This is a genomic window from Mesorhizobium sp. M0040 (assembly GCF_040323505.1).
In the GTDB taxonomy this organism is placed as follows: Bacteria; Pseudomonadota; Alphaproteobacteria; order Rhizobiales; family Rhizobiaceae; genus Mesorhizobium.
In genome coordinates this window covers 1-54,133 of sequence record NZ_JAMYVA010000005.1, presented here as the reverse complement: position 1 = coordinate 54,133, position 54,133 = coordinate 1, and the positions used below count along the sequence as shown (strand labels likewise).

Here is a 54,133-nt window from a genome sequence, read left to right as displayed (position 1 = left end):
ATGCGCGACGGTGATGCGGTGCAGCGCGTGCTGGTCATTGTTTTCCTTCCAGCGCAGCGCCAGGAGATGCTCTTCGTCACGTTCCAGATAAGGGGCTTTCATCGCCGCGCGAACCATGGTCCGTCCTGCACTGTCTTCCATCATGCCGCGCTCCTGCTCCAGGCGTTGCGGTGCGATCGAATCGTGAGTTGGCGCCGATGGTTGAAATGGCGGCGCCGCGCCCTACAACAGCGAAGAACGTGCCATGCGGGGGAATGTTCCCCCGGACTGTCATGTCGATTGCGCTGTTCCAGGCGATTCGCCACCGGCCTTGACTCAGCCGGATGGCGCCCGGAGATGCTGGTTGAGAATTGGATTTCAAGGGCGCGAGATTTTTGAAATTTAGTTTCTTATTCTGGCATCGCGCATCTGTCATTTTCCGGCACTCGCAATGACGCCGGACATCGGCCAAGGACGGGATCACAGAAAAATGAAATGGCTCAAATCGCTCATCATCGCCGGAACGCTGCAGGTTCTGGCCATCGCCGCCGGTCACGCCGGCGCCAATCTCGACCAGATCAAGCAGTCCGGCGTCTTCAAGGTCGGCACGGAAGGAACCTATGCGCCCTTCACCTATCATGATGCTTCCGGCGCGCTGGTCGGCTTCGACGTCGAGATCGCGCGGGCCATCGCCGAGCGCCTCGGCGTCAAAGCCCAGTTCCTCGAAGGCAAATGGGACGGGCTGATCGCCGGTCTCGATGCCAACCGCTACGATGCCGTCATCAACGAGGTCGGCATCACCGAGGCGCGCAAGGCCAAATATGACTTTTCGGATCCCTACATCGCCTCCAAGGCGGTGCTGATCGTGCGCGGCGACAACACCGATATTAAGAGCTTCGCCGATCTCAAGGGCAAGAAAGCGGCGCAATCGCTGACTTCGAACTTCGGCAAGCTGGCTGAAACCAACGGCGCCGAACTCGTCGGCACCGACGGCTTCGACCAGTCGATCCAGCTGCTTCTTACGGGCCGCGCCGACGCCACCATCAACGACAGCCTGTCCTTCCTCGACTTCAAGAAGCACAAGCCCGACGCCAATGTGAAGATTGCCGCCCAGGAAGAAAACGCCGACTATTCCGGCGTCATCGTGCGCAAGGGCGATCCGGAACTGGTGGCCGCCATCAATAAGGCGCTGGCCGACATCAAGGCCGACGGCACCTACAAGAAAATCGCCGACACCTATTTCGGCCAGGACGTTTCGAAGTAAAACGGCTTTCTCGTGTGGGCCGAATGCCGGCCCGCGTCGTTCGTATCGCGGCGAGCTGTCTTTCGACGGCCCGCCGCTTTCGCGTGATATGAGCGACGGCAATCTGGCAAGGAGGAGCCTTCGTGCCGCACTGGCTGCAATTGATGCTGGAATCCCTGCCTACGCTGCTGTGGGCTGCACTGATCTTCACCGTGCCGTTGACGCTGCTGTCGTTTGCATTCGGTCTTGTTCTCGGCCTGGTCGTGGCGCTTGTCCGGCTGTTCGGTCCCAAACCGCTGGTCGCCGTGGTCCGCTTCTACGTCTGGATCTTCCGCGGCACGCCGCTTCTCGTGCAACTGTTCCTTATCTTCTACGGCCTGCCATCGGTCGGCATCCTGCTCGACGCCTTTCCGGCAGCACTGATCGGCTTCACCTTGAACATCGGCGCCTATTCGTCGGAAATCATCCGCGCCGTCATCGGTTCGGTACCGAAGGGCCAGTGGGAAGCGGCCTATTCGATCGGCATGACCTGGGCCCAGGCAATGCGGCGCACCATTCTTCCACAGGCGGGGCGCGTCGCGGTGCCGCCGCTGTCCAACACCTTCATCTCGCTGGTCAAGGACACTTCGCTCGCCGCCGCCATCACCGTGCCCGAGATGTTCCAGGCAGCGCAGCGCATCGTCGCCACCACCTATGAGCCGCTGATCCTCTATGTTGAGGCAGCGGCCCTCTATCTGGTCATGAGCTCCGTGCTGTCGGCCTTGCAGGCGCGGCTGGAAACGCGGCTCAACCGTTATGGCGGCTTCCTGGAGGCGCGCGCATGATCGGCCTCACCAACATCGAAAAGCGTTTCGGCGACAATTTGGTGCTGAAGGGCGTCACCGTCACCATCGAGGAAGGCAGCGTTACGGCGCTTGTCGGGCCGTCGGGCGGAGGGAAGAGCACGCTTTTGCGCTGCATCAACCTGCTCGAGCTGCCGACTTCAGGCACGGTACGGATCGGCGACGATGCACTCGAATTCCACCCCGGCGGCAGGGTCTCGACCAGGGATATCCAGCGGCTGCGGCTGCAGACCGGCATGGTGTTCCAGAATTTCCAGTTGTTTCCGCATCGCACTGCGATCGAGAACATCATGGAGGGGCTGGTGACGGTGCTGAAATGGCCCAAGGAGAGGGCGCGCGAACGGGCGCTGGCCCTGCTCGAAAAAGTCGGCATGGCGCACAAGGCCGATGCCTGGCCGGCGACCCTGTCAGGTGGCCAGCAGCAGCGCGTGGCGATTGCCCGGGCGCTGGCGCCTTCGCCGAAGGTCCTGCTCTGCGACGAGCCGACCTCGGCACTCGATCCGGAACTGGCGCAGGAGGTGGTCGACGTGCTCGGCAAGCTCGCCAGCGAGGGCACGACCATGGTGATGGCGACGCATGACCTGCGGCTCGCCTCCAAGATCGCGCGGGAAGTGGTGTTCCTCGATGCCGGCAACATCGTCGAACAAGGCCCGGCCGCGGTGCTGTTCAGCAACCCGGAACGCCAGCGGACCAAGCGGTTCATTGCCACGCTGAAGCACGAGGCGGAAAGGGAGGGCGGCGAAGGTTAGATATGCCCGTCGCCGGTCAGCTAAGACAAAAAAACCCGGCGCGAGGCCGGGTTTTTCTGAATTCGAAGACGAGAAAAGCTCAAGCAGCTTCTTCCTGCTCGGCTTCCTCGTTGTCGGCCTTGGCGCCGCGCTTCGGGCCCTTGTTGAGGTTCACCTCGATGAGACGGACCGCTTCGGTCTCCGACATGCGGTTGACGGCCGCGATCTCGCGGGCCATGCGGTCGAGGGCCGCCTCGTAGAGCTGGCGCTCGGAATAGGACTGCTCCGGCTGGTTATCGGCGCGGTAAAGGTCGCGCACCACTTCCGAGATCGAGATCAGATCGCCGGAGTTGATCTTGGCATCATATTCCTGGGCACGGCGTGACCACATGGTGCGCTTGACGCGGGCGCGGCCCTGCACGACCTTCAGCGCGCGCTCGACATAATCCTCTTCCGACAGCTTGCGCATGCCGATCGAGGTCGCCTTGGCGACCGGCACCTTGAGGCGCATCTTGTCCTTCTGGAAGTCGATGACGAACAGCTCCAGCTTGTGGCCCGCGACTTCCTGCTCATCGATCGAGACGATCTGGCCGACACCATGCGCCGGATAAACGATGTACTCGCCAGTCTTGAAACCGTGGCGCGCTGCGGTGGACTTCTTCTGCGGGGTGATCGTTGCCATTACGCCCTGAACTCCTTGTTGTGGTACCGGCATCGTGCCGGCCCGAACTCGTGCGACCGGGGTGACCGGTCCTTAGCCACACAACGATGAACTCACCGGAAAGGCCAGGACCGGCAAATCGCAACATTGCGACCGCCTGGCCCAGATCGCTCTGGTCCGGATTGAGAAATTCACCTTTCAGTGATTTGGGGCGTTTGCGCCATAAATCGACGTTGTGTCACCGGCATGTTTGGTTGATATAACACAAAAAGTCGGAAGAATCAAGGTTTTGCTGCACGCGCGAAGGCCACGCGCCGTCGCCGCCTGTCAAGGCAGTTAATGTATCACGTCTGTTACGCGGCGTCAGGCCGCCGCAGCCGGCAGGCTCGTCAGTCGCCTTCACCGGGCTCGGGGGAGAAATATTTCTCGAACTTGCCAGTTTCGCCATCGAAATTTTTGGCGTCGGCCGGCGGCTCCTTCTTGGCGGTGATGTTGGGCCATTTGTCGGCATATTCGGTGTTGATCTGCAGCCATTTGTCGAGGCCCGACTCGGTGTCGGGCTTGATCGCGTCGGCCGGGCATTCCGGTTCACAGACGCCGCAATCGATGCACTCGTCCGGGTGGATGACGAGCATGTTCTCACCTTCGTAGAAGCAGTCGACCGGACAGACCTCGATGCAGTCCATGTATTTGCATTTTATGCAATTGTCGGTCACGACATAGGTCATTGGTCGGCTCCGGGACGTCCCATTTTGTTGGGCCTTTTTTGGTGAGGTAACGCCTTTGTCCGCTGGTGGCAAGGGCGGCCCCTGCCAGCGGTGCCGCGGTTTCCGGAATGGAATTCCGGAAGGCCGGCAAAGCGGGCGTTCGACCTTGCTCAATCGTCGCCGAGCAGGTGGTCGGTCTGGCGGCGTTCCTTTTTCGTCGGGCGACCGCTGCCGGCCTCGCGCAACGGCGGCACCGCATCCGGAAGCGCCTCGCCCTTGGGCGCGGGGGGCGGCGACATGTCCTCGTAGAGCAGGCGGGCCTCTTCGGCCGGGCCACGCCGTACGCCGGTGCCAAGGACTTTCCAGACGAAGATCCGCCGCTCCAGCGTGATGGTCAAAACGTCGCCCGGCCGGACCGTGTCGGAGGCCTGCGCTGCTTTGTCGCGATTGATGCGGACGCGTCCGGCGACGACCAGCTTGGCTGCCAGCGTGCGCGATTTTACCGCGCGCGAGAAGAACAGCCACTTGTCGATGCGCTGGCGGGCATCAGTGACCATTGGACGAGCAGCTTACTTCTTCAGCTGGTCGCGCAACGCGGCGAGCTTGGCGAAGGGCGAGTCCGGGTCGAAGCGGACCGGGCGTTCCTCACGCGGCTTTGGCTGGAAGGCGGGTTTTGCGCCTTGGGCGCCGCCTTTGCCGTCCTGCCGGCCAGCCTTCCAGTCGGGCCGGTTTTCGCGCCGGTCCGGGCGTTCACCTTGCGGCTTGCCGGCGCGCTGATCTGCCGCCTCGCCTTGCGGCCTGGGCTTGAACTTGCTGCGATCGAAGCGCGGCTTGCCGGCGCCGTCGCGCTGGTCGTGGCGCCCTTGACGGGCGGGCCGGTCGCCCGGCGTCGCTTGCCCGCCGGCATCTACCGGCGCATCGCTGCGGCTGTCGGGCGCAGCTTGACCGTTGCGCGCGCGACCGTCCCGATGATTGTCCCGGGGGCGGTTGTCATGCTGGCGATGACGCGGGCGCTGGTCGAAACGACCCTGCCGCCATAACAGGATGGGTTTTGGCTCCTCGGCTTCTGGAGCAGCTTCGCCGGCGACGGCTCCTGCCGTCGCTGCAGGTTCGGCCGGCGATGTTTCCATAGTTTCGAAAACCGGCGGCTCTGCCGGTGTCGTAGCCCCAGGTTCCGCCCCGAGTTCCGCCCTTGGCTCAGCCGCTGGTTCCGCAGGCGCTTCAGCGGTCGCTTCGGCGGCGGGCTGGGTCTCTTGCGTGACTTCTGCCGCAGCTTCAGGGGCTGGAGCTTCCGCGACAGGCTCTGCCGTCGCTTCGGTCACAGCTTCGGCCGCCGCCTCCGCAACAGGAGCCGCATCCGACACAGGTTCCGAAGCCTCCGCCGGCGGCTCTGCCGCGGCAGATGCTTCCGCCATCCTCGCCTGCTCGACTCGCGCAGCCTCTTCGGCCTGCTTTGCAGCGGCAGCTTCACGTGCGGCATTGTCTTGTGCGTCGAGCCGCGCCTTGACCTCGGCCGCCGGTTTGGCATCGGCGCGATAGCCGAGTCCCTTCAGGATTTCTTCCATGTCGTCGGCGGTGGCGCCGAGAATCGACATCATCGGCGGCGTCACCATGAAGGACTGGCCGTCATAGGCGCCGTCGGGGCGAGGGCCGAGGCCCGGCTTCCAGTTGGTCGCCGGCCGGATCAGGTCGGCCAGCCGTTCGAGAATATCGACGCGTACAGCACGCCGGCCAAGATTGCGGTAGCCGGCAAGCTTGTAGAAGGTCTTGTCGAAGGTCGGATCGATGACCACCGAGGTGCGGCCGGAGGCCAGTGCGTGAACGACATCGCCGAAGCCGGGCTTGTCCTTGCCGTCGTTTCTCAGCGCCCACAGCAGCGTTATCAGCCCGGCCGGCGCCGGTTTGATCAGCGCCGGCACGAAGACATGGTAGGCGCCGAAGCGCACTCCGAGACGGCGAAGCGCCGCGCGGCCTTCCTGGTCGAGCGACTTCATCTCGTCGGCGATGTCGCGACGGTTGATGAGGCCGAGATGCTCGACAAGCTGGAAAGCGATGCCGCGGCCGATGCCGGTGATCTGCTCGGCATTCTTGAGATCGACCAGCGGCTTCAGCAGGGATTCGATCTGGAAATTGACGAAGCGCTCGGCGCGCGCCGCAACCTTGTCGCGGGCCGGGCCGGTGAGTTGCTCGTCGGCCAGCAGAACGAGACGCGGCTTCAAAGCGTCTTCGCCGGCAACCAACGTGCCGATCGGGGCGCCGATCCAGCGCAGCGTGCCATCCGAACCCAGCGCGATGTCGCCATTGGCCGAGGCGCCAAAGCGCTCGGCCCGCGCCTCGAACTCGGCGGCAAGCGCCTTCTGCGCCGCCGCCCGCACCGCCTTGGCGTCTTCACCGCCGGCACTCTGGTCGGCGGTGAAGCGGAAACCTTGCAACTCGCCGACGTGATGGCCTTCGACGAGGACGGTTCCGGTTGGGCTGATTTCGGCTTCAGGCATCGTGTTTTCTCTAAGGCGCCGCATGAGGACGGAAGTCCTGCGGTCTACAAAACGTTTCGTCAACCGCTCATGCAGCGCATCCGACAATCTGTCTTCGATTTCGCGCGTCTTTTCCTGCCAGTGTGCCCGATCGGCCAGCCAGCCGGGCCGGTTGGAGACGAAGGTCCATGTGCGGATCTGGGCAATCCTGTGCGACAGCGTGTCGATGTCGCCTTCGGTTGTGTCGGCACGGCGCACCTGCTCGGCCATGTAGTTCTCGTCGACATGGCCATGCCTGGCAAGGTCCATGTAGATGGAGGCGATCAAGTCGGCATGCTGGGCCGGCGCGATCTTCCTGTAGTCGGGCAGCGCGCAGGCTTCCCAAAGCAGCGCCACGCGCCTGGTATCGGTGGTGAGTGCCCGGATGTCGTCGTCGCGCGACAGATGCTCGAGCGCCTGCGCGTCTACTGCCGGCAGTGCGCGCGTCAGGCCTTCGACCGGGGCGTTGGTCTCGATCGAGCGCTTCAGCGCATCGAGGCTGGCGAAATTGAAATGCGCGGTACGCCACTGCAGCACTTTCACCGGATCGAAATCATGCGCCTCGATCTTGTTGACCAGTTCATCATCCAGCGGATCGACCTGGCCGGTGACGCCGAAGGTGCCGTCGCGCAGATGCCGGCCGGCGCGGCCGGCAATCTGGCCGAGCTCGGCCGCCGTCAGGTTGCGGTACTGGTAGCCGTCGAATTTGCGGTTCTGGGCGAAGGCGACGTGGTCGAGGTCGAGGTTGAGGCCCATGCCGATGGCGTCGGTGGCGACGAGGTAGTCGACGTCGCCCGACTGGAACAGCGCCACCTGGGCGTTGCGGGTGCGCGGGCTGAGTGCGCCGAGCACGACGGCGGCACCGCCCTGCTGGCGGCGGATCAGCTCGGCGATGGCATAGACCTCGTCGGCCGAGAAGGCGACGATCGCGGTGCGCCGCGGCAGGCGGGTCAGCTTCTTCGAGCCGACATAGGCAAGATGCGACAGGCGTGGCCGGGTCACCACCGACACGCCCCGCAGCAGGCGCTGCAGGATGCCGTGCATGGTGGCCGCACCCAGCAGCAGCGTCTCCTGGCGGCCGCGCAGATGCAGGATGCGATCGGTGAAGATGTGGCCGCGTTCGAGATCGCCGGCGAGCTGGACCTCGTCGATGGCAACGAAGGCGGCGTCGGTCTCGCGCGGCATCGCTTCCACGGTGCAGACCGAGTATTTCGCGCCCGCCGGCTGGATCTTTTCCTCGCCGGTGATGAGCGCAACCTTATGGGCGCCGACCTTCTCGCAGACGCGCGCATAGACCTCGCGGGCAAGCAGCCTGAGCGGCAGGCCGATGACGCCGCTTTCGTGCGCCACCATGCGCTCGATCGCGAGATGGGTCTTGCCGGTATTGGTCGGGCCGAGCACGGCCGTCACGTCTCGACCCGACAGGATCAGCGGTTCAGTGTGTTTCGGATAGATGTTCATCGGCCTGGAAATAAGGCTCTCTGCCTCGCATTGTCGGGAGCGCGCCCATATTGGCCGCGTATGACAGGCGACACATAGGGATTTCGGGCACGAAGCGAAAGCGGAATATGCCGAGGGCAGGCCGATTGGTTGGTTCGAAGCCAGAAAATCTGTTCCCGATTAACAGTTGGAACGAGTCTGGAACGAATCAGCGACGAATCACTGACTCGCGCTGATTCAGGGTTTGTTCACGGCTACATCTGGGTTTTCTGTCGGCGTACCTCACCACATGCTGAATCACGGAAACTGGCCCGATTTATGCAAGTGGCATCCAAGCGAGCACTGCGGTTAACCTTTGCCGGTGAATGGTCGTGGCCGGCCAATCTGCTTCGCACAACATTATGAAATTATTGATGTTTCCTAATGCGCTTTAATCTTTTCGAGGGTGTTTTCAGCTCTCGCCGTTAACGTTCCGCTCAAAGCCGGAACGAATCGGCGACGAATCAGAGATAGCCGAAGTTTCTTGGTTTGTTCACCGCAGCATGTTGTGTTGTGAACAGCTTTTCTACCGAGAATCCACAGGCTGCCGGGCGGTTTTTGCACAGGCTGTGAGTTTGCCGTTAACCTTTGCGTGCCGGATTGGGGCAGCGTGCTGCATCGAAATCTTGCAACGGGAAGACCGCTATAGAAACGGGCCGTTTTGCAGGCCCGTTCGTCCAAGCGCGTATCTGTCTCAACGTAAAGATAAACGATCAGGCGATGTACTGGCCGCCATTGGCTGATATGGTCGAGCCGGTGATGAAACCGGCATCGTCGGAAGCGAGGAAGACGACGCAGCGCGCGATCTCCTCCGGCTCGCCGAGACGGCCGACCGGGATGTGCGGGATGACGCGCTCGTTGAGGACCTTCTCGTCCATTGCCTTGACCATCTCGGTGGCGATGTAGCCGGGGCAAATGACGTTGACGGTGATGCCGGCGCGCGCGCCTTCCTGGGCCAGTGCCTTGGTGAAGCCGATATCGCCGGCCTTCGAGGCCGAATAATTGACCTGGCCGACCTGGCCTTTCTGGCCGTTGATCGAGGAGATGGTGATGATGCGACCGAACTTGCGGTCGCGCATACCGCCCCACAATGGATGCGTCATGTTGAAGACGCCGGAAAGGTTGGTGTCGAGGACCTCTTTCCATTGCTCGCGCGTCATCTTGTGGAACATCGCGTCGCGAGTGATGCCTGCATTGTTGACCAGCACCGAGACGGGACCGAGATCGGCTTCGATCTGTTTGATGCCGGCGGCGCAGGCCTCGTAGTCGGCGACGGACCATTTATAGACCGGGATGCCGGTCGCGGCCTTGAACTTTGCCGCCGCTTCTTCATTGCCGGCGTAGTTTGCGGCGACCGAATAGCCGGCGCTTTTCAAGGCGACCGATATCGCCGCGCCGATGCCGCGCGACCCGCCTGTGACGATTGCAACCTTTGTCATATGTCCTCCCGGGAAATGCAGATGACTGAGCGTTGAAGCGGTGGGGTTTGCCCTCTATTCCCTACTCGCTTTGCGCCAGCATCCTAGTCGTATCGCTTATCTCATCACAATGCTTCCACGCACATGGCAACACCCATGCCGCCGCCGATGCACAGCGTGGCAAGGCCTTTCTTGGCACTTCTGCGGCGCATCTCGTAGACCAGCGTGTTGAAGATGCGGGCGCCCGAGGCGCCGACCGGATGGCCGATGGCGATGGCGCCGCCATTGACGTTGACGATGGCCGGATCCCAGCCCATGTCCTTGTTGACGGCGCAGGCCTGCGCGGCAAAGGCCTCGTTGGCTTCGACCAGATCGAGGTCGCCAACCGACCAGCCGGCCTTGGCCAGCGCCTTGCGCGAGGAGGGGATCGGTCCCGTCCCCATGATCTGCGGGTCGACACCGGCGGTCGCCCAGGAAACGATACGCACCAGCGGTGTGATGCCGCGCCTTGCGGCTTCCGCTTCGGTCATCAGCACCACGGCGGCGGCGCCGTCGTTGATGCCGGAAGCATTGGCAGCAGTCACCGTGCCTTCCTTGTCGAAGGCGGGCTTGAGCTTGGTCATGGCATCGATTGTCGCGCCGTGGCGGATGTATTCATCCTGGTCGACTACGGTGTCGCCCTTCCTGCCCTTGACTGTAAAGGCAACGATCTCGTCCTTGAATTTCCCGGCTTTCTGCGCGGCCTCGGCCTTGTTCTGGGAAGCCAGTGCGAACTGGTCCTGGTCGTCGCGGGTGATCTGGAACTGGCGGGCGACGTTCTCAGCGGTGTTGCCCATATGATAGCCATAGAAGGCATCGGTCAGGCCGTCCTTGATCATGGTGTCGATCAGCTTGAAATCGCCCATCTTGACGCCACCGCGCAGATGCTGTGCATGCGGAGCCATCGACATCGATTCCTGGCCGCCGGCAACGATGATCCTCGCGTCGCCCTGGGCGATCTGCTGCATGCCGAGCGCGATGGCGCGCAAGCCGGAGCCGCAGAGCTGGTTCAGGCCCCAGGAGGTCGCCTCCTGCGGTACGCCGGCAACCATTGCCGCCTGCCGCGCCGGGTTCTGCCCTTGAGCCGCGGTCAGGATCTGGCCGAGGATGACCTCGTCCACCTCCTTGCCGTCGACGCCGGCACGGACCAGCGCTTCCCTGACGGCGACGGCACCCAATTCATGGGCTGGGGTGTTGGCGAAGGCGCCGTTGAAGGAGCCGACGGGCGTGCGTGCTGCACTGGCGACAACGATGGCGTTGGAAGCGGACATGTTCTTCTCCAGGCTTTCGGGGAACGATTTCGGGTGCCGTCGGGGACTTTTCTTGCCCTTTCCACAACCCGAGTCAAACCCGAAATGGGCATGGCGTCCCACTGCCGCAAGCATGTCGCCCGTCGCTGCAACGGCGGCCCATCCGTGCTGCGCAGCATAAAATGTTCCCGCACTGCACAAACTGCTTGGATTCATGACGCTTTTGCGCATATCCTTTAAAAAGGCGCAATCGTTACCGGCGGCTTACTTAAGCTGCCCGGTGTCCGGGGAGGATGCAGATGGCCGCAAAAGACGAACCTATTGTTATCAAGAAATATGCCAATCGCCGTCTCTACAATACGGGCACCAGCACCTATGTGACGCTCGAGGATCTCGCTGAAATGGTCAAAAGAGGCGAGGACTTTACTGTCCAGGACGCCAAGACCGGTGACGACATCACGCATCCGGTACTGACCCAGATCATCTTCGAGCTGGAGAACAAGGACGGGCAGAACATGCTGCCGATCCCGTTCCTGCGTCAGCTCATCGCCTATTATGGCGACCAGATGCAGATGATCGTGCCGAGCTTTCTCGAGCAGTCGATGCTGGCCTTCTCGAAGGAGCAGGAGCGCTTTCGCGAGCAGATGAAAGATGCCCTCGGCAAGTCGCCGATGGACATGATGAAGATCGCTACGCCGATCAAGGTGCTGGAGGAGCAGACGCGGCGCAACATGGAAATGTTCCAGAACGCCATGCGGCTGTTCACGCCGTTCCCGTCCGCGGGCTCGGCGCCGGCAGCAGCGCCGGCCGAACCGGCCAGGAAGGAAACGCCGGAAAAACCCGACGACCTTCAGGAGCTGAAGGAGCAGATCGCCGCCATGCAGCGCAAGCTCGACACGATGTCCTGACTGCCGGCTGGCGAAGTGCAGCGTCGAACCTTCCTTCAGGTGCCGCTGAGACTTCGCAAGCAGCGCGGCTAGAGCTGCTCCGGCAGCGGTCCCTGGTAGCGGGCGCGTGGCCGGATCAGGCCGCTGCTCGTCACCTGCTCCACGGCATGCGCGGCCCAGCCGACGCTGCGGCCGAGCGCGAACAGGCGGAACGGCGCATCGGACGGCAAACGGAGGCCGCGCGTCAGCGCAGCCAAGGCGAAATCGACGTTCGGGCGCATGCCCGTTGCCGCAAAGGCCACATCGCAAAGCCGTAACAGCCCATCATCGACATCTATCGCGGCCAGCAACGGTTCCGCACGCGGATCGCCGTCGGGATAAAGCGGATGGCCAAATCCGGGCAGCGGCCTGTCGTGACCGAGCCAGCGTCCGACAGCCGCATCCGGCCCCAATCTCTGCGCATCCTCCGCCAGCATCATGACCGCCTCCGCGGCGCCGCCATGACGCGGCCCGGAGAGCGTGGCGAGGCCGGCAAGCAGGCAGGCCGAAACAGGTGCGCCGGTGGACGCGGCGACCCGTGCGGCGAAGGTCGATGCGTTCAATTCGTGATCGGCCAACAGCACGAGTGAGCGGCGGATCAAGTCTGCGCCGGCCGCATCGAGCGACCATCCCCGCGCCAGCCTTTCGTGCACGGCACCAGTTCCGGGAATCGCGCCGAGCGCCTGGGCCAAAGCGGCGATGGCGCCGGCCGCATCGTGGTTGAGCGAAGCCGATCTTCGGCCGAGCGAAGGCCGGCCGTTGGCCGCCAACGCGGCCAATTCCGCGAAGGCAGCCGGCCGGCCAGTTGCGCCGTTGCCATGGCGGCTCGCCGAGACGAACGACACTGGTGCGCCAGATGCCCAAAGCAGGTTTGCCGTCTGCTCCAGCGTGGCAGCCTCGCAGAGAGCAACCGCATCCTGGCCGCGATAGACAAGGCGGCCATGCAAAACGGTCGAGATCGTGGTGGCGATCGCCGGCTCACCCCAGGCAATTGCACTTTCGGCGATTGCCTGGGGATTTCGGCCACGAGCCCGGCGGCTCGCCAGCGCCGCGATGTCGTCGGCGCGATACTGGCTGCGGCGTGGATCCGCCCGGTCCGGCCGCACGCCGATGCGTCCGCGGCTGACATAGGCATAGAGGGTCTGGGCTCGCACCTTGAGACGCTCCAGGGCTTCGTCCCGCGTCAGCCACTCCGTCATGTCAGCCTTGTCATGTTGATTCCGTTGATCAAGATTGATGGTCCAGTCACCAACCCTTATCTACCACCCGGAAAGGGTCAAGGAGAAAACCAATGGCGAATGGGCTCGATGATGTGGTGGCGGCGGAAACGGTGCTCTCCGATGTCGACGGTCTTGGTGGCCGCCTGACCATCCGGGGCCATTCGTTGCCCGAACTGGCAGGCCGCTGGAAATACGCCGAGGTGGTTCATCTGCTGTTCGACGGCTTTTTCGACGATCTTCCCGACGGCAGGGAGCTGGCGAACGCGATCGGTCGGGCGCGCAGCGAAGTGTTCGAGCAGATCACACCCTTGCTGCCGTTTCTCGCATCCGTCGATATCTACAGCGCGATGCGCGCCGGTATTGCCCTGCTGCCGGATGGTGACAAATTGTCGGACGCGCTGCGGCTGGTTGCGGCACCTGCCGTGCTGACGCCGGCCTTGCTGCGCTTGCAGCGCGGCGAAAGCCCGATTGCGCCTGATAGCAAGGCCGATCATTCAGCCGACATGCTGCGGATGCTGACCGGCATTGTGGCCTCGCCTAAATTGGCGAAGGCGCTCGATGCCTATCTCATGACGGTTTGCGACCACGGCCTCAACGCATCGACCTTCGCCGCGCGCGTGGTCGCTTCGACGCAGGCCGGGCTTACTTCGGCGGTGCTGGCCGGGCTCGGAGCGCTCAAGGGGCCGCTGCATGGCGGCGCGCCAGGTCCGGTGATCGAGATGCTGGATGCGATCGAGGCGCATGGCGACGCCGCCGGCTGGCTGCGCGACGAGATCGCGCGCGGCCGCCGCATCATGGGCTTCGGGCATCGCATCTACCGTGTGCGCGATCCGCGTGCCGACGTGCTGAAAGCGGTGGTGCGGCAACTCGGCGCCAAGGGCGAAGCCGGCCACCGGCTGGCGTTTGCCGAAAGCGTGGAGCAAGCGGCGCTCGAAGTGCTTCGCATCGCCAAGCCGTCGCGCTCGCTCCAGACCAATGTCGAGTTCTTCACAGCACTTCTGCTGGAAGCGGCGGGCTTTCCGAAAGAGGCGTTCACCAATGTCTTTGCTGCCGGGCGCGTCGCCGGCTGGATTGCCCATGCGCGCGAGCAGCAGACGAGCGGACGGCTGATCCGGCCGCAGTCGCGCTATATCGGGCCGGTCCCAGACCTCGTCGCCTGAGGATTTTTCCCTCGCATACTTGCGAAAACCGGTCGCAACAGCCGGTGCCGGACACCTCTCTCGTCGGGACGAGAGAGGTCTACATGACAAAAATTTCATGTCATTGCTCCACACATCCGCTGTTCTTGGGTGACAGAGAGCCTATATGCTGCAGTGCAGCATGGTTCCGCGGGAGCCCGCCTCGAAAGGAATAAAGCCGCCTTGACCGCCAGAAAAACCGCCATCATCACCGGTTCCACCTCGGGCATCGGCCTGGCCATTGCTCACGCGCTCGCGGCCGAAGGCTGCAACGTCGTCGTCAATTCTTTTTCCGACACCGCCGACGATCACGCCATCGCCGACGCGATCGCGAAGCACCACCAAGTGAAGACCGTCTACGTCAAGGCCGATATGTCGAAGCCGGCCGAGTGCCGGACTTTGGTGGCGAAGGCAGCCGAGGCATTCGGCTCGGTCGACATCCTGGTCAACAATGCCGGCATCCAGCATGTCGCGCCGGTCGAAAGCTTCCCGATCGAGAAGTGGGATGCGATCATCGCCATCAACCTGTCATCGGCCTTCCACACCATCGCAGCCGCCATCCCGTTGATGAAACAGGCCGGTGGCGGCCGGATCGTCAACGTCGCCTCGGCCCACGGCCTTGTCGCCTCGCCGTTCAAGTCGGCCTATGTCTCGGCCAAGCATGGCATTATGGGCTTGACCAAGACTGTCGCCCTGGAGCTGGCGCGCGACAAGATCACCTGCAATGCCATTTGTCCGGGCTATGTGTTGACGCCGCTGGTCGAGGCGCAGATCCCCGACCAGATGAAGGCCAACAAGATGGACCGCGAGACGATGGTCCGTGAGGTCATGCTCGAAAAGCAACCGACCAAGGAGTTCGTCACCGTCGAGCAGGTTGCGGCGGCCGCGGTGTTCCTATGCTCGGATGCGGCGGCGCAGATCAACGGCGCGCACATCTCTGTCGATGGCGGCTGGACCGCTCAGTGAGGCTTCCAGCGGTCAAGGGCCACGCCATGCCGAAAAACGGCAAGTCGGAAGAGCCAAAGAAGATCAATGTCGCGCTGCAAGGCGGCGGTTCGCACGGGGCGTTTTCCTGGGGCGTGCTCGATCGGCTACTCGAGGACGGGCGCCTCGACATAACGGCGGTTTCGGGCACCAGCGCCGGCGCCATGAATGCCGTGGCGCTGGCCGACGGCTTTGTCCGCGGCGGTGTCGAGGGCGCGCGGCGGAAGCTCGACGATTTCTGGCGTGCGGTGGCGGCAAAGGGCCGCTTCAGCCCGGTACAGCGCATGCCTTGGGACGTCGCCTGGGGCAATTGGTCGATCGAGAACACGCCCGGCTATTTCCTGTTCGATACGATGTCTCGGGTATTTTCGCCCTATGTCGCCAATCCGCTCGCCATCAATCCGCTGCGCGACGTGGTCGAACGTGAGATCGATTTCGACAATGTGCGCGCCTGCAAGTCGATGGAACTGTTCATTTCCGCTACCAATGTCGAGACCGGCCAGTTGCGGGTCTTCTCGGACGGCGAGATCGACCTCGACACGGTGATGGCGTCGGCCTGCTTGCCGCAATTGTTCCGTGCCGTCGAGATCAAGGGCGTGCCCTATTGGGATGGCGGTTATGGCGGCAACCCGGCACTGTTCCCGTTCTTCAAGACGGCGGCCACCGAGGACGTGCTTTTGGTGCAGATCAATCCGGTGGTCCGCGAGGGAACGCCGAAGAGCGCCAATGAGATCCAGAACCGCATCGACGAGATCACCTTCAATGCCGGGCTGTTGCGCGAATTCCGCTCGATCGCCTTCGTCAAGGAACTGATCGCCGCCGGCCGATTGCCGCACGGCGAATATCGCGACATCCGCATGCACCGCATCGATGCCGACGAAGCGTTCAAGGATCTGTCGGCATCGTCCAAGGTCAATGCCGAATGGGCGTTCCTTGCCTATCTGCGCGACCTCGGCCGCACCGCGGCCAGTGACTGGCTGGAAGAAAATTACGACGCCGTCGGCAAGCGGCCGACGATCGATCTGTCCGGCGAGCTCGACGACGGCCTGAAGCCGGTACGCGGGCCGGCGCCGGGCCGGCGGGTCAAGGAGTTTCTTGCGGCGCGCAAGCAGCCCGAGGCCGCCCGCCGTCCGGCCTAGAAGGGTTCATCGTTTCGGAAACGCCGAACCGCTCTATCTTTTTGTTTTGACGCAATTCCGACGGAAAACCGTTTCACACTTTTCCTGGATTTGTCTGGCTCCTCCGCAAAGCAGATGACATCGCAATCTGTCCAATCATCCTGACACTTGCTGCCATACCGCTGTTTTGGCGATCAACAGCCGATGCTGCAGCCGCATCTTTGCGGACAAAGCAACAATCCATCAACTTTTCTGACTATATTGCGCCGCAACTTTGAGGTAGAAGCGCGCTTCGCCGATCACGGCAATTTGAATACGGCCTCGCGCGCACCCATATCGGCGACGCGCCCCAAGTAGAAGATGCGGCTTGGCCGAACCCCGCGCACTGGAAAAAATGACGATGCCGAAATTCAGGTTTCACAAGCTTGCAGCCATTGTTGTGCTCATCGGGTTCGCCGGCTGGATGGCGACAGGCGAATTCTCGTCCGTCGGCAGCGCGTCCGCCGACAACAAGCCCAAGGCAGGAGAGGTCGAGCAGCCCAAGGCAGCCGACGCAGGCAAGCCCCAAACTGGCAAACAGGGGGCTGCCAAGCCGGGGACTGCCGAGGCGGAACAGCCCAAGGCGCCGTTACGCACGGTCGCGGTCATAACCCCGCCGCGGCGCACCTATGCACGCGCTATCCGCATTTCCGGACTGACCGAAGCCGATAAGCGCGCCGTCCTGGCGACACGCGTCGCTGGCGTCATCGACAAGCTGCCGGTCAAGCAGGGTCAGCACGTCAAGACCGGCGACCTCATCCTGATGCTTGCCGCCGAGGAAAAGATCTCGGCGGTCGACAACGCCAAGCAGCTTGTCGTGCAACGTGAGGCCGAGCTGGCTGCGGCCCTGCGGCTGATGAAAACCGGCAATCTGCCCAAGCTGCAGCTCGATACGGCCCGTTCCAACCTGACGCTGGCCAAGTCGCAACTGGACGCCGCGCAAGCCGAGCTCGACCGCAACGAGGTGAAGGCGCCCTTCGACGGCGTCATCGACCGGGTGCCGGTGGAGCTTGGCAGTTCCGTCATGCAGGGCGGCGAGGTGGCGACCATTCTCAAGCTCGATCCGGTGATCGCCCGCGGCGAAGTCAGCGAACGCGATCTCGGCTATCTGAAGATCGGAGACGAAGCCAATGTGCGCCTGGTCAGTGGCCAGACCGTCAAGGGTACGGTGCGCTACATCAGCCGGGATGCATCTTCGGCAACCCGTACCTTTCGGGTTGAAGTCGCTATCCCCAATGCCGATGGGTCCGTACCGGCCGGCATGACGGCAGAAATTGCGCTCAGCGCCCAGCCGACCGACGCCGTGATGCTGCCGCGCTCGGTGGTGACGCTCGGCGACAAGGGCGACCTCGGCATCCGCGCCGTCGACAAGGACGACAAGGTCGTGTTCTTCCCGATCGATCTGGTCGACGACACGCCGACCGGCCTGGTGCTCGGCGGCATTGCGGCCGACGCCCGCATCATCGTCGCCGGCCAGGAACTGGTGAAGGAAGGCGAAGTGGTCAAGCCGGTCGCAGCCGACCAGGCGACCATCCAAAAGCTGTTGGGCGAAGCGACGACCGGGACGCAGTAATCATGGACATCGTCAAACTTGCAATCAGCAATGCCCGGCTGACCATTTCGGTCCTGGTCTTTCTCATCGTTGCCGGTGCGGTCGCCTACCAGTCGACGCCGAAGGAAGCGGAACCCGACGTTCCGATTCCGATGATGTATGTCAGCCTGATCTACCAGGGCATCTCGCCGGAAGACTCCGAGCGCCTCTTGCTGCGGCCGATGGAAGCCAAGCTGAAGAGCCTGAAGGGCCTGAAAGAGATGCGCTCGGCCGCCTTCCAGGGCGGCGGTTATGTGCTGGTCGAATTCCAGCCACAGACGGATCTCGCCACCGCGCTGCAGGACACGCGCAGCAAGGTGCAGGACGGCAAGGCCGACCTGCCGCAAGCGGCTGAGGAGCCCGTGGTCTCCGAGGTCAACATCTCCGAGTTCCCCGTCCTGGTCGTGACGCTGTCGGGCGAGGTGCCCGAGCGCGTGCTGACGGCGGCGGCGCGCGAGCTGCGCGACCGCATCGAGGAAGTGCCTGGCGTGCTCGAGGGCTCGCTGCAGGGTGCGCGCGACGACCTCGTCGAAGTGGTCATCGATCCGATGAAGCTGTCTTCCTACGGGCTGCAGCTCGACCAGTTGATCGGTGCGGTCGGCGCTTCCAACAGTCTTGTCGCCGCCGGCAATATCGAAGGATCCGAGGGCAAATACGCGGTCAAGGTGCCGTCGCTTATCGAGACGCCAGAGGATGTGGCGGCGCTTCCGGTCGTCGCCGGCCCCAATGCGGTGGTGCAGGCCAAGGACATTGCCACCATCCGCTCGACCTTCAAGGACGCCGAGACGGTCACCCGCCTCGACGGCAAGCCGGCGATCGCCATCGAGGTGAAGAAGCGCATCGGCTCCAACCTGATCGATACGATTGGCAAGGTCAGGGAGGTGTCCGACGCCTTCATCAAGACGATGCCGGAGGGCATGCACGTCACCTACACGCAAGACAAGTCCGTCTTCGTGAACCAGTTGCTCGGCGACCTGCAGAACCACGTGATGATCGCCGTCATCCTGGTGTTCATCGTCATTCTCTACGCGCTGTCTGGCCGTGCCTCGCTGCTGATCGGATTGGCCATCCCCTCGTCGTTCCTGATCGGCATCCTGTTGCTGGCAATGATGGGCTACACGATCAACATGATCGTGCTGTTCAGCCTCATCCTGGCGGTCGGCATGCTGGTCGACGACGCCATCATCGTCACCGAATTCGCCGAGCGACGCATGAGCGAGGGCATGCCGAAGGAGCAAGCGTTCGCGCTTGCCGCCAAGCGCATGGCCGGCCCGGTCATCGCGGCGACGATGACGCGCATTGCCGCCTTCTCGCCGCTGTTGTTCTGGCCGGGCATTATCGGCGACTTCATGAAATACATGCCGATCACGCTGATCGTGACGCTCTCGGCCTCGATGCTCTATGCGCTGGTCTTCGCGCCGACGCTGGGCGCGATATTTGCCAAGGCGCCGGCCCATCACCCCGACGACAATCGCGACGGCTGGTACATGGCCGTGGTCAAGCAGGCGGTGCATTATCCCATCACCGTGCTTGTCCTCACTGTGGCGCTGTTGTTCGGCGTCGGCTACGCCTATTCGAAATTCGGTGCCGGCGTCGAATTCTTCCCGAATGTCGAGCCTGACTACGGCCTGCTCTATGTCCACGCCCGCGGCAATCTTTCGCTTGCCGAAATGGACGCGGCCACCAAGACCGCGGAAAATCGGCTGCTCGGTTGGCCGGGCGTGAAGTCTGTCTATACCCGTGTCGGCAAGACGCAGGGCGGCGGCCAGGATGTTCCGGAAGACGTGGTTGGCGTGATCCAGTACGAATTCGTCGACTGGCGCGAGCGTAAATCGGCGAACTCAATCCTGGACGAACTGCGCGGCGTGATGGCCGGCATTCCCGGTGTCGACGTCGAGGTTCGCGTGCCGGAAGCCGGCCCGCCTACCGGCAAGCCGATCCAGATCAGGCTTTCGGCCGTCGATCCGAAGGGCCTTGACGACAAGGCCCGCGCCGTCGCCGCGCGCATAGCCAAGGTGCCCGGCGTCATCGATATTTCCGACGGCCTGGCGCCGCCCGGCGTCGACTGGGCGCTCGAGGTCGATCGCGCCAAGGCGGCGCAGTACGGCATCAGCCCGACTGCGGTCGGAACGGTGGTGCAACTGGTGACCAACGGGCTGAAGCTCAGCGAGTACCGGCCCGCTGGCGCCGATGATGCGGTCGACATCAGGCTGCGCCTGCCCGAGGATCGGCGCACGCTGTCGACGCTCGACGAACTCCGGGTGCAGACCGCGCAAGGCTCGGTGCCGATCTCGAACTTCGTCGTGCGCAAGCCGGAGCCGACGGTCGGTATCCTCAACCGCATCGACGGCGCGCGAACTGTGGTCGTCCAGGCCAACGTCGCTGCCGGCGCCCAGGTGGCAGCCGTCCAGCAGGAGGTCACCAAAGCTGTCGCCGACATGAACCTCGGCAGCGGCATTCGCTGGAAGCTTGCCGGTTCGAATGAGGACAGCGCAGAGGCTGGTGCCTTCCTCAGCAAAGCCTTCGGTGCCGCGATCTTCCTGATCTTCATCGTGCTTCTGGCGCAGTTCAACAAGTTCACCAGCGTCTGGCTGGTGCTGTCCTGCGTGGTCATGGCGACGATCGGCGTGTTCCTCGGGCTGCTGCTGACGGGAGGGGCATTCGGCATCGTCATGTCGGGCATCGGTGTCATCGCGCTGGCCGGGGTGGTGGTGAACAACAACATCGTGCTGATCGACACCTATGACCGGTTGCGCGAAGAGGGCTGGGACAAATACGAAGCCGTTCTGCAGACCTGCCGCGAACGTGCCCGTCCGGTGGTGCTGACGGCGGTGTCGGCGATCCTCGGCGTGCTGCCGATTGCTTTCGGCCTCGGCCTCGAAATCTTCCATCACGAGACGACGATCAACGCGCCGTCGACGCAATGGTGGATTTCGCTGTCTTCGGCGATCGTCTTCGGGCTGTCCTTCGCCACCGTGCTGACGCTGGTGGTGACGCCGTCGATGCTGATGGTGTTTACTCGCGCCAAGGTCAAACCCGGTGCGCGTCGTGGCTGGTTCAGTCGCCTGTTGGGGCGTCGAAAGGCCGAAATCCCGTCGAAAGGCCTGGACGCCGATCTGGGTGCCGAACCGGCGATCGCCTTCCCGAAGGCCGCCGAATAGAGTCCGGATCGCCATCCTGATCAAGCAAAGGCCACCCGGGAAACAATGGGCGGCCTTCTGCATTGTTCCGTCATTGCAACCTCAAAGCGAGGATTTTCTGATGACGATCAGCACCATTCTCATCATTATCCTTATTCTTATTCTGATCGGCGCGGTTCCGGCATGGCCGCATTCCCGGTCCTGGGGTTACGGACCATCCGGCATCGTCGGCGTCATCCTGATCGTTGTCCTGGTGCTGCTGTTAATGGGCCGGATCTGAGCGCAACCTTCCTCCCGAACAGCGGCGGATGACCATCAGGCCATCCGCCTTTTTTAAGTTCCTTGTTGGGCAGCTTTTTGCGTCGTCTTGATCGTGGCGATGCCGATATCCTCAAGCGCTTCCGACACTGCATCTTCCAGCGGCGTGTGCGGGATCGTACCGATAACGCTTTCCAGCCTGCCCGAAACCAGCCGGTGCGGCTCGAAGCGGAGATAGGACATCGAAACGATCTCGCGCCACATCGCCACGAACGGGCTGCCGGCGCGCAGCACCCACCACGGCATCGACGTCAGCTTCAGCGTGCGTCCGAGCGCCTTCTCCGCGGCCGCCTTGATGTCCAGATCGGTCGCCGCATGGCCGGGAAAGTTCAGCGCCTCGTAGAAGCCGAGCTTGTCGAGATTGTCAGCCAGCCCGACGAAGGCCTTGGCCAAGTCGGGCAAATAGGCCCATTCATGCACGAGATCGACCGGCCCGGGGGCGGTATAGACGCCCTTGGTCATCTTGGCGGCAACAACCAGATCGAACCACGATCCGCTGCCGGTGCCGCCGAAGAAATCACCAGCGCGCAGCAGGATCGTGCGCGCTCGACCTGCGTCTGCCTCGCGGCGAAACAGGTCCTCCATGGCGACGCGGATACGGCCCTTTTCCGTCGTCGGGCGAAACGGCGTGTCTTCGGCGATCACCGCCGGCATCTGCGAGCCGTAATTGTAGACGGTGCCCGGGAAGAGATGCAGCGCGCCGTTCGCCCGGCAGGCAGCCATCACATTCTCGGCCATCGGCAAGCATTTGCTCCAGTCGGTGTAGAGCGGGTTGAGGCCATTGAAAATGATATCGACGCCTTCGGTCGCGCGGATCAGCGCAGCACGGTCGAGCGCGTCGCCGGCGATCGCCGTAGCGCCTTTGAGCTCGGCCGGCACCTTGCCGCTGCGGGTGATGGCACGGACATCGTAGCCGGCATCGAGGAAGGCCTTGGCGACCGTGCGGCCGAGGCGGCCATTGGCGCCGAGAATTGCGATCGTGGTCATTGTTCGTCTCCGTGTTGCGTTACGACGCCAATATTGTCTCTTCGCAAACGAATGAAAATTGACTACGATTGGCGATATGATATCCAATTTTGAATGGATATCGACTGGAACCTGATCAAGAGTTTCGTCACCGTGGCGGAGACCGGCAGCCTGTCGGCGGCCGCACGAAAACTTGACGCGAGCCAGCCGACGCTCGGCCGCCACATCGCCGAGCTGGAACAGGCGCTCGGCGTCACGCTCTTCCGGCGCGGGCGGCGTGGCTATGCGCTCACGGAAGCAGGCAGCACGCTCTTTGAACGGGGTCGCGCGGTGAGCGAGCAGGCGAGCGCCTTTTCGCTGCTGGCGCTGGGATCGGTCGAGGCGATAGAGGGTACGGTGCGCATTGCCGCCAGCGAAGTGGTGGCGGCCTATGTGCTGCCGGAAATCACAGCGAGGCTTGGGTTCGAGGAGCCGGGCATCGAGGTCGAGATCGTCGCCTCGAACCAGGTCGAGAATCTGCTGCGTCGCGACGCCGATATCGCCATTCGCATGGTCAAGCCGGCGCAGAATGAACTGGTCGCGCGCAAGGTGACCGACATTCCGCTCCGCGCCTGCGCGGCAAAATCCTATCTGGACCGGCGTGGCCGTCCGCGCGAGGCCCGCGATCTGGCCGGCCATGATCTGGTCGGCTTCGACCGCAGCGATGAGATCATTCGCGGCTTTGCCCAGTTCGGCGTCCCGCTCGCCCGCAATGCCTTCCGCTTCAGGACCGATAATCAGATCGTGCTGTGGGAAGCGGTGCGGGCGGGAAACGGCATCGGCTTTGGCCAGGAGCCGCTCGCCGACCGTGATCCGCTGGTCGAGACAGTGCTGCCGGGTCTCCCACTGCCGACGCTGCCGGTGTGGCTGGCCATGCACCGCGACGTGCGTACCAGCGTGCGCATCCGCCGCGTCGCGGATTTCCTCTACGAAGAGTTCAAGCGCTATTCAGCCGGTGCAGGCTCGGCAGCAAATTCAGCGCGGTGAGCGAGCCCAGCCATCACCAGCACGACGACCAGCAGCCCGGACAGAGCGACGAAGATCGGGCCGAAGCTCGAGTGTTCGGCGATGAAGCCGATCGCCGACGGCGCCACCAGAATGCCTGAGTAACCCATTGTGGTGACGACGCTCATGCCGGTGCCGGACGCCATGCCCTCCTGGTTGCCGCCGGCCGAAAAGATGATCGGCACCATGTTGGCAATGCCGAGGCCGCAAAAGGCAAAGGCGGCAATGGCCAGCCAAGGCGAGGGAGCCAGCCCGGCCACCAGCATGCCGGCAGCAGCGGCAAGGGCCGAGGCGCGCAACGTCGTAACGGCACCGAAACGGTTGCGGACGCCATCGCCGAGAAAGCGCATGATGGCCATGACTCCGGAAAAGGCGGCATAGGCCAGGCCTGCGATGGCAAGATCGGCGCCGAGCTCCTGCCTGAGATACAGCGCCGCCCAGTCGAGTACCGCACCTTCGGAGATCATCGTCAGCAGCGCCATCAGCCCAACCAGATAGACCAGCGGGTTTGCCGGCAGCGCGAATTTGTGATGCTCGGCGACCGGGTGCTTGTCCTCGGCGATCAGGTAGCGGATCGCGACGGCGATGACGGCAAAGGCAAGAGCCGTCACCACTGTCGCATGGGCGAGGTGACCGTAGTTCTGGATGGCGAAACCGCCCAAAGCGCCGCCAGCGAAACCGCCAAGGCTCCAGAAGCCGTGCGAGGACGACATGATGGCACGGGACAGCCGCCGTTCGACTGCCACTGCGTTGGCATTCATGGCGACGTCCATGCCGCCGATCGAACCGCCGAAGATAAACATGGCGACGGCCGCAAGGGGCACGTTGGGGGCCAGAGCCACAACCAAAAGGCCGAAGCTGCCGGCAAGTCCGAACCAGCGCAGCACCGTGCGCGAGCCATGCTTCGAGATCAGATGGCCGCACCAAGTCATGGCGGTGACGGCGCCGGCACCGAACAACAGAATCAGCAAGCCGAGCGTGAACTTCGAAATGTCGAGTCGCGTCAGGAACACCGGGATCTGCGGCGCCCAACTGCCGGTCAAGAAGCCGTTGGCGAGGAAGATCCCGGCCACTGCCCAGCGTCCACGAATCGCGATCTGCGTGATTTTCTGCGCGTCCATCGGGTAGAATTCGGTCCGGAAATGGCGTTGCGCGGCAAATTAGATCGATTCAATTCACAGTCAAGCGCTCTTCGTCGAAAGTGCTTGGACCAGACGCTACGTCCTCTCGCGTCGGCCAACCATCTCGGCGGTCCACTCCGAAATCCTTACGGCTCGGGATAAGGCGCGCCATCCTTGTGCACAAACCGGCCGTCAGCGTTGGTGCTCATCATGTCGATGTCGGAGCAGGTGGCGACGTCCTCGGGCCAGCGCGAACCGACTTCGAGATAGATCGCCATCGCGCCCGATTTATTGATCATGTGATGGCCGTTGCCTGATCCTTTCGGAAAGGCCGCGCAATCACCGGCGCGCAGCACCGTCTCGCCGGCATCTTCGACGAGCGTCAGCTCGCCTTCAAGCACGTAGACGAATTCGTCTTCGTGCGAATGCCAGTGGCGCTGGCTCGACCAGTTGCCCGGCGGCAGGCGCATGAGATTGATGCCGAAGTCGGTGAGCCCGCCTGCGTTGCCTAGCCGCTGCCGCACGCGTTCGGCACAGGGTGCATCGAACGGCGGTGGATAGGATGAGCCCTTGCGTCCGGGCACGTCGGCAACGTCAATCTTAGGCACGGCAGTCCTCCCATTTGGCGGCAAACCATTCGTGAAGGTCGTTCAGCGCGATGGATTGTGACCCTAGTGATCCCTGGGGCGTCTTGCCTCGAACTCGGCCTTCTTGGCGTCGGAGGCTTCGACCTGGTTCAGTGCCTGCCACTCGGCATAGGGCATGCCGTAGATGATCTCGCGCGACTGTTCCTTGCTGAGTTCGACACCTTCGGCTTGCGCCGCATCGCGGTACCAGTTGGACAGGCAGTTGCGGCAGAAGCCGGCGAGGTTCATCAGGTCGATGTTCTGTACGTCGGAACGCTCGCGCAGATGCGCGACCAGCCGGCGGAAGGCAGCGGCTTCGAAATCACGCTTTTGTTCGTCGCTGAGTTCGGTCATGTCATGTTGGCCTCCCTTGGGCCTCATCATACCGGCCCGGTGCGCGAGCCGAATATTTTCACCGCATGTATATCGGCACGTCGATCTATCGCGTCAACGATCGGCGCCAGCCGTTCGGCCCAGGCGAGAGCACCCTTGCGGTCGGCGATCAGGTCCTGGCGGATCTCGAGAAGCGCATGGGCAAAGCCGTTGACGATAGCGTGCCGGAACATGGTATCGCCACGCAGAGCGCCGTCATAGGGTTCGTTATCGCCGACGACGAGGCTCTTGTCCTCGGCGAGCATGTCGATCAGCGGCCGCGCCACGCGATCGTCGAGGTCCCATAGTATGCCGACGTGCCACGGCCGCACGAAGCCCTGCATGGTCGGCGTGAAGGAATGCACCGAAAAGATGAAGGGTGCCTGCGTGGACGCTTTTGCCACAGAGGCGATCATGGCGCCGACGGCATCATGATAGGGGCGGTAAAAGCGGTCCAGCCGCCTTTCGCGCTCCTCCAGCGCGATGGGGTAATTTCCCGGGATGACGGTTCCGTCATAGAGCTGGCGAATCAGCGTTGGATCGTCCTCGCCGCGATTGGGGTCGATCAGCAGTCGCGAAAAATTGGCAAGCACGGCCGGAACGCCGAGCAGACTTGCGAGTTCGCGGGTTACAGTCTCGACGCCGATGTCGTAGGCGATATGGCGGTCGAACTCCGCCGCCGGCAGGCCGAGACTGCCATATTCCTCCGGCAGGTCGCGGCGGGCGTGATCGGCCAGAAGCACCATGCCGCGCTTGCGATCGCCTTCGACGATATCGAAAGGCGCGAAAACTGTGGATCGGGTCATTGGCGGGAAAGGTCTGTTCGCGGGCTTTCGGGGAGGTGGTATCGTCATTCCACGAAGAGAACGCTTGCGCAATGCCGTTGTTTGGCCACGGTTTCTGCCAAAAAACTGAGCAGGGGCGACCGCAAGCGCGCCAGAGCCTTCTAAATCGATTGGAATTGGACAGATCGGCGCGTTGACATGCGTACGGACTTTTCCGAAAAGGGGCGTTGAGAGATGCAAATGTGGTTCTTGAGGGGTTTCAGGATGGGTTTCGCCGGCAGGCTGCGTGTGCGCCACGCCTTGGCCATGCCGCTCCTGGTACCGGCCATGGGTCTTTTCGCGGTGATTTCGGCCTCGCCGGCACGGGCCGATTTCCGGGTCTGCAACGCCACGCAGAACCTGGTCGGTGTCGGCATCGGCTATCGCGCCAAAGCCGGCTGGATCACCGAAGGCTGGTGGCACATCGAAGGATCGAGCTGCAAGACGCTGATCGAGGGACCGTTGTCATCAAGGTTTTACTATCTTTATGCAGAAGACGCCGAGCGCGGCGGACGCTGGGATGGCCCGATCAACATGTGCGTGGCCGAAAAAGAGTTCAAGATCGCCGGCGTTACCGATTGCGTCGCCCGGGGCTTTCAGCGCGCCGGATTCCAGGAATATGACACGGGCGAGCAGGCAAGCTGGATGGTCCAGCTGACTGACGAGCCCGCAACGGATGGCGCTCCAGCCGCCCCGGGAACAAACAGTCAATGAGACGCAGCCGCAAGGTCAAGATCCTCGCCACCATCGGTCCGGCCTCCTCGTCCGAGGAGATGCTGAAGAAGCTGTTCGAAGCCGGCGCCGACGTGTTCCGCATCAATATGAGCCACACCGACCATGAATTGATGCGTACGCTTGTCGGCCGCATTCGTGCCGTCGAGGAGGCGGTCGGCCGGCCGATCGGCGTTCTCGCCGACCTGCAAGGGCCAAAGCTGCGCGTCGGCAAGTTCGCCAACGGCAAAGAGGTGCTGACCGTCGGTCAGACCTTCACGCTCGACGACAATCCCGAGCCCGGCAATTCGACGAGGGTCTACCTGCCGCATCCCGAAATCCTGCGTTCGGTCGAGGCTGGTCATCGCCTGCTGATCGACGACGGCAAGCTCGAGCTCAAGGCGGTCAGCAGCAACGGCAAGGCGATCGTCTGCACCGTCGTCGCCGGCACCACCATTTCCGACAAGAAGGGCGTCAGCCTGCCCGACACCGACCTGCCGGTCGGCGCGCTGACGGAAAAGGACCGCCGGGATCTCGACGCGGTTCTGGCGACCGGCGTCGACTGGGTGGCGCTGTCCTTCGTGCAGCGGCCCGAGGACCTGGCCGAAGCGCGCAAGATCGCACGCGGCCGGGCGCTGATCATGGCCAAGATCGAAAAGCCGCAGGCCGTCGCCCGGCTGGCCGAGATCATCGAGCTTTCGGATGCGCTGATGGTCGCCCGCGGCGATCTCGGCGTCGAGATGCCTCTCGAAGCCGTGCCTGGCATTCAGAAGCAGATCACCCGCGCCGCGCGCCGTGCCGGCAAGCCGGTGGTGGTCGCCACGCAGATGCTGGAATCGATGATCACCGCGCCGGTGCCGACGCGGGCCGAGGTGTCGGACGTGTCGATCGCCGTGTTTGAAGGCGCCGACGCGATCATGCTTTCGGCGGAGTCCGCCGCCGGCGCCTATCCGGTCGAGGCGGTGGCGATGATGAACCGGATCGCCACCAAGGTCGAAACCGACCCGACCTATGCCGGAATTATCAACGCGCAGCGCTCGGAACCGGAAGCGACCGGAGCCGACGCGATCTCGCTCGCCGCCCGCGAAATAGCCGAGACGCTGAAGCTGTCGGCGATCATCACCTATACCGCGTCCGGCACGACCGGCTTGCGCGCCGCGCGCGAGCGGCCGCAAGTGCCGATCGTGGCGCTGTCGCCGATCCTCAACACGGCGCGGCGGCTGTCGCTGTTGTGGGGCACGCATTGCGTCGTTTCCCCCGACGCCAGCGACCTCGACGACATGGTCGACCGCGCCTGCCGCATCGCCTTCGATGAAGGTTTCGGCAAGCCGGGCGACCGCGTCATCATCACGGCCGGCGTGCCGCTGAGGACGCCGGGCTCGACCAACATGCTGCGCATCGCCTATGTCGGATCGGAAGTCGGCCGCTAATGTCGGCCGCGGCTGCCGGATAGGCCGGCTGCATGGCGCGTGGTAAACACGGCGCCAGCCGGGCGCATCGACGGCAGTTGGGTTAGGATAGACGCCGAACTCCGCCAGCTTGCATCAGCCTGTGACCGGTTCGGGAGTAGGGGAGTAGGGCGTTCCACAGTGCAATCTGCACCTCTCACATACTACCTTACTCCCCTATTCCCTTACTCCCCTATTCCCCTACTCCCTTACTGGTCTCAAATGCCTTCGCCGGCAAGCTCCTCGGAAAGTGCGGCGACCTGGTCCTGGGCGCTGCGCATCATTGGGTAGATGCCGAGCACGCGCTGCCAGGCCTCAAGTGCCGACTGCTTGTGGCCGGTTTCGGCCATGATCTGAGCCAGGCCCGAAAGCGCGCCGAAATGGCGTGGTTCGAGCTGCAGGGTGCGGTCGATATCCGCCATCGACTTCCCGTAGTTCTTCATCATGAAATGAACAGTGGCGCGCCGGTTCCAGCCTTCCGCATAGGTCGGCTGCAAAGTCACCACCTGATCGAGGAAATCGAGTGCAACATCGAATTTCTGGTTTTCGATCGCCTTCTGCGACCATTGCATCATCAGGTCGATAGAGGCGCTGCCCGACTGGGACCACTCGCTGCCGATCCGTCCGGCGATGCGCTCGGCCGCCTTTTCATTGCGTTCGCGCTTGAGATCGGCAAACAGCTGATCGAGCCGCGCCTGTTTCGTCTTGACGACCGGAGGTGCTGTCGGCGGTGTTGTGGTCGGATCTTCAGCCCACGCCGGCAGCGAGACAGCGCCGGAAACGAGGAAAGCCGTGAAAAATGCAAAAAGAATCCGCATCGCGGGAATCTAGCCCCCGACGCCGGATCGTCAAACTGAATTTAGCGTGAGAGTCGTATCATGCGGACGGAGGCGCGCAGCCTCCGTCGAAAACTCAACCCTGGCGCGCCTTGTAGCGCGGCGCGGTCTTGTTGATGATGTAGATGCGGCCCTTGCGACGAACCAGCTGGTTGTCGCGGTGACGCGCCTTCAACGCCTTGAGCGAATTCTTGATCTTCATGGTCTTGCCCGTCGGTCTGGGCCCGGTCACGGGCCGAATTATTAAGGCGCGCCCACAGACGCGCCTTTGAACTGTGCGTGGCTCATAGACGAGGAGCGTTGCCCGTGTCAACCGCAAGCGCGTTGCCTAAACGATACGGACCGTTTCGTATCATCAAATATCCGCCACTGGCGTCTTGCGGCGTTGCGCAGGCTTGAGACGGCTGGAATGATGCGGTTGCGAATTGGAGATCGTCATGCGCCGAATTCTTGTGTCCGCCTGTCTTGTCGTCCTCGCGGCAGGTTCTGTTGCCTATGCGCAAGAATGCGACCGCAACGACGACAGCCAGCAGATGATGAACATCTGCGCCGACGCGGACTACAAATCCGCCGACGCCAAGCTCAACAAGGCCTACCAGGATCTCATCGGCGGAAGTGACGCAAAAGCCAGGAAGCTGTTGCAGACGGCGCAGCGCGCCTGGATCGCTTTTCGCGACGCGGAATGCAGCTATTCCGCCGCGGACAGCGAAGGCGGCTCGATCTATCCGATGCTGATATCGGAATGCCTGACGCGGCTGACCGACGATCGCACCAAGCAGCTCACCGCCGATTCGACCTGCGCGGAAGGCGATGTGAGCTGCGCCAGCCCCGACGAGGACGAGAGCGGCGAAATCCAGTAAGCGTAGGTTCTAACTTTGTGTTTGAGCATGATCTTTTCCGAAAACCGGATTCCACTTTTCGCTAGCGCGGACCTTCGGTTCGGGATCATGCTCTAGCTGCGGCGGCTGACGCGCGTAAAATGGCCCATCTTGCGGCCGGGCCGCGCCTCGGCCTTGCCATAGAGGTGCAGCATCAGATCGGGCTCGGCGAGCAGCTCAGGAACGCGCCTGACATCGTCGCCGATCAGGTTTTCCATGACGCAGTCGAACTGCCGGGCGGGATTTCCCAGTGGCAGGCCGGCGACGGCGCGGATGTGCTGCTCGAATTGCGAGACGGTGCAGGCGGCCTCCGTCCAGTGGCCGGAATTGTGGACGCGCGGCGCTATCTCGTTGGCCAACAGCGAACCGTCGGCAAGGACAAAGAATTCGACGCCGATGACGCCGACATAGTCGAGCGCTGCAAGGATCTCTGCCGCCGCCGTTTGAGCCGCAGCCGCCGTCTCGGATTTTACTCCGGCCGGCAGCGTCGAGCTGTGAAGAATACCGTTGCGATGGACATTCCACGCTGGATCATAGGCGGCGAGCGAGCCGTCGCTGCCGCGCGCGGCGATCACCGAAATCTCGCGCTCGAAGGTGACGAAGGATTCCAGGATCAACGGCACGTTGCCCATCGCCTCGCAAGTGCCGGCAAAGCCGCCTGTTTCTATGTTGCGGAAGACACGCTGGCCCTTGCCGTCATAGCCCATGCGGCGCGTCTTCAATATGCCGCTGCCGTTGAACTGTTTCAGCGCAGCCGTCAGTTCCTCGTCATTGTCGACGGGGCTGAAATCCGCGGTCGGTATGCCGATGCCGTTGAGGAATTTCTTTTCCGCTAGCCGGTCCTGCGCCACTTCCAGTGCGCGTGCCGGCGGATAGACCGGCACCGTAGAGGCAAGTGCCGCGGCGGCCGCGACCGGTACGTTCTCGAATTCATACGTAACGACGGCACTGGCCGCAGCCAGCTCGCTAAGCGCGGCCGCGTCGTCATAGGCGGCGACGATCTGCCGGTTGGCGACCTGTGCCGCCGGGCAATCCGGCTGCGGTTCCAGCACGACGATGCGGTAGCCGAGGCGGGCCGCGGCCATCGCCAGCATGCGGCCAAGCTGGCCGCCGCCGATGATGCCGATGCTCGATCCCGCCGGCAGGCTCACGGCGCATCCGTGGGCTCGGCGGCCACCTTGGCGGTCTGCGCGGCGCGCCAGCTATCCAGCCGGGCGGCGAGCTTTTCGTCGCTCAGCGCCAGCACCGCGGCGGCCAGAAGGGCAGCGTTGGCAGCGCCGGCCTTGCCGATGGCCAAAGTGCCGACCGGAATGCCGGCCGGCATCTGCACGATTGATAGCAGCGAGTCCTGGCCCGACAGCGTCTTTGATTCCACCGGCACGCCGAACACCGGCAGCGGCGTCATCGCCGCCGTCATGCCGGGCAGATGCGCCGCACCGCCGGCACCGGCGATGATCACCTTGTAGCCGGCCGCCTTGGCGCCCTTGGCGAAGTCATAGAGCCGGTCGGGCGTGCGGTGGGCCGAGACGATCAGGCGCTTGTGCGGAATTCCAAGCGCCTCAAGCGTTTCGGCGGCGTGGCGCATCGTCGCCCAGTCGGACTGGCTGCCCATGATGATGGCGACGTCGGCGCGGTGATCGTCCAAGCTTCTGCTCTCCGGCGGCAAAAGCGCGCATTAGCTGAAATCGAGGGGAGCCGCAAGGATGGCCGGAAACGGCAAAGCCGCTTGTGCCGTCTCCGTGGCTACGCACATGGACAGGGGCGGTCTGTCATCGGGCGGCCGCTGCTCGGAAGCGGTTGACGAAGTCGTCAAGTTCAGGCCGTTCGGTATCGGAAATCGCCCAGTAGGAAAAGGCGCTGTCGCTCCAGTGGACCAGCGAGAAGCCACCAGCAGAAAGATCGACCGGTCCGGCTGTCGAGCCGGTTTCCTCGGGCGCGGCGACGAGAGTGATCAGGTGCTCGCGGTGCCTGTAGACCAGTGCCGGCACTGGCTGGTCGGCGATCACCTCGACCCGACCGCCGAGCAACGCGAAGCCGTCACTGGCAAGATCAGGTGCCGGCGGCGACAGGCCGACCCTGCGATCCAGCCAGGGTTTGACCGTGTGCCGGTCCGACGAGACGACGTCCACGGGGCTGGCTGCCAGCAGGCTGCGGCGATGGCCGCTGGCGACCGCGGCGGCAAAGCTGTCGGGCGCCCTGCTCAGCATCATCCATTGCGTCGCGCCGCTGGCCAGCACGGCGGTAACGATGATCGACGCCGCCAGCGCGCGCCAGTCGAACGCGCCAAATCGGTGCACCGCTCTGTGTGCCGGCGGCACTCGAGCGGCGGGCGCCGGCGCCGGCAGCACTTTCTCCGCACCGGCTGTCCCGATTGCAGCGATGCGAGCCTTGAAATCCTCACGGACATCGAGCCTCGGCAGCCCGCTGACGACCGTCTGCAGCGCAGCGATGCGGGCATGCTCGGCGGCGAGCGCCGGATCGGCCGCGATGCGTCGCTCGACAGCCAATGCTGCTGCTGCGTCGAGCTCGCCATCGACCAAGGCATGGATCATCAGCTCCACGCCCGCCGGGTCATCGGGCAGTCCATCGTTGTGCGCGATCATGGCGCCCTCCCAAGTTGGGATATCAGCAGACCGCGCGCCCTCGCCAGCCGCGACATCACCGTGCCTAGCGGCACGCCAAGCAGCGTCGCGATCTCGCGATAGCTGAGGCCGTTGATGTCGCGCAGCACCACAGTCTCGCGAAATTGGTGCGGCAGCGCGGCGATCGCCGCCTCGAGTGCGGCCGTGTCGGCCTTGGCGATCAGGCTTGCCTCAGGACTATCCGTATCCGGCAGGCCGGCGCCATATGCAGCCGTCATGTCATCGAGGTCGCTCAGGTCGCCGACGGCGACGATACTGCGCGGCCGGTTGCGCGCCAGCCAGGAGTAAGAGGCGTTGCGCACGATCGCCAGCAGCCAGGCGCGCGCATTGCCGCCGGCATAGCCGGCGATGCCCGCATGCGCCTTCAAACAGGCCTCCTGCACCACATCCTCCGCGTCGGCGGCGTTGCCGGTCAGCCAGCGGGCAAGCGCAAGCGCATCCGCGAGATGGGGCAGAACCACCTCGCGAAAGCGCTCTGTCGCGGCCTCTTGGTTCAACACCGTCGCATCGCCCGGCATCCCGGGCAGAACCGTCCGAAAATCCTCACGGAGCGACGGTGATCCTGCCCTGCATGTGCGGGTGAAGCCCGCAGAAATAGGCATAGTCGCCCATTTTGGTGAAGGTGAAGGCATATGTGTCACCGGTGTCAAGCGCCTTGGAGCGAAACGAGACATCGTTGGCGACCACCAGATGCGGGATGTCGTCGTCATTCTCGAAGGTCACGGTAGTGCCCTGCTTTACCGTCAGCACCGCCGGTGTGAAGGCAAAGTTCTCGATCTTGACCATTGGCTGGTCAGCTGCGTTCAGTGGCATGGCAACCATTATCAGGATCGCCGCCAAACCGAACGTGACAGAGGATACGACCAAGACGCGGGATGGGAAGCGGATCATCGCATTTCCCCTCAGGCCAGCGTGCTGTCGATGATGGCGAGGTCCTGCCCGCCTTGCTTGACTGTCACGCTGCTTGTGCCGAGCAGGCTGCGCAACTGGCCGGCAGGTACCGTCATCGGCCCGGGTGAGGCTGCGGTGCCCGGCGCCGGTTGCGGGAAAGCGGTCGAGCGCGCGGTATGAAAGGTAACGTTGCCTTCGACCTTCTGCATGATCTGGTGGATATGGCCGTTGAGTACGGTGACAGAGCCGAAGCGCTTGAGCAGGGCCAAGGCCTGCGCCGCGTCGTCGGTGCCCCAGCCCCATTCGGGATAAACAGCCCATAGCGGAATGTGGGCAAAGACGACGATTGGCGTCGAGGCGGTGACCGCCTTCAGATCATCGGCCAACCATGCCAACTGGTCGGCGCCGAGATTGCCCAGCCCGCCAGCCTTCAGGTTGACGACGTTGACCAGCCCGATGAAATGGACGCCGTTCTGGTCGAACGAATACCAGCCAGCGCCCTTGGTGCCCTTGCCGTAGCGGTCGAGATAGGCCTGGCCATTGCCGTCATCGATCAGGTCGTGCTCACCGGGCACATAATGCACGTCGAAGCCTGCGCCGCCGATGATCTGGGCAGCGTTGTCGAACTGCGCGGCTTTCGACAAATGGGTGATGTCGCCGGTGTGGATCATGAAAGCGGGCTTTTGCGGCAACGCCTGGATCTTGCCGATGGCCTCCTTCAGCGTGTCGATGGCGTGCGGGTTGGCAGCCTTGTCGAAGCCGATGTGGCTGTCGGAGATCTGGAGGAAAGTGAAGCCGGTGGCCAAGGCCTCGGCGGCTTGCGACGCACCGAGCAGGCTGAGCGAAACCGGCACGCCGGCCGAAATTGTCCACAGCACTCCCGTGCCGGCCCAGATCATGCATTCCAGTGCATGACGGCGGCTGATGCCGTCAGCTTCATTGTCGTGGTGGTGGGTCATACCGGTCTCCTGCACGCCGGAAATGGCGTCTGTTTGGGAGACCAATGGGCGGGGTGGTTTATTCCGCCCGAAGACTAAAAGTTCATTCACACTGCCGTGATGGCGCACTGGCCCGATGCGAAGCCGGCGCTGGAAGGCACTGGCTCGACCACGCTCTGGCGATGTCTAGTCCGGCCAGCGCAGCGCTCCGGCGGACTGCTTGCGAGCGGGTTTCATCGCATCCGCGGGCCGATCGGCAGCACTCAACACCGCCCGCAGGCGTTCGGCAACGATCTCCGCCTCGCCGGGATGGAGATTGCACGGATCAAGGAAGAAGTGACCGCGCTCGACCTCGTGGTTGCGCACGAGCACGGGCGGCGAACCCGCCGCAAGCGCCGAGGCGAGGCCGGCGGCGGTGAAGCGGCTTTCCGGCGCAACAAACACCTGCAGGCGGTCGAGAGGATTTCCGGTCGGATCTGGAATGACACGTGCCTCGATGCCAGGCAGGCCCTGCAATGCGGTTTGCCACAGATGCAGTGCGGCTTCTTCCCGCTGGCGAATGCCGGCATGGTCGCGCCGCTCCCAGGCTTCCAGGGCCGCCATAGTGCCGGCAATGCTCTCCTTGCCGACTTTCATGGCGCGCGCAACGCCCCGGTTCTGGAGATAGGCGGCCCGTACCAGATCCTTGCGGCCGGCAACGATGCCGCTTGTCGGCCCTGAGAGAAATTTGTGCCCGCTGTAGACAACAATGTCGGCGCCGCGCGCCAGAAAGCCACGCAAATCGTATTCCGAGGCGGCGTCGACGATCACCGGCACGCCCTTGGCGTGGCAAATCTCGCAGAACTCCTCAAGCGAGAGCATGCCGTATTGCACGGTGTGGTGCGCAACGACGTAGAGGGCTGCCGCCGTCCGGTCCCGGATCGCCTCGGCAACATGATAATCCTGGGTGACGCTGACCGTGCCGGCAGGCACTGCCTTGGCTCCGGCAAGCCGGATCGACTGGTCGATCGGCGCGCCATAATTGACGATGTGACCAAGCTGAACGATGACCTCCGATTTGAGGCCCTCGGTGTCGTCCGGCAGCCGCTCGATCGCAAGAAGGCTGGTCCCGGTCATCGCGCCGGCAATCGCCATTGTTATGCCGCTGGCGCAGCATGCGGTGATGAAGCCGGCCTCGCCGCCGGTAAGGCGTGCAATCACCCTACTTGCGGCGCGCTGCAGATCGTCCATCTCGACCCATTGCGAGGCCATTTCCGACATTGCGGCAATCGCTTCTGGCACGATGATCGAAGCACCGAGTGCCGTCATCGTGCCGGAGACATTGATGATTGGGCGAACGCCAAGCCGTTCGCGGATTGTCGTGTTGGAACGGTCAGCGGCATAGGTCGTCATCTCTGTAGATCCTGTTTAAGATTTCAGGCGGCGATCTCGACGACCGCCTCGATTTCAACTGTGATGTTGCCCGGCAGCGAGCCGACACCGATCGCGGAACGGGCATGTCCGCCAAGCGTATCAAAGACGGCCGCGAAAAGATCGGAACAGCCGTTCACCACCTTGGGGTGCTCGCTGAATGTCGGCGTCGCATTGACAAAGCCAAGCAGCTTGACGACGCGCACGATGCGGCCGAGGTCGCCGGCCGCCGCATGCATGACGGCGAGCAGGTTCAGGCCGGTCAGACGCGCATGCCCGTAGGCCTCTTCAACGCTGACATCCTCTCCGACCTTGCCGGTGCAGAGCGCGCCATCGGCGCGCAACGGCCCCTGGCCGGAGAGGAAGATCAGCCGTCCGCTCTCGGCATAGGTGACGAAGTTGGCGATGGGCTTCGGCGGCTCGGGCAGTGTCAGGCCCAATTCCGCGAGCCGGATGTAAGGCGTCATAAAAGCTCCTTGCGACAGCTTTCGCCGTCCGATGTCAAAAATGCGAGGCGCGAAACCGCGCCAGGAAACTGCGAAGGCGTTCATTGTCGAACCCCGCCGCCAGAATCTCGGCGGGTGGTCCGACGGCACTGACGCCGCCATCCGCCATGAAAACGATGCGGCTCGATGCGTCGCGCGCAAAAGCCATTTCATGCGTGACCATCAGCATCGTCATGCCGTCTTCGGCGAGGCTGCGAACGACCTCGAGCACCTCGCCAACCAGTTCGGGGTCGAGCGCCGAGGTTATCTCGTCGAGAAGCAATATCTTCGGCTCCATCGCCACGGCGCGGGCGATGCCGACGCGCTGCTGCTGGCCGCCGGAAAGCTCGGCCGGCAGACTGTCGGCTTTGTGGGCGAGGCCTACGCGGCCGAGCCAGTGCTCGGCAATGGTGCGGGCCTCGGCATTGCTCTTGCCGCGCACCTTGCGCAGGCCAAGCATGATGTTGCCGGCCGCAGTCAAATGCGGAAACAGATTGAAGCTCTGGAACACCATTCCGGTCTCGGCTCGCATCGCCGCCAGGTCGCGCTCGCTGCGTCGCTGGCGTGTTCCCGTCTCGCGATAGCCGACTTCTTTGCCGTCGATACGGATCGAGCCGCTGTCGTAGCTCTCCAGGAAGTTGACGCAGCGCAGTAGCGTGGTCTTGCCGCTGCCGGAGGGGCCGATGATAGTCACGACCTCGCCGCGTGTCACTTGCAGGCTGACGGAGCGCAGGACCTCGACGGATCCAAAGGCTTTGGAAACCTCGGTGACATCGAGAAGTGCCGGATTCTGGTGCGACGCGTTGGACATCGTGCTATTCCCGGATGAAGGAGAAACGCCGCTCCAGGCGCCGGCTGGCCAAGGAGAGGGCGTAGTTGACGGCGAAGTAGACGAGCGCACCGAGAATGTAGAGTGGCATCGCCTCATAGGTGCGGCCGATGACCTGGTTGATTGCCTGCATGAGGTCGGTGATGCCGAGCAGCGAGACCAGCGCGCTGCCCTTCACCGCGTCGGTGACGCCATTGATCCAGGGTGGCAGGAAGCGCCTGAACGCCTGCGGAAAAATGACGTAGGCCAGCCGCTGGCGAAAGGTCAGTCCGATCGCCATCGCCGCCTCGGACTGACCCTTGGGAATCGAGCCGACGGCGCCCCTGAGATACTCGACGACTTGTGCGGTCTTGAAGAGGGTGAGGGCGAACACGGCCGCCCAAAAGGATTCCAGATGCAGCCCCACCGCAGGCAGGCCGTAATAGACGAAGAAGATCAGCACCAGGATCGGAATGCCGCGTATGGTGTCGCTGAAGATGCGCACTGCCCAGCGCAGCGGAAAAGGACCATAGACAAGGCCGACGCCCATCAGCACGCCGGCGATGAGCGATAACATCACGACCAGCAGCGACACCCACAAGGTTACGGCAAAGCCTTCGGCGAGGAACGGCAAGGCGTAGATGATCTGGCTCAGCATGTCAGCGCGCCGCCTTGAACCGGCGCTCGACGAGCCGCAGCGCGAAAAGCAGCGTGTAGCCGGTCAACAGGTACATTGCCGTCACCACCAGATAGACTTCGACAATGCGGAACGTGTTGAAGTTGATCCACTGGGCGCCATAGGTGAGTTCGGGTACCGAGATGACCGACGCCACGGACGTATCCTTGAAGAGCGATATGAATGTGTTGGAAAGCGCCGGCAGGGTTATGCGCAGCATCGTCGGCAGGCGCACATCGAGCAGCCTTTGCCATGGCGTCAGGCCGATTGCCTTGCCGGCGTCGAGTTGACCGCGCGGCACCGCCTCGAGCCCCGAGCGAAACACCTCGACCAGGTAGGCGCCGCTGTAGAGCGACAGCGTGGCAATGAATGAGGTTTGCGCGCTGTAGGCAATGTCGACCACCGTCGGCAAGCCGTAGAAGACCAGATAGACGAGCAGGATCAGCGGCACGTTGCGGATGAACTCGACATACCCCGCGATGATGGTCCGCACCGCACGTCCGGCCGACACGTACCAGACCGCCAGAACGAGCCCGATGACGATGCCGATCGCGATCGAGATGACGGCCAGTTCGAGGCTTAGCAGCAGTCCGCCCCAGAGCTTGTCGAAATGCCGCCAGATAAGGTTGAAGTTGAGAGTATAACCCATGCGTCCTCGTCATGGAGGGCTGTGATGAGAGAAGGCGGAAGGACGTTGTCCTTCCGCCTGCTTGCATCAAATGACCGGGAAACCGGGATGGCGCGCCGGCGGCTCCTGTCCGAAATAATCCTTGAACGCAGCGTCGTAGAGTGCCGTTTCATGGCCGAACATGGCGATGGTGAAGGTCTGGTTGACGAAGGTCAGCCAGTCGAGGTCGCCCTGCCGCAGCGCGGCACCATAAAGCATCGAGAACCAGCTCTTGCCGGCATCGAAGTACTTATCCGGATTGCGCGAGGCGAGCCAGCGCACCGTTGACAGATCGACCGCGGCGGCGTCGACGCGCTTCGATTCCAAGGCCTGCAGCACGTTGGCCTGCGTGTCTATCTGCATCACCTGCGACTCCGGCAGGACGATATGCACGTTAGCCTCGGCATCGACATTTTGCAGGATGGAAATCCGCGTCGCCGAACCGCCGGCAAGCAGCTTGTCGAAGGTCTTGTTTTCGGCGTTCGGAAGGGTCAGCAAGGCGATGCCTTCGACGTAGTAGGGTCGGGAGAAGTGGATCAGCTGCGAGCGCTGGGCGGTCATGGTCATGAACTGGATGGTGATGTCGACCTTGTTGGTGGTCACGTTCGGAATGCGCTGAGCCGGATCCTGCATGACGAATTCCACTTTGGTCGGATCGTCGAAAAGCCCCTTGGCGAGGATGCGACCCATGGTGATGTCCATGCCTACCAGTTCGCCGGCGTCGTTCTCGAAATGCCAGGGCGCGTTGGTGCTGCCGGTCCCGACGATTACCTTGCCGCGCTCGAGGACGGTGCGCAGCAGGCTGTCCGGCGCTGCCTGGGCCGCCGCTTTCTGAACGTCGACCGCGGTAGCGGCGCTCATCACTCCGGCCGTTGCAAGCCCGGCCATTCCCAGTTTCAGAAATTCACGCCTTTTGGATATGTCGTTCACGGCGACCTCCTTTCGTGTTGAGTTCCCCTTTGGACCAGCAGTACAGGCATCGGTTGCAACTGACGTCATTGTCCCTTACAAGAGACGCCTGTACTCTGTACAAGACAGATTAACATCAGGGATCGATAATGCAAGATGGCAATGCCTTGGCCGCTCGACCGGACATCGGTCTGGACGAAGACAAGAACTCGGGCTCTCGGGAGAAGGGTCTCAACCGGGTTCTCCAGATTCTGGAGTTTCTCCACACGACCCAGCGTGCGATCGGCATCGGCGACCTTGCCAAGGGGGTAAACGCGCCGCGTTCGACTACTTATACGCTGGTGCGCTCGCTGGTCGACGCAGGCCTGCTGGAAATGGCCGGAGACGGCAATCGGGTCTATTTCGGAAAGAAGCTCTATCTCTACGGAATGGACTATGTGCGGGGCAACGACCTGCTCAGGCGAGGGCGCCAGGAAGTCGACCATCTGTCACGCGAGACCGGCGAGACCTCGGAGTTGTGCATGCTGCAAAGCGGCCGCTACACCATCGTCCATTCAAGCCCGGGAACGAGGCCATTCCGGATCAGCTCGGCGACGGGTCTGCAAATACCGCTCCCCTGGACAGCTTCCGGGCGACTGCTCCTCGCCGGCTTCGACAGGGCAGCGATTGAGGATATGGTCTCCGAGGACGATCTCGTGCTGCCGGACGGCCGCAGATTGCAGCTCGACGATTTCATAGACGACATCGCCGTCGCCAAGTCGGCCGGCTACTGCATCACCTCCGGCCTTGTCGATGCCTACACGAAATGCCTGGCCGCGCCGGTCTTTTCAGCGCCGGGCAGGGTCGAGGCGACGATGTGCCTGGTGGTTCCCATCGATACCTCGACCGAAAAGACCGATGATCTGATAGAGCTGTTGCTCGAGCGCGCCGCGCGGCTTTCGATCGCGGCATAGGCCGCCTTTCCAGCAGGCCAGCGCCGGCGTCCGTTCAAGCGATAATGTCTGGAATGATCTTGTCTTCCAGCGCCATCAGCCTGTCCTTAAGGAAGAGCTTCTTTTTCTTCATGCGCTGGATCTGCAGCGGGTCGCAATTCATGGCGATCATCGCATTGATGGCGGCGTCGAAATCGGCGTGTTCCTGCTTCAGCCGGGAATATTCGAGGCGGATATCTGCCTGTTCCTGATCGGACATTTTTACCGTCTGCACGTCTGCGGCGCCCAAACTATGGGCCTGATTGGGCGGGACCGGGTCTTCTTGCACCGGCGCGCAGCCCATATCACATTTCATATTGGCGTGGAATGCTACCACGCAGCATTCGACATCGGTGCGCGATGGTGGCACACTGTCATTATGCCGTCACAGAAGCGAGCCTGCGGTGGACGTGCCATGACGGCTGCAATCCGAGGAAACCATGAAAGGGAGAACCAATCATGTCTCTTGCATCCCATCTTGATGAGCTGCAGCGGAAACACGGCGACATCGAACGGGAAATCGACGATGCGATGACCCATCCGTCGGTAGACGACCTCGAAATCGTGAATCTCAAGCGGCGCAAGCTGGCGCTCAAGGACGAGATTGAAAAACTGAAGGCGAAACCGACGACCCACTGAAGCCCTTCCAGGACTAGAACCGCCGCCCGGCGCGTGATTTCTTTCCGGTGGCATGTCTCTATGCTGCCGGAAACGCCTATGGATTCGCGGCAAGCTGCCGTCTTGTTATTTCCGATTTGCTAGGCCTGCGCGCCAGTCGCCATTGACAAGCCATCTTTGCTCCTCCACCTCATGCCCGGACCTTCAAGATTAAAGGCAGCCGGCATGACCGGATATTTTTCCTCACCCTTCCCGCGCCGCAGGTCGGTCGGTGTCGATGTCGGCGGCGTGATGGTCGGCGGCGGCGCCCCAGTCGTCGTCCAGTCGATGACCAACACCGACACGGCCGATATCGACCAGACGGTCGCGCAAGTGGCGGCGCTGCATCGCGCCGGCTCCGAGATCGTGCGCATAACGGTCGACCGCGACGAAAGCGCTGCCGCTGTGCCGGCCATCCGCGAGCGACTGGAGCGGCTCGGCATCAACGTGCCGCTGGTCGGCGATTTCCATTATATCGGCCACAAGCTCCTGGCCGATCATCCGGCCTGCGCCGCGGCCTTGGCCAAGTACCGCATCAACCCCGGCAATGTCGGTTTCAAGGACAAGAAGGACCGGCAGTTCGCGGCAATCGTCGAGATGGCGATCCGATACGACAAGCCGGTGCGCATCGGCGTCAACTGGGGTTCGCTCGACCAGGAGCTGCTGACCCGGCTGATGGATCACAACCAGGCCCAAGGCTTTCCGCTGACCGCGCAGGAAGTGACGCGCGAGGCAATCGTGCAATCGGCGATCCTGTCGGCCGAAATGGCCGAAGAGATCGGCCTTGCGCGCGAGAAAATCATCCTGTCGGCCAAGGTCAGCGGCGTGCAGGATCTGATCGCCGTCTACACCGAGCTTGCCACCCGATCCGACCATGCGCTGCACCTCGGCCTGACAGAGGCCGGCATGGGCTCGAAAGGCATCGTCGCCTCGTCCGCGGCCATGGGCATCCTGCTCCAGCAAGGCATCGGCGACACCATCCGCATCTCGCTGACGCCGGAGCCGAACGGCGACCGCACACGCGAAGTGCAGGTGTCGCAGGAGCTGTTGCAGACCATGGGCTTCAGGCAGTTCGTGCCGATCGTCGCCGCCTGCCCTGGTTGCGGCCGCACGACCTCGACCGTGTTCCAGGAGCTTGCCCAGAACATCCAGGCCGACCTGCGCAAGAACATGCCGGTGTGGCGTGAACAATATCCCGGCGTCGAGAACCTCAAGGTCGCGGTGATGGGTTGCATCGTCAACGGTCCGGGCGAATCCAAACATGCCGATATCGGCATTTCGCTGCCCGGCACCGGCGAGATGCCGACCGCCCCGGTATTCGTCGACGGCAAGAAGGCGGCGACGCTGCGCGGCCCATCGATTGCCGCGGATTTCGAGAAGATGGTCGCCGACTATATCGAATGGCGGTTCGGGCAGCACGACAAAGCCGCGGCGGAGTAGTTGAATGCGGCGTTTGCTCGGCGCGGCGCTGGTTCTCATTTGCGGGCTGATCTGGGCGACAGCCGTTCAGGCCGATCCACCACGGCCCGCCAAAAAGAAGCTGATCGACCAGGTTTGCAACCTGATCGAGGCCCATGCCGACCGGAACGGGCTGCCCAGGGATTTCTTTGCCCGGCTGATCTGGAAGGAAAGCCGTTTCGATCCCAATGCGGTCAGCCCGGTCGGCGCCGAAGGCATTGCCCAGTTCATGCCGGGCACGGCCAAGATACGCGGCCTCACCAATTCGTTCGATATCGAGCAGGCGATCCCGGCCTCGGCAAAATATCTCGCCGAACTGAAGACCGGCTTCGGCAATCTGGGCCTCGCCGCAGCCGCCTACAACGCCGGCGAGACCCGGGTGTCGCGCTGGCTGAATTCCGGCGGCTTCTTGCCGATGGAGACCGAAAGCTACGTTCTGGACGTCATGGGCGAGCCGGCCGACAGGTTCACCGACGCCGCGTATGCCGGCGTCATCCGGCCGCTCGACAAGAAGGCGAGTTTCGCTGCTGCTTGCCGCGAGCTGCCGGTGATCATGTCCAGAACCGTGCCGATGTCGTCGATCAACATCAAGCCGTGGGGCGTGCAGGTGGCCGGCAATTTTCGCCGCGCCGCGGCGCTCAACCAGTGGCTGAGAGTGAAAAGCCGGTTCCCGGCACTGCTTGCCGGCCACGATCCGGTGGTCAGCCGGGTACGTACCCCGATCGGTAGGCGCGGCATCTATGCCGTGCGGATCGGCGCCGATAGCAGAGCCAAGGCCGACACAATCTGCGACAAGCTGCAAAGCGTCGGCGGCGCCTGCATCGTGGTGCGCAACCGGTAAAGCCATATGTCGGTGCGTTTTGCGCCATTGCTGCCCATCTCGCTCCCCGTGGGCACTTCGTCCTCGATACGTGAATCATATTTTCGGTGAACCGTTAGGCAGGTCTTGCATCGTCGTCGATGCGGGGTAAGGTCCCCGCGATTTTTCGTGAAAGGGATCAGCATGGCCGGCTTCAAGACACTGGACGACATCGGCAATATCAGCGGCAAGCGTGTGCTGGTGCGTGTCGACCTCAACGTTCCCGTCACCGAGGGCAAGGTCACCGACGCCACCCGTATCGAGCGCATTGCGCCGACCATCGCCGAGCTCTCCGGCAAGGGCGCCAAGGTCATCCTGCTTGCCCATTTCGGCCGGCCCAAGGATGGACCGGCGCCGGAATTCTCACTCGAGCCGATCGCCAAGGCGACGGCGGACGTGCTCGGGCGCCCGGTTGGCTTTGCCGCCGACTGCATCGGCGACAAGGCGGCGAGCGCCGTCGCCGCCATGGACAGCGGCGACGTACTGCTGCTCGAGAACACCCGCTTCTACAAAGCTGAGGAGAAGAACAACCCGATCTTCACCGAAAAGCTCGCCGCCAACGGCGACATCTTCGTCAACGACGCCTTCTCGGCTGCGCACCGCGCCCATTCATCGACCGAAGGGCTGGCGCATTTGCTTCCCGCCTTCGCCGGCCGCACCATGCAGGCTGAGCTCGACGCGCTGGAAAAGGGTCTCGGCAATCCGGTTCGCCCCGTTGTCGCCATCGTCGGCGGCGCCAAGGTCTCGACCAAGATCGACCTCTTGATGAACCTGGTGAAGAAGGTCGACGCGCTGGTCATCGGCGGCGGCATGGCCAACACGTTTCTCGCCGCGCGCGGCACCGATGTCGGGAAATCCTTGTGCGAGCATGACCTCGCCAACACCGCCAAGCAGATCATGATCGAGGCAGCCGAGGCCGGCTGCGCCATCATCCTGCCCGCCGACGGCGTCGTCGCCAGGGAATTCAAGGCGGGCGCCGCTAGCGAGACCGTCGCCATAGCAGACGTGCCGGCAGACGGCATGATCCTCGATGTCGGCGCGAAAACCGAGAAAACCATTGCCGAATGGATCGACCGTGCCGCGACGCTGGTCTGGAACGGGCCGCTCGGCGCCTTCGAGATCGAGCCGTTCGACCACGCAACGGTGGCGACGGCCAGGCACGCGGCAGCGCGCACCAGGGCCGGCAGACTGATCTCGGTCGCCGGCGGCGGCGATACGGTGGCGGCGCTCAACCATGCCGGCGTCAGCGATGATTTCACTTATGTCTCGACGGCCGGCGGCGCTTTCCTCGAATGGATGGAAGGCAAGCCCTTGCCCGGCGTCGACGTCTTGAAGCGCTGAGCGCGGCCGCAAGAGCAGCGCGAAAGAGTGCGCCCGCGACTTTCAATCGATTCGCGCTTGTTTGACGAAATGGTTCGACTTGAACCTGCGTTGCTCTGGTGGTCTGCTGGGCGCGGATCAATTCTTTCAGGAGAAGCACGATGAGCGAACGTCTCGAGGACATTGCCGCCGCGATGGTGGCCGATGGCAAAGGCTTGCTGGCCGCCGACGAAAGCTCCGGCACCATCAAGAAGCGCTTCGACGTCATCGGTGTCGAGTCGACCGCCGACAGTCGCCGCGACTATCGCGAGATGATGTTCCGCGCCAGCGATGCAATGACCAAGTACATTTCCGGCGTCATCCTCTACGACGAGACCATTCACCAGAAGGCCGCCGACGGCACACCGCTGGTCGACATCATCAAGGCATCAGGCGCTATCCCCGGCATCAAGGTCGACGCCGGCGCCAAGCCGCTGGCCGGCTTTCCCGGCGACACCATCACCGAAGGCCTGGACGGCCTGCGCGAACGCCTTGCCGACTATTACAAGCTCGGCGCCCGCTTTGCCAAATGGCGCGCGGTGATCGACATCGATGTTGCCAAGGGCGTGCCTTCCGCCACCTCGATCGGCTCGAACGCCCATGCGCTCGCCCGTTACGCCGCGCTTTGCCAGGAGGCCGGCATCGTGCCGATCGTCGAGCCGGAGGTGCTGATGGACGGCGCCCACGACATCGACACCTGCTACGAGATCAGCAAGACAACGCTGACGAAGCTATACACCGAGCTCTATGCTGCCCGCGTCGTCCTCGAAGGCACCATCCTGAAACCGAACATGGTCCTCGCCGGCAAGAAATCAGGCAAGGTCAGCAGTCCCGACGAAGTCGCCGGAAAGACGATAAAACTGTTCCGCGAGACGGTGCCGGCCGCGATCGGAGGCATCGCCTTCCTGTCAGGCGGTCAAACGGACGAGCAGGCGACCGCCAACCTCAATGCCATCAACGCCATCGGGCCGCATCCGTGGAAGCTGACCTTCTCCTACGGCCGCGCCTTGCAGGCCGCTCCGCAGAAGGCCTGGAGCGGCAAGGCGGCGAATGTCGCCGCCGCACAGGCTGCCTTCGCCCATCGCGCCCACATGAACCATCTGGCAGCGCTTGGACAATGGCAGCCGACGCTGGAGCAAGCCGCCTGACGGAATTCAGGTTGCGTTCCCTCCGACCCGGGCCATGTGCCCGGGTTTGTTTGAAAGCAGCAAGGTCTGCAATTTCCTGCTACTGAAAATGCAGCTCGGTGTCGGTATTCCTCGCTGCCGAACGTCCTCCGTGAAAAGAGGAGCAGACCTATGCCAAACAACAAGACCGTTTCGCAGGAAGAGTGGTTTCAGGCGCACAAGGCGCATCTGGCGCGCGAAAAGGAATTGACGCGCTTTCGCGACCGCGTCGCCGCCGAACGCCGCGAACTGCCGTGGCTGAAGATCCGCAAGGACTACGTCTTCGAGACCGAGCAAGGGCCAAAGAAACTGCCCGACCTGTTCGGCGGCAACAGCCAGCTGATCGTCTACCATTTCATGTTCGGGCCGGGCGCCGATTATCGTTGCGAGGGCTGCTCGTTCCTTGCCGACCACATTGACGGTGCCAACCAGCATCTCAGGCACCACGACGTCTCGCTCGTGGTGGTGGCGCGGGCGCCGCTGGCCGAGCTTCTGCCCTACAAGCAGCGCATGGGCTGGAAATTCGACTGGGTGTCGTCGTACGCTTCGGACTTCAACTTCGACATGCAGGTGTCATTCACCGACAAGCAGATCGCGGCCGGCGACACGACCTACAATTTCGAGCGGCGCGCGCGGCAATCGAAGGATCTTCCCGGCACCAGCGTGTTCTATCGCGACGAGAAAGGCGACATCTTCCTGACTTTTATCTCGCGCTCCAGAGGCGGCGATCCGCTGATCGGCGCCTATCACTATCTCGACCTGACGCCGAAGGGTCGCAACGAAACCGGTCCCCACCATAGCCTGGTGGACTGGGTGCGGCTGCACGACGAATATGCGGATACGCCCGAGATGCAGGACAGCTGCTGCCATTGACGACGGGCGGTCACCCAAGGTCTTTCGCCTTCGGCCCGACATGCGCTAAGTGCTGTTCGCTATGCCCTAAAAGGGACTTGCCATGCGGCGCTTTCCGACCCTTCTCACCTGGCTCGCCTTTCCGGTCTATGTCTGGCAAGGACTTGGCGTGCGTCGCCGCACCGCCCGCATGCTGCCGGCGCAAGGTCCGGTCATGCACGAGATATCTGGCCTGGCGCCAGCAATCTCGGTTCTGGTGCTTGGCGATTCCTCCGCCGCCTCGGTAGGCATCGGCAATTCCGAAAACGGATTGGCCGCGCAACTGGCAGTTCTGATTGCGCAACGCACCGGCCGCACCGTGCGCTGGCGGGCGGCCGGCTTCAACTCGGCAACCTCTGGCCAGATCCGCGATCATGTGCTGCCCAATCTATCGGCCGATCCGTGGACGCATATCGTGCTGGCCATCGGTACCAACGACACCAAGAATTTTCATTCGGTACCGCGCTTCAAGCGCGAGTTTGGCGGCCTGCTCTACGCGCTGCGCGCCAAATGGCCGGAAGCGCGCGTCGTGTGGTCGCCGGTGCTGGAGTTCACCCGGGCTCCGGCAATGCCGCCGCTGCTCGGCAAGATCCTCGAAATCCGCGCCGTCGAAATGAACCGGATGGGCGAGCGCCTTTGCCTCGAACGCGGCGCCATACCGGCGCCCCGGCTGCCGATCACGGATGCCGATGCCGGCTTCGCATCGGATGGATTTCACGCTTCGGAAGCCGGCTACCGAGCCTGGGCGGAACATCTGGTCAGCCTGGTGCTCGCCAACGAACCGGGCGTCGCGTAGCGGGCCGCCCGCACTACGTCCAGTGCCCGAGCACCGCCGTAATCGAAATCGCCGCCATCGCCAGCAGCGCCAGCTTCCAGAAATCGCTGCGCCGCTTCAGCCCGGGCCAGCCGAGCGGCTTGATGAGCTGGATGACCATCATGAGGATGATGACGAGCGCGAGAAGTTTCGACATGCAGCCTTTGATCAGCATCGCGGCTGGCTGTCAAAGCGGCTCCGGGATCGCCGGCTTCCACTGCGGCAAGCCTCTTTTCAGCACTGCCTTGTCACTTCGATGGATAAATCGGAACGCCGGTCATGAGAGCCGCACCCTCCTGACAGACTGCTGTCAGCAGGGGTGTGCGATAGTGCCTGCATCGAAAGAGAGGAGACCAGCCATGAACGGTATTACCATTCTGCGTAGCGTGCAGCACTATGTCGGCAAGATCCGGACGATCCGCAATGAGATCCGCACCCAGCGATTCATGAACACCCTGCCGGCGGACATCCGCAAGGATATTGGTTGGCCGGACATGTATGGCGACCGCCGCAATGGCGGCAATTGAGGCAAGCTTTCTGCGTGGCGTTTGGATGCGACCTGGCGACGAGCTGAAATGGGCATGCTGAAGCCTCCTGACAGTATGGTGTCAGGAGGCTCGTGCCATAGTGCGATGGCCGCCGGAGCCGGATGGCCGAGAGGACGATCGATGAAAAGCTGGAACGACAGGCTGAGCACGCCTGGCATCAACGGCATAAGACCGTCGCCACGCACCATCGGCGACGTCGTCGAAGGCCAGCCGATGCGGGTCCCTACAGCTCGCCAGGTTCATGCATTCATCCGCTCCATCCCCGAAGGCATGGACATGAATATCCGCGCTTTGCGCACCGCTCTCGCCATCGAGCACGGTGCCGAGATGACATGTCCGGTCACCATCGGCTATCATCTGCGCACCGTCGTCGAGGCCGCCAACGAGGATCTTGAGCGTGGTATGGCGCTGGGCGACGTTGCGCCGTTCTGGCGGGTGGTCGACGCAAGCACGCCGACAACGAGGAAACTGTCCTTCGGCGCGGCCTTCGTCGCCGCGCAGCGCAAGCGCGAAGGGCTGGAACGATAGACGCCGAGGGACCATACGATGCGCCGCGCCGACAGGCTCTTCCAGATCGTGCAGCATCTGCGTGGTGGTCGTCTGGTCACCGCCCAGAAGCTGGGCACGTGGCTCGAGGTTTCCGAGCGGACGATCTATCGCGACATCGCAGACCTGCAGTCGACCGGCGTGCCGATCGACGGCGAGGCCGGTGTCGGCTACATGATGAGGGAGGGTTTCGACCTTCCGCCGCTGATGTTCACGCGTGACGAGATCGTCGCGCTGGTCGCCGGCGCCCGCATGGTGCGCGCCTTTGGTGGCGCGGCCATGGCGCGAGCCGCCGACGAGGCGCTGGTCAAGATAGGCGCCGTGTTGCCCGACGCCGAAAAGGACCGCATCGCCCGTACCGAGATCCACACGCCGATGTGGGTGGTAAGCGATGCCGCCCGCGAAGCCATCGACCTGATCGAGCGGTCCATCGAGAAACGTCAGGTGCTGACCATCGACTATTCGGATGAGGCCGGCCGCAGCACCGCGCGCGACATCCGCCCGCTCGGCCTGTGGTTCTGGGGCAAGGTGTGGACCTTGGTCGCCTGGTGTGAGATGCGCGGCGATTTCCGCGCCTTCCGCATCGACCGCATCGCCTCGGTGGTCATCGCCGGCCGCACCTTCAAGCCGGAGCGCGGCAAGCAGCTCGCCGATTTCTATCGCGCGGTGGAGCGCAGCGAGGATTACGGCATGGCGCCGGACCGGGCAGCGCGAAGCTGACACGGAAGATCACAAAAAAGCCCGCTTGAAAGCGGGCTTTTTGTTTTGGATGCCAGACCTATTCCTCTTCGTCGGCGTCCTTGTCCTTCGACTTCAGCGCCGAAAGCTTGGCGAAGACGGCGTTGGCGTCAAGTTCGCGGTCCTCGTCCTTCGGCTTTTCGGGCGCCGGCACCAGCCGTTCGGTCAAGGCGGCCGGCAGCAGCGTATCGCCGACCGGCTGCGCCTGCTCGCGGCCGCGCGAGGCGCGGTTGATTTCCATATCGAGGTCGATCTGCGACGTCAGGCCGAGCGTCACCGGATCCATCGGCTGGAGATTGGCGGAGTTCCAGTGCTTTCTGTCGCGGATCTGGTCGATCGTCGACTTCGTTGTGCCGACAAGGCGGGCAATCTGCGCATCCTTGAGCTCGGGATGGTTGCGCACCAGCCAGAGGATGGCGTTGGGCCGGTCCTGGCGCTTCGACAGCGGCGTGTAGCGCGGACCCTTGCGTTTGGATTCCGGCACCCGCACCTTGGGATCGGAGAGCTTCAGCCGGTGGTTGGCGTCCTTCTCGGCGCGCGCGATCTCGTCGCGAGTGAGCTGGCCGGTCATGATCGGGTCCATGCCCTTGATGCCTTGCGCCGACTCGCCGTCGGCGATCGCCTTGACCTCAAGCGGATGCAGTCCGCAGAACTGCGCGATCTGCTCGAAGGAAAGCGCTGTGTTGTCAACCAGCCAGACGGCGGTCGCCTTTGGCATCAGCAGCGTATTGGCCATTACAAAATCCTTCTCGTTCGCCCGCGTTCCCGCGCGGGCGGTGGTTTAGAGCCACCAAAATGGGAAAATCGCGGTCTATATAACCGCTCGCTCGCCGTTTCGCAATGTTTTTGGCAGGCGCGCGTCAAGGACGGCACGGCAGCGCGACCAGCAGACCGCGAAGGGTCGGCAGATGACGCCATGCAGTCGAAACCTTCAAAAAGACAAAGCCCGCCAGACCAAGGTCGGGCGGGCTCGGAACCGGCGACGGAAATCCGTCTGCTGCGGCTCTGGCTTCTAAAGCTTGATCCCGAACCGCGGCTCGGCGTTGCCGAAAAGCAGCGCCCGGTCTTCGAGCGGGATCGTGCTCGAGATCAAAGCCCTTTGCGGGCGATTCTCTCGATGTCGCCGCGGTTGATGCCGAGGTCGTTGAGCTGACGAGCATTCAGCCGGTTCAGTTCGCGCACGGTTTCGTTGTACATGCGCCAGTTACGGAAAGCGCGGATCGGGTTCATGATAGTCCTCCATCGTTTTGATGCCGCGTAAATAGGCATCGGCGATGAAAAATTGAACAGACGCTTTTGCATGGCCGCAATGCGTTTGTTGCATTGCACCATTAAACTTTCGTTCAGCCTGTTTGCGGGCCGTCAGGCGACATCGAGCACAATCTTGCCGATGTGCTCACCCTCCTCCATCCGCTCATGCGCCCGCCACGCTTCCTTGAGCGGGAAGATCGTATCCATCACCGGCGCAACCTTGCGCGTGCCGAGCAACGGCCAAACCTGCGCCTCCAGCGCAGCCGCAACTGCCGCCTTGAACTCCACGGTGCGTGGCCTGAGCAGCGATCCTGTGTGCACGAGCCGCTTGGCCATGATCTTGAAGAAATCGGCGCTCGCCACCGCCCCGCCCTGCGTCGCGATCTGGACGATGCGGCCTTCCATGGCTGCAGCCTCATAGTTTCGCGCCACATAGTCGCCGCCGACCATGTCGAGGATGACATTGGCACCCTTGCCGCCGGTTGCCTCCTTGACTGCGGCCACGAAGTCTTCCTCGCGGTAGTTGATCGCCCGGTCGGCGCCGAGCTTGAGGCAGGCGTCGCATTTCTCCTTGCTGCCGGCGGTGGTGACGACATAGGCGCCGAAAGCGGCAGCAAGCTGGATCGCCGTGGTGCCGATACCCGACGAGCCGCCATGCACGAGCAGGGTCTCGCCGCTCTTCAGGCCGCCGCGCTCGAAGACATTGTGCCAAACAGTGAAGTAGTTTTCCGGCAGCGCCGCCGCTTCGGTGTAGGTAAAGCCGGCGGGCAGCGGCAGCACGCTGCCGGCGTGCACTCTGACATATTCGGCATAGCCGCCGCCCGCCGTCAGCGCACAGACCCGGTCGCCGACGCGCCAGCGCGATATCTCGTCACCAAGGGCAGCAACTTCGCCTGCTGCTTCCAGGCCCGGCAGATCCGACGCTCCCGGCGGTGGCGGATAGGCGCCCTTGCGCTGTTGCACATCCGGCCGGTTGACGCCGGCGGCCCGCACCCGGATCAGGATCTCGCCGGGACCGGGAACCGGTACGTCGCGGGTTTCCGGTTTCAGCACTCGCGGCCCGCCCGGTTCCGATATGGCGATCGCCATCATCTTCGCCGGAATTTTCTGTGCGTTCGCCATGAATTTTCCCGTCGTGCTCCGCCGGTTTTTCGTGCCAGCTCTTGCCCGCCATTTGCATCCATACCCTTGCCCTATGTATGCTCATTGGCAAATCAGGCAAATGGGCAATCACGGAGGAGCGACGATGGCGATCTTCGACGACGAACCCAAGAAGAAGGCGCGCCCGCACGAGATCGGGCAGGATCTGTCGCTGCTTTCCGTCGATGAATTGTCCGAACGGATCGGCATCCTGCGCGACGAGATCGCCCGGCTGGAAGCCGAGCTCAAGACCAAGGGCTCGACCAAGTCGGCGGCAGAGGCGCTGTTTCGCCGCGGGTAGTTACTGCGGGCAATTCCAAAAGCTCGGGCACGCCGCCGAAAAGCCCGAATGCCGCTGTCTCCAGACTTGTGCCCTAAACCCCAGCCGGATTGAAAAATGTTCGCAAGCTACAGACCGATCCTCTCGCTGCTGCGCGGCACCGCGTTCCTGTTGGCGGCATCCGGACTGCACGGTCTGCTGTTGCCGCTGCGCGGCCAGGTGGAGGGCTTCTCGACGGCATCGCTCGGCCTGATGGGCACGGCTTGGGCCGGCGGCTTCGTCACCGGCTGCTTCTTTGCGCCACGCATCGTGCGCCGCGCCGGTCATGTCAGGGCTTTCGGCGCCTTTGCCGCATCGGGAGCGATCGTCGCACTGCTCACCGGCCTGATCATCGACGAATATACCTGGATCCTGCTGCGCGCCTTCACCGGCTTCACCATGGCCGGCGCCTTCATGGTTATCGAAAGCTGGCTCAACGAGAAGGCCACCAACGAAAACCGCGGCACCGTTTTCGGCCTCTACATGATGGTCACCTATGCCTCGATCATGGGCGGTCAGATGATCGTTGCCGGCGGCGATGTGAGATCGGCGTCGCTGTTCATGATCACCGGCATTCTGTTCTGCCTGTCGCTGATCCCGACGGCGGTCTCGACGGCGTCTCACCCCAAGCCGCTGCAGGACGTGTCGCTTGACGTCAAGGGGCTCTACGTCAATTCGCCGGTGTCGGCGATCGCTTGCGTGCTGATCGGCATCGCCAACGGCGCCTGGGGTACACTTGGTGCCGTCTATGGAGCGCGCATCGGCATCTCGACAGCCGAGATCGCGCTGATGATGAGCCTCGTGGTCATCGCCGGCGCCGCCATGCAGCTTCCGGCCGGGCGGCTCTCCGACACGACGGACCGTCGTTTCGTGCTGGCGGGCGCGGCCTTCGGCGCTGCGCTGTTTGCCATCGCCATCTTCCTGTTCGAACCGCGCTCCGGCGTCTTCGTCATCGTCTGCACCGCCGCCTACGGCGCCTTCGCCTACACGCTCTATTCGATCGCGGTGGCGCATGCCAATGACCATGCGCGATCGGAGGACTTCGTCAAAGTGTCGGGCGGCCTGCTGCTGCTTTATGGCTTCGGCACGATGATCGGTCCGCTGGTGGCCGCCGGCCTGATGGGCTGGATGCGCCCTGAGGGGCTGTTCCTGGCCACTGCGCTCGCGCATCTCAGCCTGGCTGGCTATACGCTGCTGCGCATCAGCCGTCGCGCGCCGGTGCCGATCGAAGGCCGCGATGCCTTCAAGACCCAGCCCGCCGATCGCTCGGTGACGCCGGAAGCGTTGCGGCTCGACCCGCGCAGAAAAGCTGAAGCCGACAGTTGAGATTCGAGGCGCTTTGCCCCACAAATAAGGCATGATGCTTTCCGACGCCTTCATGGCGATTGCCGATCCCAACCGGCGCCATCTCTTGGAAGAGCTCCGGCGCGGACCGAAGACCGTCAACGAATTGGCATCCGGCTTGCCGGTGTCCCGCCCGGCCGTTTCGCAGCACCTGAAGGTGCTGCTTGATGCGGGGTTGGTCAACGCCAAGCCGGAAGGCACCAGGCGCGTCTATACGGTCAGCAATGCCGGCTTCCTGAAGCTCAACATCTGGCTTGACCAGTTCTGGGATGCGGAGCAGCTCGGTTCACCCGGAAGCTGAGAGGCATCGTCAGCGCGTCGAGCAACTATGCAGCATCGGGCCTAGAGTATCCGTGTTGGTCAAGGGAGAGATGGTGTCCAGGTCCGATTGTCCCTGAGTAGTGCGTTTGCGAGGATGATGAGCTTTCGCATGATGGCTGTGATGGC

General features: G+C 63.2%; 60 protein-coding genes (1 of these 60 cut by a window edge). 28 read left to right on the top strand and 32 right to left on the bottom strand.

Features of this window, described 5'->3' with window-relative positions:
* A protein-coding gene (locus NKJ91_RS06415) for an RNA polymerase factor sigma-32 (protein ID WP_023680558.1) crosses the window boundary here: on the bottom strand, window positions 1-144 show its start. 714 nt of this gene lie to the left of the window's left edge; only the first 144 of its 858 coding nucleotides appear in the window; it begins with the start codon at window positions 142-144; its stop codon lies beyond the left edge, outside the window.
* 325 nt (window positions 145-469) lie between these two features.
* Here NKJ91_RS06415 and NKJ91_RS06410 point away from each other — a divergent pair, with 325 nt between their 5' ends.
* The 3 genes from NKJ91_RS06410 to NKJ91_RS06400 all read left to right on the top strand — a co-directional run bounded on the left by NKJ91_RS06410 (window position 470) and on the right by NKJ91_RS06400 (window position 2,813).
* Complete coding sequence (locus NKJ91_RS06410; RefSeq protein WP_352454874.1) at window positions 470-1,243, top strand: amino acid ABC transporter substrate-binding protein; 774 nt, start codon at window positions 470-472, stop codon at window positions 1,241-1,243.
* A 122-nt stretch (window positions 1,244-1,365) separates the two neighbouring features.
* Window positions 1,366-2,046 carry an ABC transporter permease subunit gene (locus NKJ91_RS06405; RefSeq protein WP_023721020.1) on the top strand — a complete coding sequence of 227 codons (681 nt, stop codon included), beginning with the start codon at window positions 1,366-1,368 and terminating at the stop codon, window positions 2,044-2,046.
* The gene (locus NKJ91_RS06400) at window positions 2,043-2,813 is read left to right on the top strand and encodes an amino acid ABC transporter ATP-binding protein (protein WP_352452513.1); all 771 of its coding nucleotides are present in this window, start codon (window positions 2,043-2,045) and stop codon (window positions 2,811-2,813) included. Before NKJ91_RS06405 ends, NKJ91_RS06400 begins: the two co-directional genes overlap by 4 nt.
* 79 nt (window positions 2,814-2,892) lie before the next feature.
* Here NKJ91_RS06400 and NKJ91_RS06395 read toward each other — a convergent pair whose 3' ends face one another.
* From NKJ91_RS06395 to NKJ91_RS06370, 6 genes are all read right to left on the bottom strand, one after another.
* Window positions 2,893-3,474, bottom strand: a complete 582-nt coding sequence (locus tag NKJ91_RS06395) for a CarD family transcriptional regulator (RefSeq protein ID WP_006327799.1) — start codon at window positions 3,472-3,474, stop codon at window positions 2,893-2,895.
* A gap of 368 nt (window positions 3,475-3,842) precedes the next feature.
* A complete protein-coding gene (fdxA, locus tag NKJ91_RS06390; RefSeq protein ID WP_352452512.1) occupies window positions 3,843-4,181 on the bottom strand; it encodes a ferredoxin FdxA in 339 nt (112 codons plus the stop codon).
* Window positions 4,182-4,330: 149 nt separating this feature from the next.
* A complete protein-coding gene (locus NKJ91_RS06385) occupies window positions 4,331-4,717 on the bottom strand; it encodes an RNA-binding S4 domain-containing protein (RefSeq protein WP_023680553.1) in 387 nt (128 codons plus the stop codon).
* Window positions 4,718-4,729: 12 nt separating this feature from the next.
* On the bottom strand, window positions 4,730-8,134 hold the full coding sequence (locus tag NKJ91_RS06380) for a helicase-related protein (protein ID WP_352454873.1): 3,405 nt from the start codon (window positions 8,132-8,134) through the stop codon (window positions 4,730-4,732).
* A 731-nt stretch (window positions 8,135-8,865) separates the two neighbouring features.
* A complete protein-coding gene (gene phbB, locus NKJ91_RS06375; protein ID WP_023678447.1) occupies window positions 8,866-9,591 on the bottom strand; it encodes an acetoacetyl-CoA reductase in 726 nt (241 codons plus the stop codon).
* 104 nt (window positions 9,592-9,695) lie between these two features.
* Window positions 9,696-10,880, bottom strand: coding sequence for an acetyl-CoA C-acetyltransferase (locus NKJ91_RS06370; protein WP_352454872.1), 1,185 nt, complete (start codon window positions 10,878-10,880; stop codon window positions 9,696-9,698).
* 278 nt (window positions 10,881-11,158) lie between these two features.
* Between NKJ91_RS06370 and phaR the strand changes: the two genes are divergently transcribed.
* Window positions 11,159-11,767 carry a polyhydroxyalkanoate synthesis repressor PhaR gene (gene phaR / locus NKJ91_RS06365; protein WP_352454871.1) on the top strand — a complete coding sequence of 203 codons (609 nt, stop codon included), beginning with the start codon at window positions 11,159-11,161 and terminating at the stop codon, window positions 11,765-11,767.
* Between the two features lie 68 nt (window positions 11,768-11,835).
* Here phaR and NKJ91_RS06360 read toward each other — a convergent pair whose 3' ends face one another.
* A complete protein-coding gene (locus NKJ91_RS06360; protein ID WP_352454870.1) occupies window positions 11,836-12,984 on the bottom strand; it encodes a citrate/2-methylcitrate synthase in 1,149 nt (382 codons plus the stop codon).
* Window positions 12,985-13,076: 92 nt separating this feature from the next.
* Between NKJ91_RS06360 and NKJ91_RS06355 the strand changes: the two genes are divergently transcribed.
* The 6 genes from NKJ91_RS06355 to NKJ91_RS06330 all read left to right on the top strand — a co-directional run bounded on the left by NKJ91_RS06355 (window position 13,077) and on the right by NKJ91_RS06330 (window position 21,335).
* Window positions 13,077-14,165, top strand: coding sequence for a citrate synthase/methylcitrate synthase (locus NKJ91_RS06355; protein ID WP_352454869.1), 1,089 nt, complete (start codon window positions 13,077-13,079; stop codon window positions 14,163-14,165).
* Between the two features lie 201 nt (window positions 14,166-14,366).
* Entirely contained in the window at window positions 14,367-15,149 is a 783-nt protein-coding gene (locus NKJ91_RS06350; RefSeq protein WP_352454868.1) for a 3-hydroxybutyrate dehydrogenase, read from the top strand.
* Between the two features lie 26 nt (window positions 15,150-15,175).
* Entirely contained in the window at window positions 15,176-16,306 is a 1,131-nt protein-coding gene (locus NKJ91_RS06345; protein WP_352455029.1) for a patatin-like phospholipase family protein, read from the top strand.
* 379 nt (window positions 16,307-16,685) lie between these two features.
* Window positions 16,686-17,897, top strand: a complete 1,212-nt coding sequence (locus NKJ91_RS06340; RefSeq protein WP_352455028.1) for an efflux RND transporter periplasmic adaptor subunit — start codon at window positions 16,686-16,688, stop codon at window positions 17,895-17,897.
* Window positions 17,898-17,899: 2 nt separating this feature from the next.
* Window positions 17,900-21,076, top strand: coding sequence for an efflux RND transporter permease subunit (locus tag NKJ91_RS06335; RefSeq protein WP_352454867.1), 3,177 nt, complete (start codon window positions 17,900-17,902; stop codon window positions 21,074-21,076).
* A gap of 100 nt (window positions 21,077-21,176) precedes the next feature.
* A complete protein-coding gene (locus tag NKJ91_RS06330) occupies window positions 21,177-21,335 on the top strand; it encodes a DUF3309 family protein (protein WP_023678456.1) in 159 nt (52 codons plus the stop codon).
* Between the two features lie 53 nt (window positions 21,336-21,388).
* Here NKJ91_RS06330 and NKJ91_RS06325 read toward each other — a convergent pair whose 3' ends face one another.
* On the bottom strand, window positions 21,389-22,360 hold the full coding sequence (locus NKJ91_RS06325; RefSeq protein WP_352454866.1) for an SDR family oxidoreductase: 972 nt from the start codon (window positions 22,358-22,360) through the stop codon (window positions 21,389-21,391).
* 93 nt (window positions 22,361-22,453) lie between these two features.
* Here NKJ91_RS06325 and NKJ91_RS06320 point away from each other — a divergent pair, with 93 nt between their 5' ends.
* Window positions 22,454-23,365, top strand: coding sequence for a LysR family transcriptional regulator (locus tag NKJ91_RS06320; protein ID WP_352454865.1), 912 nt, complete (start codon window positions 22,454-22,456; stop codon window positions 23,363-23,365).
* On the opposite strand, the gene NKJ91_RS06315 is transcribed toward NKJ91_RS06320, so the two are convergent.
* From NKJ91_RS06315 to NKJ91_RS06300, 4 genes are all read right to left on the bottom strand, one after another.
* On the bottom strand, window positions 23,323-24,504 hold the full coding sequence (locus tag NKJ91_RS06315) for an MFS transporter (RefSeq protein WP_352454864.1): 1,182 nt from the start codon (window positions 24,502-24,504) through the stop codon (window positions 23,323-23,325). The two genes, NKJ91_RS06320 and NKJ91_RS06315, sit on opposite strands and share 43 nt — an antisense overlap.
* A gap of 146 nt (window positions 24,505-24,650) precedes the next feature.
* Window positions 24,651-25,112, bottom strand: a complete 462-nt coding sequence (locus NKJ91_RS06310; RefSeq protein ID WP_352454863.1) for a cupin domain-containing protein — start codon at window positions 25,110-25,112, stop codon at window positions 24,651-24,653.
* A gap of 63 nt (window positions 25,113-25,175) precedes the next feature.
* Entirely contained in the window at window positions 25,176-25,484 is a 309-nt protein-coding gene (locus tag NKJ91_RS06305; protein WP_292663476.1) for a DUF1244 domain-containing protein, read from the bottom strand.
* 26 nt (window positions 25,485-25,510) lie between these two features.
* Window positions 25,511-26,308 (bottom strand): N-formylglutamate amidohydrolase, encoded by a 798-nt coding sequence (locus tag NKJ91_RS06300; protein ID WP_352454862.1) that lies wholly within the window; start codon window positions 26,306-26,308, stop codon window positions 25,511-25,513.
* A gap of 285 nt (window positions 26,309-26,593) precedes the next feature.
* Between NKJ91_RS06300 and NKJ91_RS06295 the strand changes: the two genes are divergently transcribed.
* Window positions 26,594-27,040 carry a DUF1036 domain-containing protein gene (locus NKJ91_RS06295; protein WP_502894514.1) on the top strand — a complete coding sequence of 149 codons (447 nt, stop codon included), beginning with the start codon at window positions 26,594-26,596 and terminating at the stop codon, window positions 27,038-27,040.
* Window positions 27,037-28,467, top strand: coding sequence for a pyruvate kinase (pyk, locus tag NKJ91_RS06290; protein ID WP_352454861.1), 1,431 nt, complete (start codon window positions 27,037-27,039; stop codon window positions 28,465-28,467). Before NKJ91_RS06295 ends, pyk begins: the two co-directional genes overlap by 4 nt.
* 236 nt (window positions 28,468-28,703) lie before the next feature.
* Here the strand turns inward: pyk and NKJ91_RS06285 are convergent, their stop codons facing one another.
* Window positions 28,704-29,303: a tetratricopeptide repeat protein gene (locus NKJ91_RS06285; protein WP_352454860.1), complete on the bottom strand. Its 600-nt coding sequence runs from the start codon at window positions 29,301-29,303 to the stop codon at window positions 28,704-28,706.
* A 94-nt stretch (window positions 29,304-29,397) separates the two neighbouring features.
* On the bottom strand, window positions 29,398-29,523 hold the full coding sequence (gene ykgO / locus NKJ91_RS06280) for a type B 50S ribosomal protein L36 (protein WP_006203764.1): 126 nt from the start codon (window positions 29,521-29,523) through the stop codon (window positions 29,398-29,400).
* Window positions 29,524-29,758: 235 nt separating this feature from the next.
* Between ykgO and NKJ91_RS06275 the strand changes: the two genes are divergently transcribed.
* Window positions 29,759-30,181 carry a lysozyme inhibitor LprI family protein gene (locus NKJ91_RS06275; RefSeq protein WP_352454859.1) on the top strand — a complete coding sequence of 141 codons (423 nt, stop codon included), beginning with the start codon at window positions 29,759-29,761 and terminating at the stop codon, window positions 30,179-30,181.
* 92 nt (window positions 30,182-30,273) lie between these two features.
* Here the strand turns inward: NKJ91_RS06275 and NKJ91_RS06270 are convergent, their stop codons facing one another.
* The 12 genes from NKJ91_RS06270 to NKJ91_RS06215 all read right to left on the bottom strand — a co-directional run bounded on the left by NKJ91_RS06270 (window position 30,274) and on the right by NKJ91_RS06215 (window position 39,646).
* Entirely contained in the window at window positions 30,274-31,350 is a 1,077-nt protein-coding gene (locus NKJ91_RS06270; RefSeq protein WP_352454858.1) for a 5-(carboxyamino)imidazole ribonucleotide synthase, read from the bottom strand.
* Window positions 31,347-31,844 (bottom strand): 5-(carboxyamino)imidazole ribonucleotide mutase, encoded by a 498-nt coding sequence (purE, locus tag NKJ91_RS06265; RefSeq protein ID WP_023678468.1) that lies wholly within the window; start codon window positions 31,842-31,844, stop codon window positions 31,347-31,349. The genes NKJ91_RS06270 and purE overlap by 4 nt, the downstream gene beginning before the upstream one ends.
* Window positions 31,845-31,968: 124 nt before the next feature.
* Window positions 31,969-32,802, bottom strand: a complete 834-nt coding sequence (locus tag NKJ91_RS06260; protein ID WP_352454857.1) for an anti-sigma factor family protein — start codon at window positions 32,800-32,802, stop codon at window positions 31,969-31,971.
* Window positions 32,799-33,359 carry a sigma-70 family RNA polymerase sigma factor gene (locus NKJ91_RS06255; RefSeq protein ID WP_352817726.1) on the bottom strand — a complete coding sequence of 187 codons (561 nt, stop codon included), beginning with the start codon at window positions 33,357-33,359 and terminating at the stop codon, window positions 32,799-32,801. Before NKJ91_RS06255 ends, NKJ91_RS06260 begins: the two co-directional genes overlap by 4 nt.
* Window positions 33,360-33,384: 25 nt before the next feature.
* A complete protein-coding gene (locus NKJ91_RS06250) occupies window positions 33,385-33,732 on the bottom strand; it encodes a cupredoxin domain-containing protein (RefSeq protein WP_352454856.1) in 348 nt (115 codons plus the stop codon).
* 11 nt (window positions 33,733-33,743) lie between these two features.
* Window positions 33,744-34,691 carry a metallophosphoesterase family protein gene (locus tag NKJ91_RS06245; RefSeq protein WP_023678472.1) on the bottom strand — a complete coding sequence of 316 codons (948 nt, stop codon included), beginning with the start codon at window positions 34,689-34,691 and terminating at the stop codon, window positions 33,744-33,746.
* A 165-nt stretch (window positions 34,692-34,856) separates the two neighbouring features.
* Window positions 34,857-36,062 (bottom strand): aminotransferase class V-fold PLP-dependent enzyme, encoded by a 1,206-nt coding sequence (locus tag NKJ91_RS06240; RefSeq protein ID WP_352454855.1) that lies wholly within the window; start codon window positions 36,060-36,062, stop codon window positions 34,857-34,859.
* 23 nt (window positions 36,063-36,085) lie between these two features.
* Window positions 36,086-36,547, bottom strand: a complete 462-nt coding sequence (locus NKJ91_RS06235) for a RidA family protein (RefSeq protein ID WP_023678474.1) — start codon at window positions 36,545-36,547, stop codon at window positions 36,086-36,088.
* A gap of 34 nt (window positions 36,548-36,581) precedes the next feature.
* Entirely contained in the window at window positions 36,582-37,376 is a 795-nt protein-coding gene (locus NKJ91_RS06230) for an amino acid ABC transporter ATP-binding protein (RefSeq protein ID WP_023678475.1), read from the bottom strand.
* A gap of 4 nt (window positions 37,377-37,380) precedes the next feature.
* Window positions 37,381-38,031, bottom strand: coding sequence for an amino acid ABC transporter permease (locus tag NKJ91_RS06225; RefSeq protein WP_352454854.1), 651 nt, complete (start codon window positions 38,029-38,031; stop codon window positions 37,381-37,383).
* Between the two features lies 1 nt (window position 38,032).
* Complete coding sequence (locus tag NKJ91_RS06220; protein ID WP_023678477.1) at window positions 38,033-38,698, bottom strand: amino acid ABC transporter permease; 666 nt, start codon at window positions 38,696-38,698, stop codon at window positions 38,033-38,035.
* 66 nt (window positions 38,699-38,764) lie between these two features.
* On the bottom strand, window positions 38,765-39,646 hold the full coding sequence (locus NKJ91_RS06215) for a transporter substrate-binding protein (protein WP_352454853.1): 882 nt from the start codon (window positions 39,644-39,646) through the stop codon (window positions 38,765-38,767).
* A 128-nt stretch (window positions 39,647-39,774) separates the two neighbouring features.
* On the opposite strand from NKJ91_RS06215, the gene NKJ91_RS06210 reads away from it, so the two are divergent.
* Window positions 39,775-40,578 (top strand): IclR family transcriptional regulator, encoded by an 804-nt coding sequence (locus NKJ91_RS06210; RefSeq protein ID WP_352454852.1) that lies wholly within the window; start codon window positions 39,775-39,777, stop codon window positions 40,576-40,578.
* A 34-nt stretch (window positions 40,579-40,612) separates the two neighbouring features.
* Here the strand turns inward: NKJ91_RS06210 and NKJ91_RS06205 are convergent, their stop codons facing one another.
* Window positions 40,613-40,816: a YdcH family protein gene (locus tag NKJ91_RS06205; protein ID WP_023678480.1), complete on the bottom strand. Its 204-nt coding sequence runs from the start codon at window positions 40,814-40,816 to the stop codon at window positions 40,613-40,615.
* Between the two features lie 239 nt (window positions 40,817-41,055).
* Between NKJ91_RS06205 and NKJ91_RS06200 the strand changes: the two genes are divergently transcribed.
* The 7 genes from NKJ91_RS06200 to NKJ91_RS06170 all read left to right on the top strand — a co-directional run bounded on the left by NKJ91_RS06200 (window position 41,056) and on the right by NKJ91_RS06170 (window position 47,782).
* Window positions 41,056-41,235 carry a YdcH family protein gene (locus NKJ91_RS06200; RefSeq protein WP_023678481.1) on the top strand — a complete coding sequence of 60 codons (180 nt, stop codon included), beginning with the start codon at window positions 41,056-41,058 and terminating at the stop codon, window positions 41,233-41,235.
* A gap of 204 nt (window positions 41,236-41,439) precedes the next feature.
* Entirely contained in the window at window positions 41,440-42,693 is a 1,254-nt protein-coding gene (gene ispG / locus NKJ91_RS06195) for a flavodoxin-dependent (E)-4-hydroxy-3-methylbut-2-enyl-diphosphate synthase (RefSeq protein ID WP_352454851.1), read from the top strand.
* Window positions 42,694-42,697: 4 nt separating this feature from the next.
* The gene (locus NKJ91_RS06190; protein ID WP_352454850.1) at window positions 42,698-43,552 is read left to right on the top strand and encodes a transglycosylase SLT domain-containing protein; all 855 of its coding nucleotides are present in this window, start codon (window positions 42,698-42,700) and stop codon (window positions 43,550-43,552) included.
* A gap of 162 nt (window positions 43,553-43,714) precedes the next feature.
* A complete protein-coding gene (locus NKJ91_RS06185) occupies window positions 43,715-44,911 on the top strand; it encodes a phosphoglycerate kinase (RefSeq protein WP_352454849.1) in 1,197 nt (398 codons plus the stop codon).
* Window positions 44,912-45,051: 140 nt separating this feature from the next.
* Window positions 45,052-46,077, top strand: coding sequence for a class I fructose-bisphosphate aldolase (locus tag NKJ91_RS06180; RefSeq protein ID WP_352454848.1), 1,026 nt, complete (start codon window positions 45,052-45,054; stop codon window positions 46,075-46,077).
* A 150-nt stretch (window positions 46,078-46,227) separates the two neighbouring features.
* Window positions 46,228-46,968: a DUF899 domain-containing protein gene (locus tag NKJ91_RS06175; protein ID WP_023678486.1), complete on the top strand. Its 741-nt coding sequence runs from the start codon at window positions 46,228-46,230 to the stop codon at window positions 46,966-46,968.
* Between the two features lie 82 nt (window positions 46,969-47,050).
* Window positions 47,051-47,782, top strand: coding sequence for an SGNH/GDSL hydrolase family protein (locus tag NKJ91_RS06170; protein ID WP_023678487.1), 732 nt, complete (start codon window positions 47,051-47,053; stop codon window positions 47,780-47,782).
* Between the two features lie 13 nt (window positions 47,783-47,795).
* Here NKJ91_RS06170 and NKJ91_RS06165 read toward each other — a convergent pair whose 3' ends face one another.
* The gene (locus tag NKJ91_RS06165) at window positions 47,796-47,957 is read right to left on the bottom strand and encodes a hypothetical protein (protein WP_352454847.1); all 162 of its coding nucleotides are present in this window, start codon (window positions 47,955-47,957) and stop codon (window positions 47,796-47,798) included.
* Between the two features lie 202 nt (window positions 47,958-48,159).
* On the opposite strand from NKJ91_RS06165, the gene NKJ91_RS06160 reads away from it, so the two are divergent.
* The 3 genes from NKJ91_RS06160 to NKJ91_RS06150 all read left to right on the top strand — a co-directional run bounded on the left by NKJ91_RS06160 (window position 48,160) and on the right by NKJ91_RS06150 (window position 49,614).
* Window positions 48,160-48,327 carry a hypothetical protein gene (locus NKJ91_RS06160; protein WP_023678489.1) on the top strand — a complete coding sequence of 56 codons (168 nt, stop codon included), beginning with the start codon at window positions 48,160-48,162 and terminating at the stop codon, window positions 48,325-48,327.
* A gap of 141 nt (window positions 48,328-48,468) precedes the next feature.
* A complete protein-coding gene (locus tag NKJ91_RS06155; RefSeq protein ID WP_352454846.1) occupies window positions 48,469-48,876 on the top strand; it encodes a hypothetical protein in 408 nt (135 codons plus the stop codon).
* Between the two features lie 18 nt (window positions 48,877-48,894).
* Complete coding sequence (locus tag NKJ91_RS06150; protein WP_023678491.1) at window positions 48,895-49,614, top strand: helix-turn-helix transcriptional regulator; 720 nt, start codon at window positions 48,895-48,897, stop codon at window positions 49,612-49,614.
* Window positions 49,615-49,672: 58 nt separating this feature from the next.
* Here the strand turns inward: NKJ91_RS06150 and NKJ91_RS06145 are convergent, their stop codons facing one another.
* From NKJ91_RS06145 to NKJ91_RS06135, 3 genes are all read right to left on the bottom strand, one after another.
* On the bottom strand, window positions 49,673-50,368 hold the full coding sequence (locus tag NKJ91_RS06145; RefSeq protein WP_023678492.1) for a DUF1013 domain-containing protein: 696 nt from the start codon (window positions 50,366-50,368) through the stop codon (window positions 49,673-49,675).
* A 353-nt stretch (window positions 50,369-50,721) separates the two neighbouring features.
* On the bottom strand, window positions 50,722-50,862 hold the full coding sequence (locus NKJ91_RS06140) for a DUF1127 domain-containing protein (RefSeq protein ID WP_023678493.1): 141 nt from the start codon (window positions 50,860-50,862) through the stop codon (window positions 50,722-50,724).
* Window positions 50,863-50,994: 132 nt separating this feature from the next.
* Entirely contained in the window at window positions 50,995-52,005 is a 1,011-nt protein-coding gene (locus tag NKJ91_RS06135) for an NAD(P)H-quinone oxidoreductase (RefSeq protein WP_352454845.1), read from the bottom strand.
* A gap of 124 nt (window positions 52,006-52,129) precedes the next feature.
* Between NKJ91_RS06135 and NKJ91_RS06130 the strand changes: the two genes are divergently transcribed.
* The 3 genes from NKJ91_RS06130 to NKJ91_RS06120 all read left to right on the top strand — a co-directional run bounded on the left by NKJ91_RS06130 (window position 52,130) and on the right by NKJ91_RS06120 (window position 53,987).
* Window positions 52,130-52,324, top strand: coding sequence for a DUF1192 domain-containing protein (locus NKJ91_RS06130; protein ID WP_023678495.1), 195 nt, complete (start codon window positions 52,130-52,132; stop codon window positions 52,322-52,324).
* Between the two features lie 96 nt (window positions 52,325-52,420).
* A complete protein-coding gene (locus tag NKJ91_RS06125; protein ID WP_023678496.1) occupies window positions 52,421-53,668 on the top strand; it encodes an MFS transporter in 1,248 nt (415 codons plus the stop codon).
* Between the two features lie 31 nt (window positions 53,669-53,699).
* Window positions 53,700-53,987, top strand: coding sequence for an ArsR/SmtB family transcription factor (locus NKJ91_RS06120; protein WP_023678497.1), 288 nt, complete (start codon window positions 53,700-53,702; stop codon window positions 53,985-53,987).
* Window positions 53,988-54,133 lie beyond the last annotated feature (146 nt).

Coding starts and splice junctions, on each gene's coding strand:
- NKJ91_RS06225 (WP_352454854.1), bottom strand. CDS start 38,031: ATGCTGAGCCAGATCATCTACGCCTTGCCGTTCCTCGCCGAAGGCTTT.
- NKJ91_RS06295 (WP_502894514.1), top strand. CDS start 26,594: ATGCCGCTCCTGGTACCGGCCATGGGTCTTTTCGCGGTGATTTCGGCC.
- NKJ91_RS06230 (WP_023678475.1), bottom strand. CDS start 37,376: ATGTCCAACGCGTCGCACCAGAATCCGGCACTTCTCGATGTCACCGAG.
- NKJ91_RS06380 (WP_352454873.1), bottom strand. CDS start 8,134: ATGAACATCTATCCGAAACACACTGAACCGCTGATCCTGTCGGGTCGA.
- NKJ91_RS06285 (WP_352454860.1), bottom strand. CDS start 29,303: ATGCGGATTCTTTTTGCATTTTTCACGGCTTTCCTCGTTTCCGGCGCT.
- ispG (WP_352454851.1), top strand. CDS start 41,440: ATGACCGGATATTTTTCCTCACCCTTCCCGCGCCGCAGGTCGGTCGGT.
- NKJ91_RS06255 (WP_352817726.1), bottom strand. CDS start 33,359: ATGCCGGGCGATGCGACGGTGTTGAACCAAGAGGCCGCGACAGAGCGC.
- NKJ91_RS06395 (WP_006327799.1), bottom strand. CDS start 3,474: ATGGCAACGATCACCCCGCAGAAGAAGTCCACCGCAGCGCGCCACGGT.
- NKJ91_RS06300 (WP_352454862.1), bottom strand. CDS start 26,308: ATGACCCGATCCACAGTTTTCGCGCCTTTCGATATCGTCGAAGGCGAT.
- NKJ91_RS06305 (WP_292663476.1), bottom strand. CDS start 25,484: ATGACCGAACTCAGCGACGAACAAAAGCGTGATTTCGAAGCCGCTGCC.
- NKJ91_RS06250 (WP_352454856.1), bottom strand. CDS start 33,732: ATGATCCGCTTCCCATCCCGCGTCTTGGTCGTATCCTCTGTCACGTTC.
- NKJ91_RS06135 (WP_352454845.1), bottom strand. CDS start 52,005: ATGGCGAACGCACAGAAAATTCCGGCGAAGATGATGGCGATCGCCATA.
- NKJ91_RS06220 (WP_023678477.1), bottom strand. CDS start 38,698: ATGGGTTATACTCTCAACTTCAACCTTATCTGGCGGCATTTCGACAAG.
- NKJ91_RS06240 (WP_352454855.1), bottom strand. CDS start 36,062: ATGACGACCTATGCCGCTGACCGTTCCAACACGACAATCCGCGAACGG.
- fdxA (WP_352452512.1), bottom strand. CDS start 4,181: ATGACCTATGTCGTGACCGACAATTGCATAAAATGCAAATACATGGAC.
- NKJ91_RS06320 (WP_352454865.1), top strand. CDS start 22,454: ATGGATATCGACTGGAACCTGATCAAGAGTTTCGTCACCGTGGCGGAG.
- NKJ91_RS06260 (WP_352454857.1), bottom strand. CDS start 32,802: ATGATCGCGCACAACGATGGACTGCCCGATGACCCGGCGGGCGTGGAG.
- NKJ91_RS06245 (WP_023678472.1), bottom strand. CDS start 34,691: ATGACCCACCACCACGACAATGAAGCTGACGGCATCAGCCGCCGTCAT.
- NKJ91_RS06400 (WP_352452513.1), top strand. CDS start 2,043: ATGATCGGCCTCACCAACATCGAAAAGCGTTTCGGCGACAATTTGGTG.
- NKJ91_RS06205 (WP_023678480.1), bottom strand. CDS start 40,816: ATGTCCGATCAGGAACAGGCAGATATCCGCCTCGAATATTCCCGGCTG.
- phbB (WP_023678447.1), bottom strand. CDS start 9,591: ATGACAAAGGTTGCAATCGTCACAGGCGGGTCGCGCGGCATCGGCGCG.
- NKJ91_RS06165 (WP_352454847.1), bottom strand. CDS start 47,957: ATGTCGAAACTTCTCGCGCTCGTCATCATCCTCATGATGGTCATCCAG.
- NKJ91_RS06160 (WP_023678489.1), top strand. CDS start 48,160: ATGAACGGTATTACCATTCTGCGTAGCGTGCAGCACTATGTCGGCAAG.
- NKJ91_RS06175 (WP_023678486.1), top strand. CDS start 46,228: ATGCCAAACAACAAGACCGTTTCGCAGGAAGAGTGGTTTCAGGCGCAC.
- NKJ91_RS06200 (WP_023678481.1), top strand. CDS start 41,056: ATGTCTCTTGCATCCCATCTTGATGAGCTGCAGCGGAAACACGGCGAC.
- NKJ91_RS06210 (WP_352454852.1), top strand. CDS start 39,775: ATGCAAGATGGCAATGCCTTGGCCGCTCGACCGGACATCGGTCTGGAC.
- NKJ91_RS06275 (WP_352454859.1), top strand. CDS start 29,759: ATGCGCCGAATTCTTGTGTCCGCCTGTCTTGTCGTCCTCGCGGCAGGT.
- NKJ91_RS06155 (WP_352454846.1), top strand. CDS start 48,469: ATGAAAAGCTGGAACGACAGGCTGAGCACGCCTGGCATCAACGGCATA.
- NKJ91_RS06345 (WP_352455029.1), top strand. CDS start 15,176: ATGCCGAAAAACGGCAAGTCGGAAGAGCCAAAGAAGATCAATGTCGCG.
- NKJ91_RS06125 (WP_023678496.1), top strand. CDS start 52,421: ATGTTCGCAAGCTACAGACCGATCCTCTCGCTGCTGCGCGGCACCGCG.
- NKJ91_RS06370 (WP_352454872.1), bottom strand. CDS start 10,880: ATGTCCGCTTCCAACGCCATCGTTGTCGCCAGTGCAGCACGCACGCCC.
- NKJ91_RS06410 (WP_352454874.1), top strand. CDS start 470: ATGAAATGGCTCAAATCGCTCATCATCGCCGGAACGCTGCAGGTTCTG.
- NKJ91_RS06140 (WP_023678493.1), bottom strand. CDS start 50,862: ATGAACCCGATCCGCGCTTTCCGTAACTGGCGCATGTACAACGAAACC.
- NKJ91_RS06325 (WP_352454866.1), bottom strand. CDS start 22,360: ATGACCACGATCGCAATTCTCGGCGCCAATGGCCGCCTCGGCCGCACG.
- NKJ91_RS06235 (WP_023678474.1), bottom strand. CDS start 36,547: ATGACGCCTTACATCCGGCTCGCGGAATTGGGCCTGACACTGCCCGAG.
- NKJ91_RS06120 (WP_023678497.1), top strand. CDS start 53,700: ATGATGCTTTCCGACGCCTTCATGGCGATTGCCGATCCCAACCGGCGC.
- ykgO (WP_006203764.1), bottom strand. CDS start 29,523: ATGAAGATCAAGAATTCGCTCAAGGCGTTGAAGGCGCGTCACCGCGAC.
- NKJ91_RS06335 (WP_352454867.1), top strand. CDS start 17,900: ATGGACATCGTCAAACTTGCAATCAGCAATGCCCGGCTGACCATTTCG.
- NKJ91_RS06340 (WP_352455028.1), top strand. CDS start 16,686: ATGCCGAAATTCAGGTTTCACAAGCTTGCAGCCATTGTTGTGCTCATC.
- NKJ91_RS06185 (WP_352454849.1), top strand. CDS start 43,715: ATGGCCGGCTTCAAGACACTGGACGACATCGGCAATATCAGCGGCAAG.
- NKJ91_RS06330 (WP_023678456.1), top strand. CDS start 21,177: ATGACGATCAGCACCATTCTCATCATTATCCTTATTCTTATTCTGATC.
- NKJ91_RS06180 (WP_352454848.1), top strand. CDS start 45,052: ATGAGCGAACGTCTCGAGGACATTGCCGCCGCGATGGTGGCCGATGGC.
- NKJ91_RS06385 (WP_023680553.1), bottom strand. CDS start 4,717: ATGGTCACTGATGCCCGCCAGCGCATCGACAAGTGGCTGTTCTTCTCG.
- NKJ91_RS06190 (WP_352454850.1), top strand. CDS start 42,698: ATGCGGCGTTTGCTCGGCGCGGCGCTGGTTCTCATTTGCGGGCTGATC.
- pyk (WP_352454861.1), top strand. CDS start 27,037: ATGAGACGCAGCCGCAAGGTCAAGATCCTCGCCACCATCGGTCCGGCC.
- NKJ91_RS06315 (WP_352454864.1), bottom strand. CDS start 24,504: ATGGACGCGCAGAAAATCACGCAGATCGCGATTCGTGGACGCTGGGCA.
- NKJ91_RS06145 (WP_023678492.1), bottom strand. CDS start 50,368: ATGGCCAATACGCTGCTGATGCCAAAGGCGACCGCCGTCTGGCTGGTT.
- NKJ91_RS06170 (WP_023678487.1), top strand. CDS start 47,051: ATGCGGCGCTTTCCGACCCTTCTCACCTGGCTCGCCTTTCCGGTCTAT.
- phaR (WP_352454871.1), top strand. CDS start 11,159: ATGGCCGCAAAAGACGAACCTATTGTTATCAAGAAATATGCCAATCGC.
- NKJ91_RS06355 (WP_352454869.1), top strand. CDS start 13,077: ATGGCGAATGGGCTCGATGATGTGGTGGCGGCGGAAACGGTGCTCTCC.
- NKJ91_RS06150 (WP_023678491.1), top strand. CDS start 48,895: ATGCGCCGCGCCGACAGGCTCTTCCAGATCGTGCAGCATCTGCGTGGT.
- NKJ91_RS06360 (WP_352454870.1), bottom strand. CDS start 12,984: ATGACGGAGTGGCTGACGCGGGACGAAGCCCTGGAGCGTCTCAAGGTG.
- NKJ91_RS06130 (WP_023678495.1), top strand. CDS start 52,130: ATGGCGATCTTCGACGACGAACCCAAGAAGAAGGCGCGCCCGCACGAG.